56 protein-coding genes and 3 tRNA genes (1 of these 59 only partly in view) are annotated in these 57,009 nt (G+C 51.8%); 14 read left to right on the top strand and 45 right to left on the bottom strand.

The window, feature by feature from the left end; all coding sequences use genetic code 11:
- From ribBA to nrdR, 3 genes are all read right to left on the bottom strand, one after another.
- On the bottom strand, positions 1-64 hold the start of the coding sequence (gene ribBA, locus ACT3RU_RS16310) for a bifunctional 3,4-dihydroxy-2-butanone-4-phosphate synthase/GTP cyclohydrolase II (RefSeq protein ID WP_172116159.1). Its footprint begins 1,103 nt before the window's first position; only the first 64 of its 1,167 coding nucleotides appear in the window; its start codon is at positions 62-64; its stop codon lies off the left edge, out of view.
- Between the two features lie 197 nt (positions 65-261).
- Entirely contained in the window at positions 262-1,422 is a 1,161-nt protein-coding gene (ribD, locus tag ACT3RU_RS16305) for a bifunctional diaminohydroxyphosphoribosylaminopyrimidine deaminase/5-amino-6-(5-phosphoribosylamino)uracil reductase RibD (RefSeq protein WP_483392911.1), read from the bottom strand.
- Complete coding sequence (nrdR, locus tag ACT3RU_RS16300; protein ID WP_087105677.1) at positions 1,422-1,910, bottom strand: transcriptional regulator NrdR; 489 nt, start codon at positions 1,908-1,910, stop codon at positions 1,422-1,424. The genes ribD and nrdR overlap by 1 nt, the downstream gene beginning before the upstream one ends.
- A gap of 483 nt (positions 1,911-2,393) precedes the next feature.
- Here nrdR and dsbG point away from each other — a divergent pair, with 483 nt between their 5' ends.
- The 3 genes from dsbG (at position 2,394) to ACT3RU_RS16285 (ending at position 6,695) form a co-directional block, all read left to right on the top strand.
- On the top strand, positions 2,394-3,137 hold the full coding sequence (dsbG, locus tag ACT3RU_RS16295) for a thiol:disulfide interchange protein DsbG (RefSeq protein ID WP_483392915.1): 744 nt from the start codon (positions 2,394-2,396) through the stop codon (positions 3,135-3,137).
- A 177-nt stretch (positions 3,138-3,314) separates the two neighbouring features.
- Complete coding sequence (locus tag ACT3RU_RS16290) at positions 3,315-4,910, top strand: methyl-accepting chemotaxis protein (RefSeq protein WP_483392910.1); 1,596 nt, start codon at positions 3,315-3,317, stop codon at positions 4,908-4,910.
- A 207-nt stretch (positions 4,911-5,117) separates the two neighbouring features.
- Positions 5,118-6,695 (top strand): methyl-accepting chemotaxis protein, encoded by a 1,578-nt coding sequence (locus tag ACT3RU_RS16285; protein ID WP_483392909.1) that lies wholly within the window; start codon positions 5,118-5,120, stop codon positions 6,693-6,695.
- 361 nt (positions 6,696-7,056) lie between these two features.
- On the opposite strand, the gene ACT3RU_RS16280 is transcribed toward ACT3RU_RS16285, so the two are convergent.
- Positions 7,057-8,088, bottom strand: coding sequence for an OmpA family protein (locus tag ACT3RU_RS16280; protein WP_483392908.1), 1,032 nt, complete (start codon positions 8,086-8,088; stop codon positions 7,057-7,059).
- A gap of 107 nt (positions 8,089-8,195) precedes the next feature.
- On the opposite strand from ACT3RU_RS16280, the gene ACT3RU_RS16275 reads away from it, so the two are divergent.
- From ACT3RU_RS16275 to ACT3RU_RS16265, 3 genes are read left to right on the top strand one after another with little or no spacing between them, the layout of a single operon-like run.
- Entirely contained in the window at positions 8,196-8,933 is a 738-nt protein-coding gene (locus ACT3RU_RS16275) for a hypothetical protein (protein WP_483392907.1), read from the top strand.
- A 4-nt stretch (positions 8,934-8,937) separates the two neighbouring features.
- A complete protein-coding gene (locus ACT3RU_RS16270; protein WP_483392906.1) occupies positions 8,938-9,519 on the top strand; it encodes a FlgO family outer membrane protein in 582 nt (193 codons plus the stop codon).
- Positions 9,520-9,543: 24 nt separating this feature from the next.
- Entirely contained in the window at positions 9,544-10,620 is a 1,077-nt protein-coding gene (locus ACT3RU_RS16265) for a glycosyltransferase family 9 protein (protein WP_483392905.1), read from the top strand.
- Positions 10,621-10,760: 140 nt separating this feature from the next.
- Here the strand turns inward: ACT3RU_RS16265 and glyA are convergent, their stop codons facing one another.
- The 5 genes from glyA to ACT3RU_RS16240 all read right to left on the bottom strand — a co-directional run bounded on the left by glyA (position 10,761) and on the right by ACT3RU_RS16240 (position 20,820).
- Positions 10,761-12,026: a serine hydroxymethyltransferase gene (glyA, locus tag ACT3RU_RS16260; protein WP_483392914.1), complete on the bottom strand. Its 1,266-nt coding sequence runs from the start codon at positions 12,024-12,026 to the stop codon at positions 10,761-10,763.
- Positions 12,027-12,228: 202 nt separating this feature from the next.
- Positions 12,229-13,920: an aspartate-alanine antiporter gene (gene aspT, locus ACT3RU_RS16255; protein ID WP_483392904.1), complete on the bottom strand. Its 1,692-nt coding sequence runs from the start codon at positions 13,918-13,920 to the stop codon at positions 12,229-12,231.
- Positions 13,921-13,997: 77 nt separating this feature from the next.
- Entirely contained in the window at positions 13,998-16,694 is a 2,697-nt protein-coding gene (locus ACT3RU_RS16250) for an ornithine decarboxylase (protein ID WP_483392903.1), read from the bottom strand.
- 725 nt (positions 16,695-17,419) lie between these two features.
- Positions 17,420-19,999, bottom strand: coding sequence for an ABC transporter permease (locus tag ACT3RU_RS16245; RefSeq protein WP_483392902.1), 2,580 nt, complete (start codon positions 19,997-19,999; stop codon positions 17,420-17,422).
- Positions 19,996-20,820: an ABC transporter ATP-binding protein gene (locus ACT3RU_RS16240; protein ID WP_483392901.1), complete on the bottom strand. Its 825-nt coding sequence runs from the start codon at positions 20,818-20,820 to the stop codon at positions 19,996-19,998. The genes ACT3RU_RS16245 and ACT3RU_RS16240 overlap by 4 nt, the downstream gene beginning before the upstream one ends.
- On the opposite strand from ACT3RU_RS16240, the gene ACT3RU_RS16235 reads away from it, so the two are divergent.
- Positions 20,819-21,490: an arylesterase gene (locus tag ACT3RU_RS16235; RefSeq protein ID WP_087107744.1), complete on the top strand. Its 672-nt coding sequence runs from the start codon at positions 20,819-20,821 to the stop codon at positions 21,488-21,490. The genes ACT3RU_RS16240 and ACT3RU_RS16235 overlap by 2 nt on opposite strands.
- Before the next feature lie 234 nt (positions 21,491-21,724).
- Here ACT3RU_RS16235 and ACT3RU_RS16230 read toward each other — a convergent pair whose 3' ends face one another.
- Both ACT3RU_RS16230 and ACT3RU_RS16225 read right to left on the bottom strand, forming a co-directional pair.
- Positions 21,725-22,612: a DMT family transporter gene (locus ACT3RU_RS16230; RefSeq protein ID WP_483392900.1), complete on the bottom strand. Its 888-nt coding sequence runs from the start codon at positions 22,610-22,612 to the stop codon at positions 21,725-21,727.
- Positions 22,609-22,878 (bottom strand): Rdx family protein, encoded by a 270-nt coding sequence (locus ACT3RU_RS16225; RefSeq protein ID WP_287077975.1) that lies wholly within the window; start codon positions 22,876-22,878, stop codon positions 22,609-22,611. The genes ACT3RU_RS16230 and ACT3RU_RS16225 overlap by 4 nt, the downstream gene beginning before the upstream one ends.
- An 82-nt stretch (positions 22,879-22,960) precedes the next feature.
- On the opposite strand from ACT3RU_RS16225, the gene ACT3RU_RS16220 reads away from it, so the two are divergent.
- The 3 genes from ACT3RU_RS16220 to ettA all read left to right on the top strand — a co-directional run bounded on the left by ACT3RU_RS16220 (position 22,961) and on the right by ettA (position 26,639).
- Complete coding sequence (locus tag ACT3RU_RS16220; RefSeq protein ID WP_483392899.1) at positions 22,961-24,274, top strand: MFS transporter; 1,314 nt, start codon at positions 22,961-22,963, stop codon at positions 24,272-24,274.
- A gap of 304 nt (positions 24,275-24,578) precedes the next feature.
- Positions 24,579-24,785: a PA3496 family putative envelope integrity protein gene (locus tag ACT3RU_RS16215; RefSeq protein WP_087107752.1), complete on the top strand. Its 207-nt coding sequence runs from the start codon at positions 24,579-24,581 to the stop codon at positions 24,783-24,785.
- Between the two features lie 192 nt (positions 24,786-24,977).
- A complete protein-coding gene (gene ettA / locus ACT3RU_RS16210; RefSeq protein ID WP_483392898.1) occupies positions 24,978-26,639 on the top strand; it encodes an energy-dependent translational throttle protein EttA in 1,662 nt (553 codons plus the stop codon).
- Positions 26,640-26,777: 138 nt separating this feature from the next.
- Here the strand turns inward: ettA and ACT3RU_RS16205 are convergent, their stop codons facing one another.
- The 8 genes from ACT3RU_RS16205 to phaR all read right to left on the bottom strand — a co-directional run bounded on the left by ACT3RU_RS16205 (position 26,778) and on the right by phaR (position 31,434).
- Positions 26,778-26,936, bottom strand: a complete 159-nt coding sequence (locus ACT3RU_RS16205) for a DUF1328 domain-containing protein (RefSeq protein ID WP_018918588.1) — start codon at positions 26,934-26,936, stop codon at positions 26,778-26,780.
- 196 nt (positions 26,937-27,132) lie between these two features.
- Positions 27,133-27,300: a hypothetical protein gene (locus tag ACT3RU_RS16200; RefSeq protein ID WP_483392897.1), complete on the bottom strand. Its 168-nt coding sequence runs from the start codon at positions 27,298-27,300 to the stop codon at positions 27,133-27,135.
- A 12-nt stretch (positions 27,301-27,312) separates the two neighbouring features.
- Positions 27,313-27,774 (bottom strand): demethoxyubiquinone hydroxylase family protein, encoded by a 462-nt coding sequence (locus tag ACT3RU_RS16195; protein ID WP_483392896.1) that lies wholly within the window; start codon positions 27,772-27,774, stop codon positions 27,313-27,315.
- A gap of 76 nt (positions 27,775-27,850) precedes the next feature.
- On the bottom strand, positions 27,851-28,192 hold the full coding sequence (locus ACT3RU_RS16190; RefSeq protein ID WP_087107757.1) for a histidine triad nucleotide-binding protein: 342 nt from the start codon (positions 28,190-28,192) through the stop codon (positions 27,851-27,853).
- A gap of 51 nt (positions 28,193-28,243) precedes the next feature.
- Positions 28,244-29,116, bottom strand: coding sequence for a phosphoribulokinase (locus ACT3RU_RS16185; protein WP_087107760.1), 873 nt, complete (start codon positions 29,114-29,116; stop codon positions 28,244-28,246).
- Complete coding sequence (locus ACT3RU_RS16180) at positions 29,116-29,556, bottom strand: acyl-CoA thioesterase (protein ID WP_193055003.1); 441 nt, start codon at positions 29,554-29,556, stop codon at positions 29,116-29,118. Before ACT3RU_RS16180 ends, ACT3RU_RS16185 begins: the two co-directional genes overlap by 1 nt.
- A 62-nt stretch (positions 29,557-29,618) precedes the next feature.
- Positions 29,619-30,905 (bottom strand): phosphoribosylamine--glycine ligase, encoded by a 1,287-nt coding sequence (gene purD / locus ACT3RU_RS16175; RefSeq protein WP_483392895.1) that lies wholly within the window; start codon positions 30,903-30,905, stop codon positions 29,619-29,621.
- Between the two features lie 67 nt (positions 30,906-30,972).
- The gene (phaR, locus tag ACT3RU_RS16170; protein ID WP_087107767.1) at positions 30,973-31,434 is read right to left on the bottom strand and encodes a polyhydroxyalkanoate synthesis repressor PhaR; all 462 of its coding nucleotides are present in this window, start codon (positions 31,432-31,434) and stop codon (positions 30,973-30,975) included.
- Between the two features lie 133 nt (positions 31,435-31,567).
- Here phaR and ACT3RU_RS16165 point away from each other — a divergent pair, with 133 nt between their 5' ends.
- Positions 31,568-32,281, top strand: coding sequence for a 16S rRNA (uracil(1498)-N(3))-methyltransferase (locus ACT3RU_RS16165; RefSeq protein WP_483392894.1), 714 nt, complete (start codon positions 31,568-31,570; stop codon positions 32,279-32,281).
- Between the two features lie 10 nt (positions 32,282-32,291).
- Here the strand turns inward: ACT3RU_RS16165 and rloA3 are convergent, their stop codons facing one another.
- From rloA3 to ACT3RU_RS16060, 21 genes are all read right to left on the bottom strand, one after another.
- Complete coding sequence (gene rloA3 / locus ACT3RU_RS16160) at positions 32,292-32,843, bottom strand: retropepsin-like aspartic peptidase RloA3 (RefSeq protein WP_087107771.1); 552 nt, start codon at positions 32,841-32,843, stop codon at positions 32,292-32,294.
- 45 nt (positions 32,844-32,888) lie between these two features.
- Positions 32,889-34,148: a lytic murein transglycosylase gene (locus ACT3RU_RS16155; protein WP_483392893.1), complete on the bottom strand. Its 1,260-nt coding sequence runs from the start codon at positions 34,146-34,148 to the stop codon at positions 32,889-32,891.
- A gap of 245 nt (positions 34,149-34,393) precedes the next feature.
- Positions 34,394-34,798, bottom strand: a complete 405-nt coding sequence (gene mnhG, locus ACT3RU_RS16150; RefSeq protein ID WP_087107775.1) for a monovalent cation/H(+) antiporter subunit G — start codon at positions 34,796-34,798, stop codon at positions 34,394-34,396.
- Positions 34,791-35,060 (bottom strand): MrpF/PhaF family protein, encoded by a 270-nt coding sequence (locus tag ACT3RU_RS16145; protein WP_087107777.1) that lies wholly within the window; start codon positions 35,058-35,060, stop codon positions 34,791-34,793. Before ACT3RU_RS16145 ends, mnhG begins: the two co-directional genes overlap by 8 nt.
- The gene (locus ACT3RU_RS16140; RefSeq protein ID WP_087107779.1) at positions 35,060-35,533 is read right to left on the bottom strand and encodes a Na+/H+ antiporter subunit E; all 474 of its coding nucleotides are present in this window, start codon (positions 35,531-35,533) and stop codon (positions 35,060-35,062) included. Before ACT3RU_RS16140 ends, ACT3RU_RS16145 begins: the two co-directional genes overlap by 1 nt.
- Complete coding sequence (locus ACT3RU_RS16135; protein WP_483392892.1) at positions 35,530-37,125, bottom strand: Na+/H+ antiporter subunit D; 1,596 nt, start codon at positions 37,123-37,125, stop codon at positions 35,530-35,532. The genes ACT3RU_RS16140 and ACT3RU_RS16135 overlap by 4 nt, the downstream gene beginning before the upstream one ends.
- The gene (locus ACT3RU_RS16130) at positions 37,122-37,469 is read right to left on the bottom strand and encodes a Na+/H+ antiporter subunit C (protein WP_087107783.1); all 348 of its coding nucleotides are present in this window, start codon (positions 37,467-37,469) and stop codon (positions 37,122-37,124) included. Before ACT3RU_RS16130 ends, ACT3RU_RS16135 begins: the two co-directional genes overlap by 4 nt.
- Before the next feature lie 18 nt (positions 37,470-37,487).
- Positions 37,488-37,919, bottom strand: a complete 432-nt coding sequence (locus tag ACT3RU_RS16125; RefSeq protein WP_087107785.1) for a Na+/H+ antiporter subunit B — start codon at positions 37,917-37,919, stop codon at positions 37,488-37,490.
- Positions 37,912-40,263: a putative monovalent cation/H+ antiporter subunit A gene (locus ACT3RU_RS16120; protein ID WP_483392891.1), complete on the bottom strand. Its 2,352-nt coding sequence runs from the start codon at positions 40,261-40,263 to the stop codon at positions 37,912-37,914. The genes ACT3RU_RS16125 and ACT3RU_RS16120 overlap by 8 nt, the downstream gene beginning before the upstream one ends.
- A 343-nt stretch (positions 40,264-40,606) precedes the next feature.
- The gene (gene hemH, locus ACT3RU_RS16115) at positions 40,607-41,686 is read right to left on the bottom strand and encodes a ferrochelatase (protein WP_483392890.1); all 1,080 of its coding nucleotides are present in this window, start codon (positions 41,684-41,686) and stop codon (positions 40,607-40,609) included.
- A gap of 145 nt (positions 41,687-41,831) precedes the next feature.
- Positions 41,832-42,008 (bottom strand): hypothetical protein, encoded by a 177-nt coding sequence (locus tag ACT3RU_RS16110; protein ID WP_483392889.1) that lies wholly within the window; start codon positions 42,006-42,008, stop codon positions 41,832-41,834.
- A 143-nt stretch (positions 42,009-42,151) separates the two neighbouring features.
- Positions 42,152-42,454 (bottom strand): DUF6482 family protein, encoded by a 303-nt coding sequence (locus ACT3RU_RS16105; protein ID WP_483392888.1) that lies wholly within the window; start codon positions 42,452-42,454, stop codon positions 42,152-42,154.
- A gap of 145 nt (positions 42,455-42,599) precedes the next feature.
- A complete protein-coding gene (locus ACT3RU_RS16100) occupies positions 42,600-42,893 on the bottom strand; it encodes a hypothetical protein (protein WP_087107793.1) in 294 nt (97 codons plus the stop codon).
- Between the two features lie 71 nt (positions 42,894-42,964).
- Positions 42,965-44,350, bottom strand: coding sequence for a replicative DNA helicase (gene dnaB, locus ACT3RU_RS16095; RefSeq protein WP_087107795.1), 1,386 nt, complete (start codon positions 44,348-44,350; stop codon positions 42,965-42,967).
- A gap of 248 nt (positions 44,351-44,598) precedes the next feature.
- A complete protein-coding gene (gene rplI / locus ACT3RU_RS16090; protein ID WP_087107797.1) occupies positions 44,599-45,045 on the bottom strand; it encodes a 50S ribosomal protein L9 in 447 nt (148 codons plus the stop codon).
- Positions 45,046-45,060: 15 nt separating this feature from the next.
- Positions 45,061-45,912 carry a hypothetical protein gene (locus ACT3RU_RS16085; RefSeq protein WP_441678381.1) on the bottom strand — a complete coding sequence of 284 codons (852 nt, stop codon included), beginning with the start codon at positions 45,910-45,912 and terminating at the stop codon, positions 45,061-45,063.
- 12 nt (positions 45,913-45,924) lie between these two features.
- Positions 45,925-46,152 carry a 30S ribosomal protein S18 gene (rpsR, locus tag ACT3RU_RS16080; protein ID WP_009097135.1) on the bottom strand — a complete coding sequence of 76 codons (228 nt, stop codon included), beginning with the start codon at positions 46,150-46,152 and terminating at the stop codon, positions 45,925-45,927.
- 33 nt (positions 46,153-46,185) lie between these two features.
- On the bottom strand, positions 46,186-46,581 hold the full coding sequence (rpsF, locus tag ACT3RU_RS16075; RefSeq protein ID WP_087107800.1) for a 30S ribosomal protein S6: 396 nt from the start codon (positions 46,579-46,581) through the stop codon (positions 46,186-46,188).
- A 221-nt stretch (positions 46,582-46,802) separates the two neighbouring features.
- Complete coding sequence (gene rlmB, locus ACT3RU_RS16070) at positions 46,803-47,600, bottom strand: 23S rRNA (guanosine(2251)-2'-O)-methyltransferase RlmB (RefSeq protein WP_483392887.1); 798 nt, start codon at positions 47,598-47,600, stop codon at positions 46,803-46,805.
- Positions 47,601-47,602: 2 nt separating this feature from the next.
- Positions 47,603-49,993 (bottom strand): ribonuclease R, encoded by a 2,391-nt coding sequence (gene rnr, locus ACT3RU_RS16065; RefSeq protein ID WP_483392886.1) that lies wholly within the window; start codon positions 49,991-49,993, stop codon positions 47,603-47,605.
- Positions 49,990-50,217, bottom strand: a complete 228-nt coding sequence (locus ACT3RU_RS16060; protein WP_172116088.1) for a hypothetical protein — start codon at positions 50,215-50,217, stop codon at positions 49,990-49,992. The genes rnr and ACT3RU_RS16060 overlap by 4 nt, the downstream gene beginning before the upstream one ends.
- A 33-nt stretch (positions 50,218-50,250) precedes the next feature.
- Here ACT3RU_RS16060 and ACT3RU_RS16055 point away from each other — a divergent pair.
- The 3 genes from ACT3RU_RS16055 (at position 50,251) to ACT3RU_RS16045 (ending at position 50,630) form a co-directional block, all read left to right on the top strand.
- Positions 50,251-50,337: transfer RNA gene (locus tag ACT3RU_RS16055), tRNA-Leu, on the top strand.
- A gap of 78 nt (positions 50,338-50,415) precedes the next feature.
- Positions 50,416-50,502, top strand: a tRNA-Leu gene (locus tag ACT3RU_RS16050).
- A gap of 41 nt (positions 50,503-50,543) precedes the next feature.
- A tRNA-Leu gene (locus ACT3RU_RS16045) sits at positions 50,544-50,630 on the top strand.
- Positions 50,631-50,816: 186 nt separating this feature from the next.
- Here the strand turns inward: ACT3RU_RS16045 and ACT3RU_RS16040 are convergent.
- The 5 genes from ACT3RU_RS16040 to ACT3RU_RS16020 form a co-directional block, all read right to left on the bottom strand.
- Positions 50,817-51,710 (bottom strand): energy transducer TonB, encoded by an 894-nt coding sequence (locus ACT3RU_RS16040; RefSeq protein ID WP_192528678.1) that lies wholly within the window; start codon positions 51,708-51,710, stop codon positions 50,817-50,819.
- 14 nt (positions 51,711-51,724) lie between these two features.
- The gene (locus ACT3RU_RS16035; RefSeq protein ID WP_192528677.1) at positions 51,725-52,153 is read right to left on the bottom strand and encodes an ExbD/TolR family protein; all 429 of its coding nucleotides are present in this window, start codon (positions 52,151-52,153) and stop codon (positions 51,725-51,727) included.
- Entirely contained in the window at positions 52,146-52,595 is a 450-nt protein-coding gene (locus ACT3RU_RS16030; RefSeq protein ID WP_192528676.1) for a MotA/TolQ/ExbB proton channel family protein, read from the bottom strand. The genes ACT3RU_RS16035 and ACT3RU_RS16030 overlap by 8 nt, the downstream gene beginning before the upstream one ends.
- A gap of 157 nt (positions 52,596-52,752) precedes the next feature.
- Positions 52,753-53,760, bottom strand: a complete 1,008-nt coding sequence (locus ACT3RU_RS16025; protein ID WP_192528675.1) for a putative transporter — start codon at positions 53,758-53,760, stop codon at positions 52,753-52,755.
- 10 nt (positions 53,761-53,770) lie between these two features.
- Positions 53,771-56,584 (bottom strand): M16 family metallopeptidase, encoded by a 2,814-nt coding sequence (locus ACT3RU_RS16020; protein WP_192528674.1) that lies wholly within the window; start codon positions 56,582-56,584, stop codon positions 53,771-53,773.
- Positions 56,585-57,009: the final 425 nt, after the last annotated feature.

Here is a 57,009-nt window from a genome sequence, read left to right as displayed (position 1 = left end):
CTTGGCGGATATCGTCTATCAGTTCAGCAATAGAGGCCAAGCCCCCCGAGGAAGAGTGCGCCATGGAAGCTCCTAAATATGAGTTCGCAGAGTATGCGATGCTGCGCAACACTTGGGCTGCGCACTACGTAACCATCGTGACACCACGTTGATGACAATAAGCGGGCAACCATCAATGACCGATAGCGACCCTCTGAATTGTGACACGATTAATTGCGACACGATTAATTGCGACAGAGTACCTTGCTATCGCCGCCTGCGCTAGTCGGGCTCTGGAGAGGCAATAATACGCCAATCTCGCCCTATCGCTCGTATATCATGAATGGTTAAACGCCGCTGATCCGCCATTTGTAAGAGCCCAGGTAGCGCAAAGAGCGGCTTTGCCTCACCACCCAATAAAGTAGGCGCCACAAAAAGCTGCAGCTCATCCACCAACCTGGCATCCAGCAGCGCCCCAGCTAACGTGGCGCCAGTCTCCACCAGCAGCTCGTTGACCTGTTCGTTTTCAGCCAGCCAACCAAGCAATTCGCCCAGCGGAAGACGCCCATCGCTCCCCGCCTCAAACACATGCACCTCTGCGCCAGCCACCGTTAACTTGGCGCGTTTTTCTGACGAGTGTGCAGGCGTGGTCATTATCAAGGTACGGCCAGGCTCACTTAAACAGGCCGCCGCTAAAGGCAGGCGCAAACGCGTATCCACAATAACGCGCAGCGGCTGACGTAACGCCACGATATCAGCATTCTCTACTTGCAGTTGATCAGCCCGCAACGTCAACCGTGAATCATCCATAATAATCGAGTCAACGCCACTCAAAATAGCGCTCGAACGCGCACGTAGGCGCTGAACATGACTGCGCGCTTCAGGCCCCGTTATCCACTGCGATTCACCCGACCCCATCGCCGTACGCCCATCCAGGCTCATGGCCATTTTTAGACGCACAAAGGGCCGCTTATGCTGCATACGAGCGATAAAACCAGGATTTAACGCCCGTGCATCTTGCTCTAACAAGCCGATTTGCACGTCGATACCGGCCGCCTTTAGTAGCTCAACTCCTTGCCCACTGACTTGCGGATTAGGGTCGACCATGGCGACCACAACACGTGCCACCTGGGCATTTTTAAGCGCCAACGCACATGGTCCTGTCCGCCCTGTATGGGAACAGGGCTCCAGCGTGACGTAAGCCGTTGCCCCTTTGGCTTGTTCACCCGCAGCGTTAAGCGCATGAACTTCCGCATGCGGCTCGCCCGCCCGCACATGAAAACCCTCCCCCACAATATGCCCGGGCTGGCCAGACGGCTGCTGTACAATGACGCAGCCTACGCGCGGGTTAGGGTCAGTGGTATAAAGCCCTTGCCTGGCTAATTGCAAGGCACGAGCCATATAGCGGTGGTCAGCGTCACTAAACGCGGCAACGGTGCTCATTACGTATCTTCCTTGTCACGCTCCGATGGCAAAGAGGGCGCTTGGGAGAGGCGATCAATTTCAGCGCGAAACTCGTCTATGTCCTGGAACTTACGATAGACCGAGGCAAACCGTATATACGCCACCTGGTCCAGGTTGCTTAATGCCTGCATCACAGATTCACCAATATCACGCGCATTGATTTCACGATCGCCTCGGGCGCGCAGGGTTTGGCGAATACGCTCAACCGCCGCTTCAATGGCTTCAGCGCTGACCGGTCGCTTCTCTAAGGCGCGCAACATTCCGTCACGTAGCTTTACTTCATTAAAGCTTTCGCGCGAGCCATCCGATTTTACTACCCTTGGCATCAAAAGCTCTGCCGTTTCATAGGTAGTAAAGCGCTCCTGGCAACTGGCACACTGTCGGCGCCGACGCACCTGATCACCATCCGCTACCAAGCGCGAATCGCTCACTCGAGTATCATTAGCACCACAAAAAGGGCAATGCATAGCGGTCAACCTGTTGTCAGTCCGTGCTGTAAGCCGCACGAGTAAGCATGTTATAACCTGTTATCACTCACTGTTTTCAGACTTTTTTCAAGACTGTTCTCAAACGCGTTTTCATTCATCAATCGCCCAAACATTATGCCTGCAGCGTGTAAGCGCGGACCATGATGCAATAACAGCAGTGTCTAGCCCGCCATTGTAACGATTTGACACACACGCTGCATTGGTTCAATACCTGCCGTTTGCCTTTTCTTCTATCAACACGTTCACGGGGGGTTAAGGTATGCCACCAGAGCAAGCTCTGATAAGTTAGTCACCTTATTCTGGTTCTTACGCAAGGATGTTGTAATGCCGCTTACGTTTGGCACATCAAACTACTCTATTAAATACTCTATTAAAAAACGCCCTGCTTTTACATTGTTTGCGTTTAAACTTCCTGCCTTCCAAGGCTCTGCGCTCACGCTGCCTGCCGCGCTCAGCGGCTTGATGCTGTTAGCAGGCTTCAATATCAGCCAAGCTAACGAGTTACCTGCACCGGTGCAGGCATTGGCCGACCAGGGCTGGGAAATTCATGGTCAGTTTGAAGCGCCAGGAGGGCTAAGCGGTTTCGGTGCGAGCGCCCAGGGCCAGGAAATAGCCATTTATTTAACACCAGATGGTGAGCACGCGATTGTCGGCACGCTAACGGATCGCCAGGGCGAGAACCTGACGGAAGCCCAGCTGGACCAGCATGTCCGCGCAGCATTGGAAGCCGAAACATGGCAACTACTCGAAGATAGTCACTGGATACAGGATGGCAGCACCGAAGCCCCCAGGGTGATATATACCTTCACTGATGCCAACTGCCCCTACTGTCAGGCATTTTGGAAGAAAACCCGCCCGTGGGTAGAGGCAGGCGAGGTACAGTTACGCCATATCATGGTGGGTATTTTAGCGCCTGACAGCCCTGCCAAAGCCGCAACGCTGCTGGCGGCTGATGACCCAAGTGCAGCCCTCAAGCGTCATGAAGAGGGGGAAGCAATAACAGCCAGCGCACAACCCCGTGATATTGAAGAGCAGGTGTACACGAATAACCAGCTGTTTGACGCATTAGGGCTTTACGCAACACCCACCAGCGCTTTTCAGCGTGAAGTAGCCAACGGCGTTGTGCGCATTGATCGCATTCAAGGAATGCCGGAGGAAGCACAGTTGATCGAACTGATGGGCAGCCCTGCGCCAGAAACACAATAACACATTAATTTTTCTTAATAAAAATAGCTAACATGCTGTTTTAAAAATGCCTGCACCGCAGGCATTTCGTTTGTGCCCCCCTCTAGAAAAATTAAATGGCCTTTCTCTTAAATACATCGCCAATTCGGCCGATATACAAGCTTCAATCATTATTTGAAAGGCTATGATAAGAACACCATGACACGATTAACCACGAATCAAAAACTCTGGAGCATCCTGGGAATTATTTGCCTTGCCATGCTAACGCTGGTTGGCTGGCTAACCTGGGAGACTCGTCAAACCATTGAGCAGGAACGTCGTAACACTATTCAAAACGTCGTTGAAAGTCTTCACTCGCAGCTAGGGGCACTTCAAGACAAGGTAGTCAGCGGCGAACTCACTCTCGCCGAAGCGCAGCAACGCGGAATTGACAGTCTAGCAAACGCCAGCTTCGCTGAAGGGGAGTATCTGTTTGCCTTTGACGACCAACTAAAGATCGTATCACATCCAAATCGACCGCTTGGCGAGGACATGAGTGGTTACCAAGACACGCAAGGCATGCATTTGTACGCCGCGTTTCTTGAAGCTGCACGCTCAGGGGGTGGGCACGTTGATTACTTTTCGCGCCGAATCTCCGGTGACGAACAGTTCCCTAAAATCAGTTATTTTGCCTATATTCCCGAATGGAACTGGGCCTTTGGCGCAGGTGTGTATGTAGATGATATTAGAACTGCTTTTGTTAGCAGTATCATTCGCTCGCTGATTGCGCTGTTAATTATTGGCATTCCTGTTGCGGTGCTGATGAGCTGGGTCATTCGTGATGTTTCTCGCCGCTTGGGCGGCGACCCGCGCTACGCGGCAACGGTGGTGCGTTATATTGCGGATGGCGACCTTACCCGTAGTACCCAGCTTTCCAGCCGTGACCAAGCGAGCCTGCTTTATGATATTAATCGTATGCGGGAATCATTGGCCGAAACGATTGGCAATATCGATCACGGTGCCGACCAGGTCAACAGTGGTGTTGAGCAAATTGTGGGCGTTAACGAAGAGCTTTCAACGCGTACCGAACAGCAGGCAGCCTCCCTTGCCGAAACAGCCTCCAGCATGGAAGAGCTCACGGCCACTGTGAAACAGAATGCTGACCATGCCGAGCATGCCCGCAAACTGGCTACAAACACGGCGAATAATGCGCAGCGCGGCAGTGATGCAATGGCCACGGTAGTCAGTACCATGGCCACGATTAACGAAAGCTCGGCAGAAATGAGCAGTATCGTGAACACCATTGATGCTATCGCGTTTCAAACCAATATTTTGGCACTGAATGCCTCGGTGGAAGCGGCACGTGCAGGTGAACAGGGCCGTGGATTTGCGGTGGTCGCCAATGAGGTACGTCAGCTTGCCAGCCGTTCGGCATCGGCCGCTCAGGAAATCAAAAAGCTGATTGAAAACTCCGGCGCTCAAGTCACCGAAGGCAGCCAGCAAGTCCGCAATACCGGTGACATTATCAATAGTGTGGTCACCGATATCCAACAGCTCAGCACGCTGGTACAGGAAATATCCGCAGCCACCAGTGAACAGAGCAGCGGCATTGAACAGGTCAACCTGGCCGTGACCCAGATGGACCAGATGACCCAACAAAATGCCGGGCTGGTGCAAGAGAGCAATCACGCGACCCAGATGCTTGCGCAGCTTAGCACCCAACTGCGCGAGCGTGTGTCTCACTTCCGAGTGGATCGCCAGTCGACCTTAACCCCTCTCCCATCACGCTCCACACACGACGATAGCGATTTTTAAACCAGGCTAGCAGCAGAAAAGCGCCCTCTTGGCTTTGGCCACGGGGGCGTTTTTGATTGTATGCCGCCGCCTTTTCAGCGCGCTTATAGCGAATTTTCAACGCCCTTCTAACGAGTTTTATGTAGTTCGCCTTAAGTAACAGAGCGTTAGGCCGATATAGGTATAGGATGTATTCGTTACTTACTTAGCTGTGATAGGAAAATATTAATGCAAATAACAACAACACAAAAACTCTGGGGAACGCTGGGCATTATTTGGATCACCATGCTGCTGCTGGTGGGCTGGCTTGCCTGGGAGAACCGCCAAACGATCGAAAGCGAACGCCGTGACAGCATTCAGTACATCGTCGAAAGCGTGCATAACCAGATTGAAGTGTTACAAGAAAGGGTCGCCACTGGCGAACTGAGTCTTGAAGAAGCGCAACAACGCGCTATCGATAATATGTCCAGCGTGCGCTTTGGCGCTGGCGAATATATCTTCTCTTTCAATGACGATTTAATTGTCATCTCCCACCCTAGCCGAACACCTGGCGATGATATGAGCCACTATGAAGATGCCGGCGGCATGCTGCTATATCCCGAATTGCTTCGCACAGCGCAAGCGGGAGGCGGCCACGTTGAGTACTACGCCCGCCGTGCCAATGGTGACGAGCATCTACCTAAAATCAGCTATGTGGCCTACCTGCCAGAATGGCAGTGGTCACTGGCAACTGGCGTTTATGTGGATGATATTAACGAAGCATTCATCGCCAACTTGCTGCATTCCATCATCATGCTGTTAATCATCGGCTTGCCGGCCACTCTGCTGATGGGCTGGGTAATTCGCGATGTTTCTCGCCGCCTGGGCGGAGACCCACGTTATGCGGCAACGGTGGTGCGTTATATTGCGGATGGCGACCTTACCCGTAGTACTCAGCTCTCCAGCCGTGACCAAGCAAGCCTGCTTTATGATATTAACCGTATGCGGCAGACGCTAGCCGGAACGATTGGCGATATTCATCACGGTGCCGACCAGGTCAACAGTGGCGTTGAGCAAATTGTGGGCGTTAACGAAGAGCTTTCAACGCGCACCGAACAGCAGGCAGCCTCCCTTGCCGAAACAGCCTCCAGCATGGAAGAACTCACGGCCACCGTGAAACAGAATGCTGACCATGCCGAGCATGCCCGCCAATTGGCCACGAACACGGCGAATAATGCGCAGCGCGGAAGCGACGCGATGACCACAGTGGTCAGCACCATGGCCACGATTAACGAAAGCTCGGCAGAAATGAGCAGTATCGTGAACACCATTGATGCTATCGCGTTTCAGACCAATATTTTGGCACTGAATGCCTCGGTGGAAGCGGCACGCGCAGGTGAACAGGGGCGTGGTTTTGCGGTGGTTGCCAATGAAGTACGTCAGCTTGCCAGCCGTTCGGCATCGGCTGCTCAGGAAATCAAAAAGCTGATTGAAAACTCCGGCGCTCAAGTCGCCGAAGGCAGCCAGCAAGTTCGCAATACCGGTGACATTATCAATAGCGTGGTCACCGATATCCAACAGCTCAGTACGCTGGTACAGGAAATATCCGCAGCCACCAGTGAACAGAGCAGCGGCATTGAACAGGTCAACCTGGCCGTAACCCAGATGGATCAGATGACCCAGCAAAATGCCGGGCTGGTGCAACAGAGCACCCATACCACCCAAACGTTAGCGCAGCTTAGTACCCAACTGCGTCAGAAAGTTGCTCACTTCCGTGTAGATCAAAACGGCGAAGAAGCGCAAGCAGCCCTCCCGCAATACCACTAACAAGCACACAAGCCCCATTCGCTGGCTAAAGCTCCCACAATGCTCATCAAGCCTCAAGGCCAGACAAACATTGTGGGAGCCCAGCTCATCAAGCTTCCAAGGGGTGGGCGAGCATTAGCCTGCCCCACAATTTATTTAAGCAGTATTTGAAGCAGCGCCAGCTAAACGCACTGTTACGATGCATTTCAGCAAGATTATAAAAACGTGAGCCTTGTCAAAACGTTTAAGCCGACTTTAAACGCTTGGAAAAACCTACACTACAACTATACTTAAATTGTACTCGCTAGCAATTCCCCCCTCCCCTGAGGCTAGCGAGCTATTCGAGCCAAGCTCTTTTGCCCGCCCACCCCGGCGGGCCTTTTTACTCAATATGAATGACGACTTCGACGCGTCGATTGCGTGACCGTCCTTCTGGCGTGCTGTTATCCTCAAGTGGCTGAGTGTCGGCGAGCCCAACCGCTCTTAGGCGCTCAGGCGCGACACCTTCCGCTTCTAGCGCTTCAACAATGGCAATGGCCCGTGCACTGGAGAGTGCCCAGTTTGAAGAAAACTCCTCGGTGCTAATACTCTGGCTGTCTGAGTGGCCCTCTACCCATACCTCCCCTTCGTATCGCTGAATGGTTTCCAGCAGGCTGCCGACCAGTGAGCTTCCTCCACTGGTGAGCTGTGCCTCAGCGGAAGGGAACAGCAGTTGATCCTGAACGCGTAAACTAATCCCCTCCGCCACCCGGGAAACCTCAACACCTTCCAGGTCGGGCAAGTAGGGGGAGACATCAACACGCTCGACCAGTGAGGCCTGAAGTACCTGGGCACTATTGATCGCATCCATGGATACTTCCTGAACGTTAACCGGAGGGTGGTCTGTCAGTAGCACCATATAGTCAGCCAAGGGCGTCGCTAATGCCTCATCATCCGTGCGCATTAACAGCGTGGGCAGCTCTACAGGAGGCATCCACGCTAACGGTTCAGCAACCTCTTCAGGCGGTAAAACCTCCACTGGGGCAAGTGCCAGCAGTGGCGGCGGCGCTTCGGGTGTAGCCTCAGGTTCAGCAATACGATTGGGCAACCCGGCAACGCCAAGTGCCGCGCTCAGCGCGTAAGGGTCCAGCCCTCGCCGCCACGCCTCAATAGTGCGCTGCTGCCGTGCATCTTCTATTGGCTCTGGAAGCGGTATGTCAAGTGCAAGGTCTGACGTTTGAGCCGCCTCTTCTGAGGATGCTTGAAACAGTTCAGGTGCCTTGGCACCCGCTGCCGCCACAATAATGACAAATAGCGCCACCAGCAGCGTCATAATATCGATGTAGCTAATCATCCATCCGCTACCACTTTCATCGGCAGGATAGGCGGACATTAGCGTATCATGGCGCGAGCCGCCGCGATGGTCTTCAAGCATGCGTGTTATCGCTCATTCAAGTTTTCAATCCCGTGGCCGATGGTTACCAAGCATGGTAAAACTAGACAAGTCTATCAAAGACCCTATGACACGATAAGGAACCTCTGGTGCAGAGCTGCTTAAGCCATTTACTAACGCCCCCATTATTCCGTATTGCCTGTGCAGGGTTTGCAAGCTTACTGCTAAGCGGCTGCTTCTATGCCAACACCTCGCAGGCCCCCATCGCCACCACCTATCCCTATACTGAGCAGCAACGTATGCAGGCCGCTCACCACTGGGAAGTACTGGCGCGCTATGAAACCAACCGCATTCTACAGCGTGAGCGCGTGCGTTTTCGGGATTTATATATCACCGAGCCTGACCACCAAAGCCTGAATACGTATAGCGGCGGCGAATTTGAACGCGGTTTTCGCACGCTACTGACCAGCGAGCTCGTTTCGCGTGGCGCCAACCTCACTACGCTGCCAACGGCCAACACCGCCGACGTCCATATCGGCGTGGAAGTAGTTGAACACCGAGACCGGGGCTTTATTCGCCCGCCAGTCGGTACCTTTACAGCCCTAACAGCAGGCATTGCGGTCGCGACTATTCCGTATAACCACTGGGCAGAACCCGCGCTTGGATTAATACCCGCCGGGATTGCTGCCGACGCCGTTAGCGGTAGCTGGACCTCTACAGGCAATGAAGAGGTTATTATCACCATTCAGATAACCGACGATGAGCGTATTCTTTACTCCTCATCGAATATCTATTACATCAATGCAGGCGACCGCCGCCAATATGCGCCGCATCGCGTTCCGCAAGCACCGGCTGTCCCCTCTATTCCGGTAACAGGTACCTGGTAACGCCATGCATTTCATATCGTCGACATCACCGCATCCGCACACGTTTCTAGCGACTAGCCGCCTGTTATTGATGGGCCTTTTGCTGCTTTTCATAGCAGGCTGTGCCACGAACAGTGCTAACACGCGTCCGCCAGAGCCCGACCTTTCTGAGCTGGCGCATAAAGCCGCTCAACAGATGGTGGCTGGCAACCCGGATATCACGCGCTACAACCCCATGATTGCCGCGACCTTTGTCAACATCGACAACCTCACGCAATCCTCCACGTTTGGGCGTATCAGCTCGGAAATCATGGCCTCGGCCCTTGCGCAGCAGGGCATGCAGGTGCGTGAAGTCAAAATGCGCCACAGCATGTTTATTGAGGAGAAAGTGGGCGAGTTGATCCTTTCTCGCGAGGTACAGAGCTTAAGCTCACAATATAATGCACGCTCTATTTTGATGGGCACCTATGCCCAAGGGCAGGATTACCTCTACGTAAGCACACGTGTCGTACGTTCAAGCGATGCCATGGTATTGGGCAGTGCAGATTTCCAAGTAAAGCTGGATAATAACATGCGTAGCTTGCTGGAAGGCCAAGGGGGCTGGTAAGCGAGCCCATAGTGAACACTCACTATGAGCCACCTACTCAACTGCCCTGTATGTCTCACCGGCAGTGTCGTTTTAATCGTTATTATCGGGCTCGGCAGTATGAAGATATGGAAAGATAAATCAGGTTATTTCAAGAAAAAATCACTACAGTGGACCAACCAAACACGCCATGAGGATATCAAGCGTGTTTTAGTGATACGCCAATGTGCTTTTGGCGACTATATGGCGGCTCGCCCCTTTCTGGTTGAATTAAAAAAGACCTTCCCGCACGCGCACGTGACGCTGGCATCCACCAGAAAATATCGCTATGCAGTGCCTGAAGACCTGGTCGATGACATTTTCATCCATGACACATCAACCGGCATTAAAGAACAGTACACATCGCTTAAAACGCTTGGTAAGTTCGATATTGTGTTTGATCTTGCGGATACCTCACGCTCAAGGGCACTCACGCTATTGAGCAGTGCGCATTTAAAAATGGGGTTTCCATATCGCCCCTGGTACAACCGATGGCTGTATGACGTTACCCTGCCCCGCTCAAACTACCATTACGAAGCCGAGGTCTTACTCGACTTCTTAAACGTATTCGGCAACCAGCCCTCGTACCCGCTCGATTTTGCGCTGCCCGTTCACTCCCCAAGCGAGAGTACTCGCGCTATCTACTATTTCCCCTTCGCGTCTGGAACCAATAAATCTGTTCCACAGGACGTGTGGAAGGCGCTTATTTTACGTGCCGCCTCACAGTTTCCTGATTATCAGCATATTTTGCTGGAAGGGGCCAACGAGAGTGAAAAAGGGGGTTTCCTGCTTGCCGAGGCCGCGCAGCACGCCAACATTACGATCCAGCACAAACTTCCCTTGGATGAGCTTACGCACACCATGGCCCGGGCAGACTTGCTTGTTTGTGGCGATACGGGCGTAAGAAACCTGGCACTGGCCACGCACACGCCCACCTTAGGCATCTTTTATTCGACGCTGCCTTACCGCTATTGGCCCAGATACGAGCCACAGCATAGATGTTTATTTAACCAGGATGGACGCATCCCCGACGTTGATCAAATTCTTGAAGCGATGGAGTCGTTTATCCCCCACCCTGAGTAGCATGCATAATTTTACTTTTACGCGTCGCTAAAACCAAAAGGCCTGCACGATGTTAACGTGCAGGCCTTTTTTCAAACATAGCGTGAATTGTTGAGCCTTACGGGCTAACCTGGCACTTCACGCACCCCTTTATCACAACGTTACTTATAAACCGGGAAACGGCCGCATACCTCTGCCACTTTTTCAGCCACTTGGGCTTCAATGGCGCTGGTGTCTTCGCCTTTGGCAAGCACATCCAGGATGTCACAAATCCAGCCTGCCAGCTGACGACACTCTTCTTCACCGAAACCACGCGTAGTAACCGCAGGTGTGCCGATGCGCAGGCCAGAGGTCACGAACGGGCTTTGCGGGTCGTTAGGCACGGCGTTTTTGTTAACGGTGATATGGGCACGGCCTAGTGCCGCATCAGCGTCTTTACCGGTCACGCCCTGCTTGATTAATGAGAGCAAGAACAGGTGATCTTCGGTGCCGCCGGAAACGATATCAAAACCGCGCTCCATAAACACACCGGCCATTACCTTGGCATTTTTAACGACCTGCTGCTGGTAGGCTTTAAACTCAGGCGACATGGCTTCTTTGAAGCAGACCGCTTTGGCCGCAATCGCGTGCATTAACGGGCCGCCCTGACCGCCGGGGAATACGGCAGACTGCAGCTTTTTCTCAATATCGGCATCGTTTTCAGCCGACAGAATCACGCCACTACGCGGACCGCGCAGCGTTTTGTGTGTCGTTGAGGTAACAACGTGGGCATGAGGCAAGGGGCTTGGGTAAACACCTGCCGCGACCAGGCCCGCTACGTGGGCCATATCGACCAGCAGGTAAGCGCCTACTTCGTCGGCGATTTCGCGGAATTTAGCCCAATCGACAATTTGTGAGTAAGCAGAGAAGCCAGCAATGATCATTTTCGGCTTGTGCTCGCGGGCAAGTTCCGCCACTTGATAATAATCGATCAGGCCTTGCTCGTTTAAGCCGTACTGAACCGCATTGTACTGCTTGCCGGAGAAGCTAGGCTTGGCGCCGTGGGTCAAGTGACCACCTGCGTCCAGGCTCATGCCTAAAATGGTGTCGCCCGGCTTAACCAGCGCTAAAAATACCGCGCTGTTGGCTTGGGAGCCGGAGTGCGGCTGAACGTTAACGTAGGTGGCACCGAACAGCTCTTTTGCGTAGTCAATCGCGAGGTTTTCAGCGATATCGACAAACTCGCAGCCGCCATAGTAGCGCTTGCCCGGATAACCTTCAGCGTATTTGTTGGTCAGCTGGCTGCCTTGCGCTTCCATTACGCGGGGGCTTGCGTAGTTTTCGGAAGCAATTAACTCAATGTGAGCTTCTTGACGGGCCACTTCTTTCTGCATGGCATCAAACAGCGCATCGTCAAATCCGGCAATTGTCATATCGCGGCTGAACATTGGCGGGAAACCTCGTCGATAAGGATCGTTCATGAAAGAAATCAGGCCGCTATCATAACGCAGCCTGACGCGACTTTCATCGCATCCGCGTCAGGTACTGCATGAATGCCGCTCATGGCGACTGGATGGCTTTTCTGGATTAAGTAAATGAAAAATGCCCGCGCGGTGGTTTTGAACCGCGCAGGCATTATCAAACAGGTCCTTATGATAATAATATAACGATAACCATGCCCCACAGTGTTAAGAACGTATTACTGACAGCGTAGGGCACCGTATACCCAAGCATGGGCACGTTGCTTTTGGCTTGCTCAGATACCATAGCGACAGATGCCGTGCTCGTTCTTGCCCCACCGCAGCAGCCAAGATTAATAGCAGGATCGAAACGAAAAATATATTTACCAATCAATGGGCCGAGTACCATCGGGACAGCGGTTGCAAATAGCCCCCAAAAGAATATCTCGAACCCAACTTGTTGAAGCCCAGCAATAAACGTGGGGCCCGCCGTAATACCCACCACAGCAATAAATATATTCAAACCTACCGAGTTCATAAACCAAAGCGTTGCACTTGGTACTGTACCCAGCTTCGGTATAAAACTACGTAACCAGCCAATAAGAATACCCGCAATCAACGCGCCGCCCGAAACGGAAAGCGTGATCGGAATTCCATCGATTGGAACAGTTATAGCACCAATTAATCCGCCCAAAACGATACCTGCACCCACTAACACCATATCAGTAATACTGGTAGGGCGATCAGCAAAGCCATATTCACCAATTATGTCGTCAATATGTTTCTTCGTACCGTTAATAGTTACGATATCACCACGATGTATTTTAGTTTGCGCATATAAAGGGATATCTACGCCCATTGAGCCTCGCCGAACACGTGTAACGTAAACACCTCGAGCCATAGGCTGCTGAGCGAGCTCAATGAGTTTTTTCCCATTTGCTTTTTTATTGGTAATAAAAACATCAACCGATTCAACAGGTATATTCAAAAGCTCTGGATCAGCAACTTCCTTAGCCCGATTGCTCCACTCAACTAACGCTTCATGATTACCTGAGACAGCAACAATATCGCCTACTTGTAAAACGGTATCGCCATCAAAGGGAATAATCTTTTCTCCACGGCGCAAGTTTTCCAGGAACAGGCGCCCATCAACACTGGCTTCTGCTTCTGATACCGTTTTACCGGCAATCAAGCCGGGCGTGCTAAGTTCATAAGCTCGAATGATGTATTTATGCCATGCGGAATGCATACCATCTTCGGAAGCGCCGACTGACATCTCTTTTTCGTAGCGCTTACACTCTTCCTGTAGGTTAATGCGTAAAAGCTTTGGACCCAGAAAAGCGATGATCCACCCGGTACCCACTGTTCCAAATAAATACGTAACGGCATAGGCGACGGGGATGAGATCTAATTGCTGCTGAATTTCCTCAGGTGAAAGGTCAAGTTGACTTATCGCATTAGTCGCAAGACCTATTGAGGCAGAGATAGTTTGTGTTCCTGCAAGCAAGCCTGCTGCCAAGCCTGGGCCATACCCCGAAATAGAAGCTGCTATATATACAGAAGCTAAGCACAGCATCGATATTACAATGGCAAAAATTGCCTGGGGAAGTCCATCACTTGCAATACCGCGTACAAACTGAGGGCCAACACCAAACCCAACAGCAAAGAGAAACATAATAAAAAAGATGGATTTAATTTGTGGGGATATATCAATCCCTAGCTGCCCGATAAGCACCCCCGCCAGCAGTGTTCCCGTAACAGCGCCCAAGCTGAAATTACCAAGCTTAATCCCACCTACCCAGTAACCGATTGCCAAGGCTAAAAATATTGCTAGCTCCGGACTTCCTCTTAGAATAGCTACTACCCATTCCCAAGTCGCCATATCAAACAAGCTCCGCACGTTCGCCCCTTTCATCTATTATGCAAGGGGCGTAGTCAAAGAAATACGTAGAAGAAATGTTAAGGGGTATCAGAAGAAGAAAGCTTTAAAAGCTGAAGACCTCTGCTGGCTTCATAGCCGTGTACCTCTTTAACATCCAGCTTGCGCATGAAAGATATTGTTTCTTTGCTAATAACTTGCCCTGGAACCAATATAGGGAAACCAGGCGGATAAGGGATTACCAATTTCGCTGACACCATGGGCGGGCCATCTTGTAAACGACGGTCACATTCGTCGCTGAATAAACCGACATATTCGCAATTCTCGGGGCTCCAGCTTTTGAAAAATGCATCACGAATATTTCCCTCAACCGCCACACCTGCAACGTCGTTTCGGTATGTTTCGTGAAAGTAGCTAAAATTAGGCAGGTCAGGCACATCACTCATCAAACTGTAGACTCGTTCGTTAAAGCTTTTTTTACCGTCTTCCCCTAAATGACTTAGCTTCTTCCCAAGTTCCGTTACAATTTCAAGTAAGACGTGTACCAGTTGCGCTACATCGCTTCTCGTATTATTGATATTGGTTTGCAAAAGCACCGAGTTACGTGATGTTTTGTTAACCTGAATTTCATATTTATCGGCCAGCAAACTCTTGAATTGTGTTCCATCGAACCCAGCTGTGCCGCAAATTAGAGTGATACGTGTAGGGTCCAAAAAGAATTCATCGTCGCGAATGGCGAGTACTGCATCGCTCCAATTGATGCCTTGGGCTAAAAAGTCCTCAAAACCGCTCGAGCGAAATTCGCTCGGGATCATTTCATCGGCACCCAGTACGCGGAAGTATTTCGATATTAATGGATGTTTATTAATTTGATTGCGAATATCTAGCGCCATTTGAATCGAATTACTGACTAACCCGTACCCCTCCAACTCCATTTGCCTGCGCGCAACGTCCATTGAAGCAATTAGCTGCTGATTGGGGCTTGTCGTTGAATGAGTAAACACAGCTTCATGCAGTTGGGGTTCAATACCGTAGAAATCAACATCTTTAACAAGAATCATGGATCCTTGTCGGATCGCTGACATCGACTTATGCGTAGAGTTCGTTTGATAAACGCGCAGCTTCACTTTACGAGGATCAGGTATTAAACGCGTATTGAGCAATGCCTCATCATTAAGTTGTTCTCCTAGTTCCTTCTGCTGTTGCTCGTAGGCGGTGATTGAAGCAGGATCGTCCAGCCATGCTTCAATATTGCTGGCTGCTCCCATCGCCGTGCGCGGGCGCAAGAAAGGCGACCAGTGAGCAAAACCAAACCAGGCTTCATCCCATAGGAATACAAGATCGGGCTTAATGGCGAGACACTCTTCCATCACACGTCGTGTATTATAAACGTGACCGTCAAATGTACAGTTAGTCAAATCAACGACACGAACACGGTCTAACTTCCCTTCTGCTTTTAATGACAACAGCGCTTGTTTGATGGTCCGTAATGGAACAGCGCCATACATCGAATACTCTTTCATGGGAAAGGCTTCGACATAATAGGGCAGTAATCCGCCCAGCACAGCGCCATAGTGATGTGACTTATGGCAATTGCGGTCAACAATAATGATGTCACCTGGTTGGGCAACGGCCATTAGTACTATTTTGTTTGAAGTGCTGGTGCCATTCGTGATGAAGTAACAGTGATCCGCCCCAAACGCCCTTGCTGCCTTTTCTTGCGCGCGCTTAATATTACCGGTTGGCTCTAGCAAACTATCTAAACCGCCTGTTGTTGCCGACGATTCAGCTAAAAATAAGTTGCGTCCATAAAACTGCCCCATGTCGCGAATCCAATCGGAGTGAAAAACCGATTTACCTCGTGCAATGGGTAACGCATGAAAGGTGCTAACAGGACGTTGGGCATAACGTTTTAAATTGTCGAAAAAGGGCGTTTCGTAGCGAACGCGTACCCCTTCAAGAATGGCCAGATGTAACTCAATAGGCTCTTCGACCGCATAAAGAACGCGACGTATACAGATTGAACGAGGGTCACTTGCAATATTTTGGGGACGTTGATCCGACATCAGATAAATATCAAGCTCTGGCCGATGTGCTGACAACGTTGTTGCTAACTGTAGCGCCAAATGATCGTCATCCTCATGTATATTGAGGTCTGACATCATTCTTTCTAGCTGCGGTACAGGCTGGTGGCTCGCGAAATCAAACCCGTCGAAAATAGCGACTGCACAGATATTACTATTTACCGCGATAGCACAAAATGCGTCTTGAAAATTATTGACAACGAGTGGCTCGTAAATAAACTCATCTTCTTTTTGGCGCTGGCTGCGCATCAGCCTGATATTACGATTGATGAGATCGCCGTTGTCAGGCGCTACCACTAATACTTCAAAATAGGGGCGATCCGCTGTCGTTGTGGACGATGTATTCCGGTCAATATCTTTCTCAGTGTGAGGTAAAACCTCCCATTCGTGGGGGTCTTCTTTGTAATATCGAGCTAAAATTGAAAAAGAGATCCGCCCGACCAAAGCATTAAATGCTTCCTTTTGGTCGGTCTCAATATAAGCCGCCAGCGCTTCTATTAATTGTGCACCTGGGTATGCATGTAGCATTTCGATAGCGCTCAATTGATCAAACACACGTTTCACTTGATCGACACTCGCTTTGTCTGATGACCACTTTCGTGCTACCGCGAGTAACTCGCGCCAGTGATCTGATCGCAGCCCACTCAGTGTAAAAATTTGATCAATATTTGAGTATGTAACATCAGTATGCATTTTCTAGTCCCCTTACTGGCTTTGTTTGAGGTATTGATACGCTTCGTGCCTTGGGTGCACTAGAAAAGCCGTGACCCGTCAGAATAAGAAATCTTTAAACAAGACAAACACTGTCACCTAAAAACTTTACTCTAACTTATCAACCGCTTACTGAACTTTATGATCCTTCAAGCAAGACCCGTCTTTTTTTTGATACGTAAATTACTATGTTCTTGTTTTTTTAATACGCTTCAGCTACTAGCTCATAGCATTAACAAACATTAGAAAAAATTCACATTTAGCTAAAAGTAAACGATCTTTTCAATTTGCGCAATTCCTCTTCAGCACTGTAAAAAGCAGTCACTGCAGTGGTTTAATAACGCCGGACGTACACTCAAGTGGTAACATTACTATCCTAATAAAAATATAGAATGATCAGTCAACGGTGTAGTCTTACGATTGAATTTAAACAGGAACTTTCCAGCCCGATAGTGGATCGAGAGTAAATCTGTTCCCGGCCATGTGCCTCATTGGGTTTCAGTGATAGCACTGAGTATTCGCTAACGGGTCGAAAACAACTCCCAGCGGCTGTCGCTGCCGATAGCGTTGTCGACTATATTCGATATAAACCTGACACATTCGCTTTAAATTAATCCTCATGTTTTCCGCTGTTAATAGCGGAGACACTTCATGGCCGCCATGAAGTGAAAGCTCCTCTGGCTACCCGTGTAAAACTTCAAAATCCCCTAGGCCTCCCCAAGCAACCCCAGGCTCGCTGCGGGCGCCTGACGGCGTAGCCCCCGCGATAGCGCATGGCCGATAAATCCGATCAGTAGCGCGCCTCCAAGGGGTAACGCTAACCATAAGGTGAGGTGAAAGCGCGGCGGTAGCTCTAGCCAGTAGAGATAGAGTGCGGCGGTCGCGACTTCAGCCAGTACAGCGCCCATTAAACCGCTGGTAAAACCCAACAGGGCATACTCTGCCCCTTGGACACGGGAAATCATTCGCTGGCCTGCTCCAAAGACACGCAGTAGGCCACTTTCATGGGCGCGTACCGGCTGGCTTGCGGTCAAGGCAGCATAGAGCACGCTGACACCCGCCAGCAGCACCAGTACCAGTACAAGCTCAATGGCACGCGTTACCTGAGTTAGCACATCACGTACCTGGCCTAAAATGGCATCAACGTTTATCAACGATACACCAGGGAAGTCGCTCACCAGTTGGCGAATTAGGCCTTGCTCCTCATCAGGCAGATGAAACGCGGTGATATAGCTATGTCCAAACGACTCCAACACGCCTGGCGGGAAAATCAAAAAAAAGTTGGGCTTAAAAGTGTCCCAATTGAGGCTGCGCACGCTGGTGATACGTGTGATCAGCTCATCACCGCCCACAGTAAAGGTGAGCGTATCATTGAGTGATAGTCCCAGCCGGTCAGCCAAGCCTTCTTCAATGGAAACAGGGACGGTAGCGGCCGGTATCGTATCAACCGCGCCTAGCCAGCCTTGTGGTTTATCAACAGGTAGTTCATCAACGGGTGCTTCACTTGAGAACCACTCCCCTGCCACTATCTGGTTATCTTCAGGTAGTTCGGCCTGCCAGGTCAGGTTCAATTCGCGGCGCAGTGAGCCGTCGCCTCTGGCATCCTCAGGTACCGCTTCCATGGGAGGCTGCTGATTAATAGCGGTAATACGGCCACGTACCATGGGATACAGCGTGCTTTGGATATCAACACGGGGCGCCACGGCTTGCTCAAAGGGGTCACGCTCATCAGGCTGGATATTAATGGCGAAGTAGTTGGGCATGTCATCGGGCAACTGGGCCTGCCAGGTTGAAAGCAGGTCACCACGCACCAGAACGATCATCGCCATGGCAAAGAACGTGACAGAGAATGCCAGCAGTTGGCCCACGCCTGCCTGGCGGCGACGCGCTAGTTGGCGCCCGCCCAGGCGCAGCGCCTGCATCCACTCGCTTGTACCCGTTAGCTTTTTTATGCCATGAAGAATGCCATTGAGTAGCAGCGCGCTGATGCCCCAAAGCGCACTGAGCATGATGCCTCCCCCCAGTAGCAGGGCGACCGCCAAAGGCGCACTACCGGAGTAGAGCCATAGCAGGCCGCCAAATACGATAGCGGCAACACCGGCTACCCACCAGGCGGCAGGAGGCAAAGGGTCCAACTCTCGACGCAACACTTTCAGCGCACTTACCTGCTTAATGCGTAATAGCGTTGGCCCAGCAAACCCTACGAGTACTGCCATCGCTGTTAATACGCCCAGCCATAGCGGCATAATGCCCGGTGGCGGTAAGGTTATAGGTAAAAAGCTGGCGAGTAAGTGCAACAACAGCGCCTGCCCCGCCACGCCGAGCAGTGCGCCAAGCAAGGATGCCGCCAACGCCAGCCCGATAAGCTGTAGGCTAAACAGCATGACAAGCTGTTGCTGGCTGGCGCCAAAGCAGCGGAGCAACGCTGCCGTGTCCAGGTGGCGTTCAACATAGCGCTTTGCTGACATGGCGACCGCGACTCCGGCCAGCAGTACGGCGGCAAGCCCTGCCAGCCCCAGGTAGCTGTCTGCGCGTTGCAATGCGTTACCTAATTGCGGCCGGTCCACTCGAACATCACGCACCTCGACCCCTTGCTGGCGCAACTCGGTAAGTAATCCCTGCACAGTGTCGAGAGCTTGAGGAGGCCCAGCCGCCAATAATTCGAACTCGACACGCGAGCCCTCCTGAACAAGACCGGTTGCTTCCAGGTCCGCCGTATTGAGCATCAAGCGGGGATTAAAATTACTAAAGCCCGCGGATTGATCCGCTTCCCGTTCGATAATCCCGCTGATGGTTAACTCGGCTCGCCCTACCTTTACACGGTCGCCAAGCTCTATCTCAATGAGCTGCGCCAAGCGTGGGTCCGCCCATGCTTCTCCCGCTGGTGGCCCGGAGTCTATCTGCTCGGTTCCCTCCCCTAAATCGACACGCGATACGCCATAGTGCGGGTACACGTCGTCCACGGCTTTAAGGCTAGCTGGTTGAAAACGGTCCCCTAAGCTAATCATGGATACCAGCCCGACCTGGTCGCTTAGCGTAAAGCCTGCCTCTTCCAGCGTCGTGCGTAGCTCTTCTGAAAAAGGGGTGCGCTGCTCCAATACGATATCCCCTCCCAGCATTTGCCCAGCCTGACGCTCAAGGCCGCGCTCTAACCGGTCGAGAAAAAAAGCGATCATAGTGGAGGCGGCAACCGCCAGCACAAGGGCAACAAAGAGCGCACGAACATCCGCCGAGCGTAAGTCACGCCTTAAGCTTCTGGCGGCCAGCCGCCATGGTATATCGCTCATTGCCCATCCCCTGCCACACCGGGTTCAGCAGGTACAAAGGGTAATAGCTTGCCTTGAGTTAACTGCAGGCATCGGTCACAGCGGCGTGCCAAAGCGTGGTCGTGGGTGACCAGGATAAGCGTTGTTCCAACCTCGTGATTTAAGGTAAACAGCAGGTCGATCACCTGAGCGCCGGTATCATGGTCGAGGTTGCCGGTCGGCTCATCCGCAAACACCAGCTCAGGGTCGGTGACAAACGCCCGGGCAATCGCTACCCGCTGCTGCTCACCGCCTGAAAGCTGCTTGGGTAGATGGTCTACACGTTCACCCAACCCCACTTTAGCAAGCCATGTTTGAGCAATATGGTTTTCCCCGGCACGCGGTGAAAGCTCCAAAGGCAGTAACACATTCTCTAGCGCGCTTAAGGTGGGTAGCAGCTGAAAGTTCTGAAACACAAAGCCCACGCGCCCAGCCCTTAACGCCGCGCGGCCATCCTCATCCAAACGACTAAGCGCCTTACCAAACAGCGTGAGTTCGCCATCGCTGGGGGTATCCAATCCGGCAAGCAGACCCAACAGTGTTGATTTTCCAGCCCCGCTTTTGCCTAAAATGGCAACGCTCTCTCCGGCCGCTACGCTTAACGACAGTTGGTCCAGAATAGTTAGCGTGCGTTCGCCACTGGTCACTTTCTTCGATAGCATTTCTGCATGCAGCACAGGCCGACCCAACGCAGCATGGGGAACCTTGTTCTGCGCAATACCGTCAGTGATAGAGTGACTGTCTGCTTGTGGCGACGCATCAGCGCTGGACGAGTATGCAGCTTTATCTGAGGAGTGAGGCATGAAGCGAGGCATCCCTGTGACATGGCAAAAACGTAACCGTATGGTAACCGGCTATCTGGTGGTTCTGATAGTCACCTTAAGCGTTCCTGCGCTCAACGCAAGTGAGCCTCCCACCATACTCGTTATGGGTGATAGCCTGAGTGCTGCTTATGGTATTGAGCACGAGCAAGGCTGGGTTCCTCTGCTAGAAGAGCGTCTGGGCGGCCAAGCAGACGTGGTCAATGCCAGTATTAGCGGCGAAACCACCTCAGGTGGATTACAGCGGTTTAGCGCCATTTTGGAGAAGCAGCAGCCTGATATCGTGCTACTGGAGTTGGGGGGCAACGATGGTTTGCGTGGGCTGGCACCCAATCAGATGCGTTCTAACCTGGCCAGTATGATTGAGCAAAGCCAAGAGGTTGATGCTCAGGTACTGCTGTTAGGTATCGATATCCCACCCAACTATGGCCAGGCCTACCGGGATGCCTTTACCGGCGTTTACCACTCCCTGGCCGAAGAGTATGACGTACCGCTGTTGCCGTTTTTATTAGAGGGCGTGGCGCTTAACGAACAGCTTATGCAGGAGGATGGCATCCACCCCACGGCCGAGGCACAGCCAATGATTCTGGATAACGTGTGGCCTGAGCTTGAACCGCTTTTGGGCGGCGGTTATCAGGCATCGGCCAACTGATCACAAATGGTCTTCGCCGTCTCAAGTTGCGACAAGAACTCCATTAGGGCTTTCAGCGCTTTCCTAGCGACCCATGGCGGTGCTCCAAGCGCTGGTGGCCGATCAGAATCGATGCCCAGGTGATCAAGGAAAAGCTACGCTGGACCCAGAGGCTCCGACACACAGAGCGGCTCGATGGCGCATCATGATTTTCCTGCACCCAACCCATTCGCAGCGGGCGATAAAAAATGGGGCTTATTGCTCGACGGCGACAGGCTTCACCTGCAGCTGCTGAAGTGCCAACCCAAATAAAATCAGTCCCAATCCAATAAACGTAGAGAAAAGCAGAGGCTCATCAACCACTAAATAAAGCAGCATCAAAGAAACCGGAGGCGAAAGAAAAATCAGGGTCGAAACTTTCGCTGCGCGCGAAACCTTATGAACGGCCATTTGCCACAGGACAAACGCGATTCCCATTTCGAACAGCCCAACATAGACCCCCGCACCAACACCTTTCCAGCCATGCCATTGAAGCCCAGGCCCCATAAGCAATAAAACGGTTAACACCGGTAGTCCAACGGTGAAGTTCTGCCACTGCCCGACGATAGGCTTGCGACGGTCACGTGCATTAAGTAACCAGTAAAGCGCCCATAACAAGGTCGATGAAAGCGCGAACAGCACGCCAATAGGGTCCGCAAACGACACATTGAGTACCGCGCCCCGCGTAGCAATTACCCATACGCCCGCATAGGCCACCACACCTGCCAAAATATCCACCCGGGTTAACCGCTGCCCAAGTATGGGAACCGCTAGAAATGCCATCGCTAGCGCCCACGTATAATTAAGCGCCATCGCTTCCTGGCCAGGCAGGCGATCATAAGCAGCAAACAGCACCAGGTAGTAAGCTACGGGATTCATGATCCCCGCCCATAAGGCGGTTTTCCATCCGCTGGTTAACGCCTGCCTCATAGCGCCTTGTTTAAGCACCAGAGCGCCCATTAAAAGCCAGGAAACCAACGCAGCAAGCCACATTAATTCAACCGGCCCCATCAAACCCAGGCCGACTTTAAAAGCAGTCGCCACCGTTGACCACAGCGCCACAGCACCTAGCCCATAAAGAATAGCCTGACGATCCTGGTTCATCGGTCGATATGCCCCAGGTCACGGTGCGGTTCGATCTGGTCGCGAACGCGCTGTTTCAGCACTTTGCTGTCCGGGAAGCCGCTATCACGCTTGCGCTCCCAAATTAATGTGTCATCACACCAAATTTCAAAGGTACCGCCATGCGCAGGTGCAAGGGCCACCTCATCTAAATCCTCCCCGAAAGTGGAGAGTAGCTCCTGAGCGTACCAAGCACTGCGTAAAAGCCATTGGCATTGCGTGCAATAGCGAATCTGGATCCGTGACACTTTCGGTCTCCTTACCCATATAATGGTGGCATTCTGTCGCTGCATTTTGTCATTCCAGGAGTATAACCGCCAAGGAGCTGTAATGGCTGGACCCAACATTTCTCAAGCGCGTGTTTTTGAGTGGCTGACGGGCGATGAGGACAGTCGACTCTGTGCTGATATTCCGGAGCAGGCCTGCGCCGAACAACCACGTAATTTTTTTCTGCACCTATGGGCCTCCCTGGGGAATAAGCTTGCAGACGAGCTATCCAGCGCACGCTTGGTGCTTCCCTGGCTAATGGGGATTATCGGCGCGCCCATCTGGATGGTGGGGCTATTGGTGCCTATTCGTGAGTCTGGTGCCCTGTTACCTCAGATATTCGTGGCGGGCTTTATTCGTCTAAAACCTAAACGTAAAGGCGTCTGGGTGTTAGGCGCGGCCCTTCAGGCAATTGCTGCGCTTGCGCTGGCCGCATTAGCGCTAACGGGCAGTGGCAGTATGGGCGGCGCTGCGGTGTTAGGCGTACTGATACTGCTTTCATTAGCACGTGGGCTTTCGTCGATTGCTAGCAAAGATGTCATGGGTAAAACCATTGCCAAACGCCGCCGTGGCTCCTTGATGGGGTGGAGCGGTAGCATAGCGGGCGGCGCAACCCTGGCGGCGGGTGGCGTGCTTATGTTGCTGGGTAATCAACCAGGCAACCTAGCTCTGGCTGTACTTTTAAGTGTTGCCGCCTTCAGTTGGCTACTAAACGCGCTCTGTGTTGCACGTATTAAAGAAGTGCCAGGAGCAGTGGAAGGCGGAGAGAGCGCTTGGGACAGCATTAAGCTTGGCTTATCGCTCTTAAAAAAGGATCGTACGTTTCTACATTTCAATGTTGCCAGAGCATTGCTGCTCTCCAGCGCACTGGCGCTACCCTACATTGCGCTACTCGGCCAGCAGCAAAGCGGTACTAATTTAGGCGGGCTAGGCCTGCTTGTTGTGGTATCGGGTCTTGCAGCAATGGTGGGAAGCCCTATCTGGGGTAAATTAGCCGACCAATCCAGTCGCCGTGTAATGCGTAATGCGGCTATTGGCACCGTTACTTGCTGTTTACTGGGCGCTGGCTTGGCCTGGCTACCCGGCACCTGGGCTCAGAGTGTTTGGCCATATGCCTTGGTGTATGCGTTGCTGGTGATCGTCCACCACGGTGTCCGCTTGGGACGCAAAACCTATATTGTAGATATGGCGAGTCAGGATGACCGGGCTCTGTATGTTGCTCTTTCCAATACCTTAACCGGCCTGCTCATGCTCGTTGTCGGCGGCGTTATTGGCGGGCTGGCCCAATGGCTAGGTAGTGCGGCGTTGCTGTTGCTTTTGGCGCTTACGGCGGCTGGGGCGGTGCTTAGTGCGCTGAAACTGCCAGAAGTGGAATAACAAACATGATTGCAACGCAACGCTCTCCACAACGCCCGTTTTTGATGAAACAGGCCACCTGGTGTATTTCATCGGCGTACAAAAAGATGTTACTGAGCGCGTGGAGGCACAACTGGCTTTGGCTGAATGACAAAGCAGTGATAACACCGCTCATCAAGCACAGGACTCATTAATTAACAGCTAGCTCTTGACCTTAAGCCCATGTAGCGTTATATAGCGGCTAGGCGCTGCTACAGCGTTTGGCGCTTCTTTCAAAAGAAGCCATCGTGACGCCGGCCTGCCGGCTTGGGTTGGAGGGCATACCATGAGCCGTGACCCCTTAAATCGTGAGAACTACTCAGCAGAAAACCTTGAAGCTGACGAATTCGATAATCTTGATGCCGTAAACGATGATCAATACGGCAAGCATAAACCAAGCAAAGCCGACTCGTTACGCGCCCGCCGACAGGTAGAAGCATGGCTTGAAGAGCGTCGTTTACAGCGTGCCATTGAAGATGATTGGGATGCGTAAATAGCTCCTTTAAGTGGGCAGCGAGCCAGTTGCCCTCTTCGTCACCATCCAACGCATCACAAAACCCACGCTTTCTTTTTATAGCCATTGGATGTTGCCCGGAGGCATCTTCTGGCCTTTCCAAGCACAGAGCACTATCATCTGAGGCTACTCAGCACTTTGCTGTCTCATTCATCAACCTAACGGATTTCCATGGCGCAATACGTATTCACCATGAACCGGGTTGGCAAAGTTGTGCCACCCAAAAAACAAATTCTCAAGGATATTTCGCTATCGTTTTTCCCGGGCGCTAAAATCGGCGTTTTGGGTTTAAACGGTTCCGGTAAATCCACACTGCTGCGCATTATGGCGGGTGTCGATAAAGAGTTTGAGGGTGAAGCTCGTCCGATGCCGGGTATCAATGTGGGTTATCTCCCCCAAGAGCCGCAGCTTGATGATGAGAAGAATGTCCGCGACACCGTTGAAGAAGCACTAGGCGCTATCAAGGAAGCGCAGGAGAAGCTGGACGCTGTTTATGCGGCCTACGCCGAGCCTGATGCCGACTTCGATGCACTGGCAAGCGAGCAAGCACGCCTTGAAAACATCATTGAAGCCGCCGATGCCCACAACCTTGAGCGTAAGCTTGAAGTCGCTGCCGAAGCGCTTCGCTTGCCACCGTGGGATGCCAAAGTAGGCAACCTTTCAGGTGGTGAACGGCGCCGTGTCGCGCTTTGTCGCCTACTGCTTTCAAGCCCGGACATGCTGCTTCTGGATGAGCCAACCAACCACCTGGACGCCGAATCGGTTGCCTGGCTGGAGCGCTTCCTGCATGACTATAACGGCACCGTTGTGGCGATTACCCACGACCGTTACTTCCTGGACAACGTAGCGGGCTGGATTCTGGAGCTCGACCGTGGCCAAGGCATCCCGTTTGAAGGCAACTACTCTCAGTGGCTAGAGCAAAAAGAGCACCGCCTGACCCAGGAAGCCAAGCAGGAAGCATCGCGGCAAAAAGCCATCAAGCAAGAGCTTGAGTGGGTGCGTAGTAACGCTAAAGGTCGTCAGGCCAAAAGCAAAGCGCGCCTTAACCGCTTTGAAGAAATGCAGTCCGGCGACTTCCAGAAACGCAATGAAACCAACGAGATCTATATTCCGCCTGGCCCGCGCCTGGGTGATAAGGTCATCGAGTTTCATAATGTCTCCAAGCGCTTTGAAGACACGCTGCTGTATGAAGACCTTTCCTTCACTATTCCCCAAGGTGCGATTGTCGGCATCGTCGGCGGAAACGGTGCGGGTAAATCGACCCTGTTTAAACTCATCACCGGTAAAGAGCAACCAGACACGGGTGAAGCGGTCATCGGGGACACGGTTGAGATCGCTTATGTTGAGCAGCTACGTGATGCACTTGATGACAAGCAGACGGTTTGGCAGGCGGTGTCTGGCGAGCAGGACATTCTCAACATCAACGGCTACGAAGTGTCTTCACGTGCCTACGTTGGTCGCTTTAACTTTAAAGGCAATGACCAGCAGAAGCGCCTAGATGAGCTGTCCGGCGGTGAGCGTGGACGCTTGCAGCTTGCCCAAACGCTCAAACAGGGCGCCAACGTACTCCTGCTGGATGAACCTTCTAACGACCTTGATATTGAGACACTGCGTGCGCTTGAAGAAGCCCTTCTTGCCTTCCCAGGCTGCGCCATGGTGATTTCTCATGATCGCTGGTTCCTGGACCGTATTGCCACGCACATTCTGGCGTTTGAAGGTGATTCTGAAGTCGTCTTCTTCGACGGTAACTATACCGACTATGAAGAAGATCATAAAAAGCGGGTAGGTAACGATACGCCCAAGCGCATGAAGTACAAGCGTATTGATGCCTGATTTTTAGCGTTCCATACCCGGTAACAGTACGGCTGACCCGTATGCAAAAAGCCCCAAACGGGGCTTTTTGTTTAGCTGGTTCTATCCAAAGTCTTTATGACAAGTCTTTATGAAAGGTCTCTATGAGCAGCCCTTATGCTAACGGCGTCGCCCTGTAAATAGCGATACCACAAACAGGATGAGAAACAGAACGAATAGAATTTGCGCGATGGTTGATGCAACCCCCGCGATTCCCGAAAACCCAAGCACACCGGCGATAATCGCAATAATCAAGAATAGCATCGCATTGCCTAGCATCGTCTTTCTCCTTTTCCCTGGTGACGCTTTTCTGCTTTAGAAAACGTACGCTACCTTACGTACGATTAGCATTGACCTGATTAAGCGTTGGCGATAACTCGCCATTCGTCAAGAGATTAAGGAGAATTTGCTTTCCTTGCTGACGCTTTTCATCCGCGATGCCGGTATTCAGCAATAGCACGTCAGAAATAGCACATCAGAAATAGTAGGCACCTTTAGTGGCACTTTGAGCGACAAACCGTAACCCCCATTTAATCGGCGCGGGGAAACGCAGGCCACCCGACTCTATCGCTAAATGCGCCTGGTGCGCTTCATCGGCAGCCATTTGGCGAAGCAGCGCGAGCGAGCGCTGATCATCTGCCATCAGTCTGGCCTGTTACTCTTCAAAGTGTTTGCCCGAAAGCTCACAGGTAGCGGCAATCATGCCCAGGCTTAGACGCTCACTGGTGATCCCAGAGACAGCCCCAACCCCAAATGCAGCGGCATAAAAAAAGAGCGTAAAGTAGCTGGTGCGACTATTCAGTTGCGCCAGCCGCTCTTCACACCAGGCCAAGTGATCAAATGCCTCCGCAGCGGATTTCTCCATTTGCACACGCGCATGGGGGAGCGCTGCGGTAATACTCTGGCCCTGATACAGCGCCTGATTCGATACACCAATCACATGATTAACACGCATCAGGCCTGCGGCATGACGTCGTTGGTGGCCATCAAATGCCCTATCCTCAAGCTTACTGGCGGGATGGTTACGCTGTGATGTAGCGGCGCGAGGCATCAGCGACCGTAACGCTGTATCAAACTGATGAATTAAGCAATCAGACCGACTAAGCTGGCGCTTCATGGCTTACTCCGCTTAACAGCAAACTGTCTTAAAAACTGTTTTAAAGGTAGCTTGAAGATATTTCGAAGGCCGTCTGTTAGCCCGCAGGCCACGTAAACTGACGACCACCTAATAAATGCATATGTATATGGTAGACCGTCTGACCGCCCTTTTCGTTGCAATTCATCACGACACGATAACCGTCTTCGGCAAAGCCCTGCTGCTTGGCAAGCCTGGCAGCAGTGAACTGCAAACGGCCGACCAGTTCAAGATCATCTGCTTCAATGTCGTTTAAGGTGGCGATGTGCTTTTTGGGAATAATTAGCTGATGAGTGGGCGCCATAGGGCTAATGTCGTTAAAGGCGAGAACGTGCTCGTCTTCATAAACGATATCAGCCGGGATTTCACGATTGATGATTTTACAGAATAAACACTCCATACCCACTCCTTGTTATCATTGCAGCTTGTCGCCCGGCATTTGCAAACGCGGTTAACGAAAGCGGCGCTGGGATAATAAATGGCGCACCAGGGGTGCCAAAATCAGCTCCATGGCTAATGACATGCGCGCGCCAGGCACGACCAGCGTATGTGGCCGCGTCATAAAGGCATCCTTGATCATTGCAAGAAGCCAGGGAAAATCAACGGTTGATGGATCACGAAATCGTATCACCACAAACGATTCGGCATCCGTGGGGATATCCTGCACTTCAAAGGGGTTGGACGTATCGACGGTAGGCACCCGTTGAAAGTTGATATGGGTGCGGGAGAATTGCGGCTGAATATAGCGCACGTAATCGTTCATGCGGCCCAGAATCGTATCGATCACCGCTTCCTGGGAGTAGCCACGCAGCTTGGTATCACGGTCAATTTTCTGAATCCATTCAAGATTCATGGTCGGCGCAACGCCTACCAACAGATCCACATGGCGAGCAATGTCGTACTCCTGGGTTACCAACCCACCATGTAAGCCTTCATAGAACAACAGGTCGGTACCACATGGGAGCGACTGCCACTCCGTAAAGGTGCCTACGCGGCACCCTGCTTCGATTTTCTGCTTGTCTTCCGCGTGGATATAGTGCCGAAACGTGCCCGTACCGTGTTCGCCATACTCGACAAATACCCCTTCAAGGCGGTCAAGCAGGTTGGCTTCTACTGCAAAATGCGAAAGCTCATGCTTACGCTCGGGCTCTTCACGAAACATGCGGTGAAGATCATCACGTGTATAGCGGTGAAAAGCGTCACCATCCACCATGGCCGCATGTACATCTTCGCGTAGAAACATGCGCTCAAAGCTTCGTCTGACGGTCGTTGTGCCCGCACCCGAAGAGCCCGTCACGGCGATAATGGGATATTCCCGCGACATTAAGCACTCCTCGCTTGGGCCAAGGCCTGCTTGATGGGCTCAGGTATCGCCACCGGCCGCCCAGTATTGACGTCGATGAGTAACTGGTTAACGCGGGCGGTCGCCACGATATGTTCGCCGTCGCGCTGCAAAATACGCTGGTAAACGGTTAATGCCTTGCCCTGCGGCTCAGGCACAGCCGTTTCAATGATCAACGCATCAGGCCAACGCGCTTCACGTTGATACTGCACGGCCAAGTCGGCCACCACGCTTGGATAGCCGTGCATGTCCCATTCCGATAGCGCCAGGGCGGAAAAAGCGTGAACGCGGGCTTCATGTAGCAGCGAAACCACTGTGTCATGCCCCAAATGCCGACCGTAGTTCATATCGGTTACCCGCACCGTTAAGGGGTGACGATGAATAACCGCGTTGGCGGGAAAATCCAGCGTTACACGTTCCATACCTGTTTCCTTTCGGTGGTGATAAGTGGCCCGCCCCTTGCGCTACGGTATCAACGCGCTTATTACGCTTTTTCTCGCGCAATAGCACGGTAAGCGATATCACGGCGATATTCAGCGCCCTCCCAGCGAATCTCATTGACGCCTTTGTAAGCCTGCTGCTGTGCGCTAAATACACTCTCGCCCAGTGCCGTCACACACAGTACACGACCGCCGGAGGTCGTTACCTCGTTGTTCGCGTTCAGCGCGGTGCCCGCATGAAACACCTTGCTGTGCTGCTCGGCTTTTGCCAAACCATCAATGACATCGCCTTTACGGTAGCTGGCTGGATAACCGCCCGCCGCCATGACCACCCCCACCGCGGCACGTGAATCCCAATGGCACGTTTTGCCAGCCAACTGCCCTTGGGCACCGGCAAGGCAAAGCTCAGCAAGATCAGACGTCAGGCGCATCATGATGGGCTGAGTTTCGGGATCACCAAAGCGGCAGTTATATTCAATCACTTTGGGTTGCCCGGTCTGATCGATCATCAACCCGGCATACAAAAATCCGGTATAGGCATTGCCTTCAGCGGCCATCCCTTTAACCGTGGGCACGATGACCTGCTCCATGATGCGGGCATCAACGTCTGGCGTCACGACCGGTGCAGGTGAGTAAGCGCCCATGCCGCCGGTATTGGGGCCTGTGTCGCCATCGTAGGCGCGCTTGTGGTCTTGGCTTGTGGCCATGGGAACGATGTTTTCGCCATCGACCATGACGATAAAGCTCGCTTCTTCGCCTTCAAGAAACTCTTCAATGACAACGCGAGCACCGGCATCGCCAAAGGCATTGGCTTCGAGCATATCGCGAATGGCGGCTTCAGCCTCCTCTTCGCTCATGGCAACGATCACGCCCTTACCTGCCGCCAAGCCATCTGCCTTGATGACGATAGGCGCACCGACCTTGTGTAAATATGCCAACGCAGGCGTTACCGCGGTAAACGTCTGATAAGCCGCCGTTGGAATAGCGTGGCGCGCCAGGAAGTCCTTGGTAAATGATTTGGAGCCTTCAAGCTGGGCCGCGGCTTGGGTGGGGCCAAAGATGGTCAGGCCAGCCGCTTGAAAGCGGTCAACGACGCCTTCGACCAGAGGCGCTTCTGGACCGACGACGGTCAAGCCAATACGCTCTTTGAGCGCAAATGCTTCTAACCCGGCCAAGTCGGTGGCCGCAATATCGATATTGGTCAGCTTGTCTTCGGTAGCCGTACCGGCATTGCCGGGCGCTACGAATACCTGCTCAACATTATCAGATTGCGCTAATTTCCACGCCAACGCATGTTCGCGGCCGCCGCCACCTATCATCAAAACCTTCATGTTCTTCCTTCTCGAACGGGAGAGCGATTATGCGCCGCATTATGCCACAAGGTGACCACTCGTGGCGTTAGGAGGATTTATCCTCATCCTTGTCGCTGGTGGAGGGCGGCTGGTTCAAGGTGTTTTGCCAAAAGCGCATATTTTCTTCGGCCAGCTCACGCATAAACTCCATCGGCGTATGGCGCATGGCCTGCTGCCATTGGCTTTGTAAACGCTTTTGCTGCTCCAGCATAAGCTGCGTGCCTTGCTCCAGATAACGCGCCAGCGGTAAAGGTGACGACATATCGTAAACCCGGATGAGCTGCGCCAGCAGGTCGTTAGAGAATACTTCGGCTTCGTTATCCGATTGTTCTTGCTCAATAATGATGGAGAGCAGAATGGTACGCGTCAGGTCTTCCCCGCTTTTGGCATCCTCAACCCGAAACGGCGCTTCTTCAATAATAAGATGGCGCAGATCTTCAAGCGTGACATAACGGCTTTGCTGAGTGTCGTACAACCGGCGATTGGCATACTTACGAATTACGCGCACAGCGCATCTCCTTAAACGCGATAGGGGTTGTTCCCCAATGCTATTATTGTGCCTGCACCACGCGCCCATGCAAGCCATGTGAGTAGAATATTGCGCAACAGCGTGCCCACCCTTCGACCAATAGATGCCGATTATGAATTTGATCTTGCTTCACCCCAGCGACCTCGACCACCAGGGTCATGCTCGTATAACAGACGCACGCAGATTAGCGCATTTACGCGATATCCATCGCGCCGCCCTCGGTGACCGGTTAACGGTGGGTGTTCAGGGTGGCTTAATGGGAAAAGCACAGCTGGTCGAATTAACCACTGAGCTTGCCGTATTTGCCCTTGACCCGTTAGCAGACGTGCCTCCCCCCGCTCTTCCCGTGCATTTAGTACTCGCGCTACCTCGGCCACGCATGCTGGCGCGAACGCTTGAGCATGTGACAGCGTTAGGGGTGAAGGAAATTACGCTACTGCATACCAAGCGCGTAGAGAAAAGCTATTGGCAATCACCAGAGCTTCTTCCCGAGAAAATTCATCAGCACCTGGTGCTGGGTCTGGAGCAAGCCCGTGATACCCAACTACCGAGCGTGACACTGACCAAAGGCTTCCGGCCCTTTCTTGAAGAGCAACTGCCTGCTTTACTTCGCGGTCGCCGTGGCCTTGTGGCTCATCCGGGCATGCCGATGGCCTGCCCACGTGGCATCAGCGACAATACGCTGCTGTTGGTCGGCCCAGAAGGTGGGTTTATTCCATGGGAAGTTGAGAAACTGCTGGAAGCTGGCTGTGAAGGGATGCATCTTGGGCCGCGCATTTTACGCGTTGAAACAGCCGTCACAGCGTTGCTGTCACGGCTGTTCTAAAACTCAATACCTAGGATTGCTGGTCTTCTGGGTCGTGAGGCACCACCTCAGCATCTTCACTGCAGGATGGCTCCTGCTGGAATGTTTCGCGCACGTCCAGCAAGCCTAAATGGCTGATGGTTCGCCGGCCAAGCAACAGCGGATAATGCATTTCTTCGCGATCACGCAGGCTAAATTGCTCTTCGTAAACCGTATCGCCCATGCACACATTCATTAATACAACGGGGCGCTCATCACGTCCGCCCGCACCGCGCACTGCCAACTCACGATAGAGCGGCCGTTCAAGACGGTCGCTAAACACTTCGTCGTTCTGCTGGTCTTTTAGCTTTAAGCGAAAGCGCACCCACTCCTCGCCCTCTTTCTCAAACACTTCGATATCACGCGCATCCAGAGATGACGTCAGGGCACCACTATCAAGCTTGGCCTTCACCATAATGCCCCAGGGCTCTATGGTGGCATTTTCAACCCAACCAAACACTTTATCATCAGCGCTTGCCACTGCGCTGGCGGCTAATGCACTTACCAGTACACTACTTAACAGCGTTTTTCCCACAAATCCCATAGCATCATCCTTGGTGAAATAAGTGATTAATCATTAACTACGCACCTAGCGCAGCCTTTCAAGCAGCGCCTGAGTAGCGAAGCCATCCGGCGTTAGTCCTTGGCTGCGTTGAAAGTCACGCACGCCTTGGCGTGTATTGGGTCCCATCACACCGTCAGCCCCGCCTACCGAATAGCCTGCTTCATTCAAGCGCCGCTGGAGTTCTTTGACATCGTCGCGGGTTAAAGGTGTCTGCCCTCGTGGCCATGCCTGGCGTATTCCCTCACGTCCGGCAATTTTATCAGCCAGCGTCGCCACGGCCAGGGCGTAGCTGGTGGCGTTGTTATAGCGCAAAATCGCTCGAAAATTAGCGCCTATCAAAAAGGCAGGCCCTTCAGCCCCGGCCGGAATGACGATGGCCGCGCTCTCGAAATTGGGCAGCTCACCCTGCAGGGCGCGTACACCTTGACTCGCCCACTCGGCGCTACTGCGGCGCTCGGTCTGTGAATAATCAAACGATGCAGGAAGCGCTAACTCAACCCCCCAAGGTTCGCCTGTTTGCCAGCCTGCCCGCGCCAGATAGTTGGCGGTGGAGGCCATCACATCGGGGATACTGCCCCAGATATCACGGCGGCCATTGTTATCACCATCCACGGCATAAGCTTCAAAGCTACTGGGGATAAACTGGGTATGCCCCATAGCACCCGCCCAGGAGCCTTTCATTTGCTCGGCGGCGATATCGCCCTGGTCAATAATACGTAACGCCGCAAGCAGTTCACCGCGTGCGAAATCCCGGCGACGCCCATCGTATGCCAGGGTGGCGAGCGCCTCAAGGGTTGAGAAATCACCAAAATTGCTTCCGTAATTGCTCTCGATGCCCCAAATCGCCACGATGATTTCTGAGGGTACGCCGTAGCGTTGCTGCATTTCTAATGCCGTCTGGCGATGGGCGTCAAGCTTCTCACGGCCTGCATTGACGCGCGTATCGGAGGCGGCGGAATCGAGATACTCCCAAATAGGCCGCACGAACTCCGGCTGGTAGCGGTCCAGTTCAATCACCCGTTCACGGTAGCGCACATTATCCAGCGCGGTGGCTAGCGTTGACTCACTGATCCCTTGGGCAGCTGCATAACGGCGGAACTCGTTTCGCCACTGCTCAAAGTTGGCATAGCGTAGTTCTTCGGCACCACGGGCATCCACTTCTGTCATCAACTGCGGGTTAGCGTAGAGGCTTCCGCTAAACATTACCGTTAGCACCCCGGCGGTAACTACAAGTGATGCATGACAAAAAGCGCGACGTAATGGCAAATTAAGCTTGAGCAACATGGTGTCTATTCCTAGGCTGTCCTTGGCATGCCTGATGATGGCCTGGAAAACAGGCAGATACCAGGATTTGTACGAAAACAACGTGTGCTTAGCAGTTTTGGTGCAAACCCAGGCCTATCAACCTTTTACCAGGTAAAGTCACGGCGCTGACATTTCCTGCTGATACATTGTGATATAAAAAAACCACCGTGCAGGTGGTTTCTTAACGATTAATTATTTGTTAACCGGTAAATTAGTGAAATAAATCAATCAGGGTCCGTCGCTCGTGGCTGACGCTTAGCGTTTTCATCCGTTTCCATACCGCTTTTTAATTCATGGGTTAACGGGTCGTAGTTGGGGCGAAGCTCATCCTTGACCGTACCACTCCAAAGTCGAGAGCCCACAAAGTAACCCGCCCGTCCTATCACATGCGCCGCAACGGGGGCTGTCATCAGGATAAACACAATGATCGCAAAGGAACGAGCGACCACACCTACCTCAGAAAAGTGCATCGCCGATGCCAACATGATCAAAATAACGCCTAATGCCGCCGCTTTGGTAGTGGCATGCATACGCGTTAGTAGATCCGGCAAACGTAACAAGCCAACAGCCGCCAAGAGCATAAATAAAGAGCCTGTCAGCAATAGTGCACCTTTAATCGCTTCAATCATCGCGTGGCCCTCCCCGTTCCAAAAAGCGTGCAAAGCCAATCGCGGCCAGAAAGCCCATTAGCGCAATAACGATAGCAGCATCCAGAAAGCTGGCTACCCCGGATTGAATGGCGTAAACGCCTACCAACCCGACCACCGTGGTAGAGAACAGTTCAAGCGCCACCACTCGGTCAGGCAGGCTTGGCCCGCGCACCACACGCACAAACGTCAAGATTAGCGCCAGCCCCATAATGATCTGGCTGATTAAGAGAACCGTATCCATTAGCGAAATAACTCCAGGGCTCGATGCTCCATTTCTTTTAAGTTGCGCCTTAGCTCTTCTTCGTCATCCAGGAACATGGCATGGATATAAAGCACCTTGCGATCATCAGAGACGTCCAGGCTCAGCGTTCCCGGTGTTAAAGAGATCAGATTAGCCACCAGGGTAATTTCCATTTCAGTACGTGCGGAAAGCGGCATGGCAATGACGCCTGGCTGCATGTGCCAAGGCGGCGTCACTATATCAAACGCAACACGCAGGTTGGCTTGAACAAGCTCCTTTAGAAAAAAACCCAGAAAGCCAATAATGCGCGGAATTCTGGCCGGATAGCCTTTTAATGCGCTTACTTGCGGCTCAATCAGCACCAGCGCGATATAGCCGAAAATCATGCCTACCAGCAGGTTCAAGCCTGTGAAGTCGCCGCTCAGCAGTACCCATGCTAATCCTAACAGCAGGTTCCAAATAGCACCGGTCATGGCGCGTCCCCCCCGCTTATTATTTCTACCTGCAACTCACTTGGTATAAGTAGCGCATCCTCAGCACTCGCGGATACGCCCAACACCGCATCAATATAGCCTCTGGGGGCCAGCAATTGATCACCAATGGTGGTCATCACATGCATGATGGGTTCCGCTAAAATCCCGATGAGCACTGAAAACAGAGCCAGCACCACCACGGGCAAATACATCATCCACAGGCTGGGTTTAATAAGCCGCCCATCATCCCCAGAGGGTGTATTCGATTCAGGCACCTGGTTATCTTCTGGCAAGGATTTCCAGAAGACTTCGTTCCATATCTTCACCATGGAGTAGAGCGTTAATAACCCTACTCCCAAGGCAATGGCAGTAACCACATACGCCTCGGCTTCAATACCAGCCCGCACAATCACGAACTTGGCGAAGAACCCGGATAACGGAGGAACCCCAGCGAGGGAAAATGCTGAGATAAAAAACGCAACCGCAAGCCAAGGGCGTTCTTTATAAAGCCCACCCATCTTTTTTAGCTGGTACGTGCCCTGTAAGCGGTGAGTGATACCGCTAATCAAAAACAGGTTCGTCTTGACAATAATATTGTGCATGATGGCAAACACGCCGCCAGCAATCGCTAATGGTGTATACAGCGCCAAACCCAGAATCATATAGCCGATCTGGCTGACAATATGAAACGACAAAATACGCCGAAACTCATATTGAGCGGCCGCACCCAGCACCCCGGTCACCATGGTAAGCACCGCTCCCCACAACATTATTTCCTGTAGGTAGCCCATCGTCTGGTCAAAGATCAAGGTAAACACACGGAACAGTGAGTACACGCCTACCTTGGTGAGAAGGCCTGCGAACAGCGCTGAAACGGCAACCGGCGGCGTATGGTAAGACGCAGGCAGCCAGAAAAAGAGCGGGAAGGCTGCCGCCTTGATCCCAAAGGCCACCATAAACATCACCGCGAGCACCTCGACCATCCCGTTATGCTCAACAGCATTCATGCGCAGTGCGATATCGGCCATGTTAAGCGTACCGACCGTGCCGTACAGCAGCCCCACCGCTGTCAGAAAGATCACCGACGCCAGCAGGTTAAGCGTTACGTACTTTATTGCCCCTTCCATCTGGGCCCGCTCGCCGCCCAAAATCAGTAGCGCAAAAGAGGCCACCAGCATGACCTCAAACCAAACATAAAGGTTGAAGATATCACCGGTTAAAAAGGCTCCTGCCACCCCAGCTAGCAACAAGTGCATTAACGGATAATAGCCAAATTTCTCATGGCCACGGCCAGTCGTCGCTAGCGAATAAATCCCCATGGCGAGGCCGATGATACCGGTCATCAGCACCATCACCGCACTTAACATATCGGCGATGAGCGTAATCCCAAACGGTGCAGGCCAGCTGCCCATTTGCATGGTGACATAGCCTTCGGAAAGGGTTGTCGTAAACAACCAGAGACTAACTATCAGAAATGCTATATTTCCAGCAACGGCGATAAAGCGCTGCATTGGCCTTGAACGCCAAAACAGTAGTGAAATAGCCCCTGAAAGTAAGGGTAAAAGGACGGGAAGAGCAACTTCAGGCCTCACGTATCAGTATCCTTCATCTTATCCATGTCATCAGCCTTCACCACTTCATAGGCACGACGAATCAATACAACAGCAAAGGCCAGTACACCAAATGCGATAACGATAGCCGTCAGTACAACGGCTTGGGGCAACGGGTCAGCGACATCGCCCATAGGCTGAACCATACCTTCTGGAATCAGCGGTGGCGCGCCCCGCGTCATCCCGGCAGTAGTAAAGATCAATAAGTTAGCAGCGTTGGAAAGCAGCAGTAGCCCAATAACCAGCTTTACAATGGAGCGTCGCAGCATCATAAAAATAGCGGTGGCGTACATAATCCCAATCGCTAGCGCCATTACCGGTTCCATGCGTATCCTCCTGTTACGTTAAGGCTCATCCTTATCCACCTCCATCAACGCCATCACCATGCCAATCACCGCCCCCAACACCGCCAAGTAAACGCCAATATCAAAAATCAGCGGGGTTGAGGCTTTAAAATCAATAACCGGAATGGTCCACCACTGCGCGGTTAAAAACGGCTGACCCATAAACCAGGCAGGTACAACAGAAATCATGCCTAACAACAGCCCCACGCCAATCAAGTCGCGAGGGTCGACCATCCGTAATACCTCTTTTGTGGCACTGACGCCAAACGCCAGCAGATACAAGGTAAACGCCCCCGCCGCCACTAACCCTGCAATAAACCCACCGCCGGGCTCGTCGTGTCCACGAAGCAGCAAAAATATCGAAAACATAAGCTGTAGCGGCATTAGAAAGCGGGCCGCCGTGTTTAAAATAATCGTTCCCGATTTAACCATCGTACGGCTCCCTGCTATCAGTATTCCCGCTGTCATTGGTGGGCTTAGCGCTTTCTGGCTCGTGGCGCAGCTTCAGCATAGCGATAACGCCAATGGCGGCTAGCGCCAGTACAAACATCTCGCCCAACGTATCCAGCGCCCGGTAATCCACCAAAATTACGTTGACGATGTTGCGGCCAAAAGCGAGCGGTGCGCTGTTTTCAACCATATAGGTAGAAATGGACTCGAACTGGTTAATACTCCAGGCAGTCATGATCAGAAGGAAAATCAAGATGCCCATCATCGCAGCTACCGAACCATCGCGAATACGCTCCAGGCTGGTCGAAAGATGCGAGAAGCGAGGCAGCCTGAACAGTACCAGCACCAGTAAAATAACCGTGAGCGTTTCAACCAGAAGCTGGGTGATCCCAAGGTCAGGGGCGCTGAAAAGAATAAAGACCAGCGCGATTGAGAACCCCATAATACCCACTGACACGACGGCGCCCAGCCGGGAGCGAGTGATCGTTGCATACAGGGCACCCATCACCATTGTGCCGACGACGATAGCCTCATGAAACCGTACATCAAGTTCAAAGGCTAACAGCGGAGAGTGGCGTACCAGAATGGAGTTGCCCAACAGCGTAATCAGCACGACCAGCATGACCAAAATATAGTTGCGCATATAGCCATTTTGCAGCACGCGGGTTTGCCATTCCGCAAACCGTACCAGGCCATTTAACAAGCCTTCATAGCCCGCTTCTGGGCCGTAGCGCATAAGAGGGGCCAGCAGCGTAAGCTTGCCTCGTACGCAGTCCCAGTACTTGAACAGCAAAAAGCCCAATCCTAGGCTAACAACGGACATTATCAGCGCCGCATTAACGCCGTACCAAAGTGACAGCGCCACTTCTCTCGGCTGCCCCGCCACCGCACTTGCCGCTGACGTTAAAAGAGCATCAACGCCAAACATGGCGGGCGCCAGGCCAAAAACCAGCGAGCCTACGCTTAGCAGTGCGGGTCCCATTAACATGCCGAAAGGTGCTTCATGCGGCGTTTTTGGGGTTTCGTGACGCTTGCCGTAGAAAGGCCGTAGCGCAACAATCGCCGCCACGGCGATAGTCATAATCGCGCTGACAAATGCGAACACGACTAGCAAGCCTTGAAAATCCCCTGCGCCCAGCACCGCTTCAAACTTAAGCTCTTTGCCAATAAAGCCAAGCAACGGCGGCACCCCAGCAAGTGATAGCGCCGCTATCAATGCAATGGTGGCCGTCACCGGCATCAAAGACCTTAACCCGCCCATTGCGGTGACATCCTTGGTGCCCGTCTCATGATCGAGAATACCGGCCACCATGAACAACGCCCCCTTGTAGAGGGAGTGTGCGAGCAAAAAAGTTACGAATGCTGTCATGGCGTACTCGGTACCAATGCCCAACAGCATCGTCAACGTGCCGAGCGCCATGATGGTTGAGTAAGCCAGCAGCTTTTTTATGTTCGTATGATGAATAGCCATGAAGGCGCCCAGCAGCAGCGTGATAGCGCCCACCACAGAGAGAATGCTTATCCAAAGTGCCGTCCCGCCCAGTTCAGGTTGAAGCCTTGCCATAAGGTAAATACCGGCCTTAACCATGGTGGCGGAGTGCAAATAAGCCGAGACGGGTGTAGGTGCTGCCATGGCGTTGGGCAGCCAGAAATGAAAGGGAAACTGAGCTGACTTGGTGAAAGCCCCCAGCAGCAAACAGATGAGCATGGGCGTATAAAGGGCATGCTCTCGCAGGTCGGTTTCCATTGCGCGAATATCGGTTAACGACCACTGGTCGCTGGCGATGCCCAGCAAGATAAGCCCGGCCATTAACGCAAGCCCACCCGCAAAGGTGACAAAAAGTCCTTGGCGAGCCGACTTACGGGCCTGCATATCGGTATGGTTAAACCCGATCAGCAGGTACGAAGTAACGCTGGTTAACTCCCAAAAAATAAACAGCGTGATCAGCCCATCGGCCAACACTAGCCCCAGCATGGACACCATAAAAGCCATCAGCGCGATATGAAACCGCGCGATATCCGGGTGGCCTTTTAAGTAGCTCCCCGCATACACCAACACGCATGCGCCAATAACGCTGATTAATAAGCCGAACAGTAAGGACAAACCATCCAGCATAAAGGTGAGGCTGATACCTAACGAAGGTACCCATTGCCACTCCATTAGCAGCGGGCCGTCATTGATGACCGTGGGTGCTTGAGAAAATAGCCACGCAGCGATGAGCGCAGGAAAAAGGGCCAATACCAAACTCGTACGGTCTGCAAACCAGCGCTGCATAAGTGGTGCCAACGCGGCTAATACAAACCCCATCAAAACGGCGAATTGCATCTAGCGATATCTCCTGTGTATCTGCCCCATGATGAAGCGGGTTCGTTGAGCGTCAATTCCTCTCGCGGTGAGTAGTGGTCACCATCCCTGTGCACTGCTCTTTAACTGCTCTCTCTTAACTGCTCTGTTTTAAGAACCCTGTCTTAAGCGCTCGGACCAGATTTTAACGAGCACGCTGAAAGCCTTAGAGCTAACAGCGCTTCTTTTAAACACGCGAGGTGATCATAAAGTCGTAGACTCTATAACAGGCCACTGCGTGTTACCAGGCAATCATTCAAAATCAAATAGATAGTGTGCTTATCGTTACCTCATCGCCATTTATAACGCCTTGATTATCGGTTCATTACGCCTGTTGAAGCCAACCTAAAAGCTCGTTATTTACGATGTCCAGCAGCGCCTTTATGTGATCATTACGATCGTTTAAGCAGGGAATGTAACTAAACGTTTCGCCGCCTGCTTCTATAAAGCTATCGCGGATCTCCTCCTTGATTTCTTCTAACGTTTCTACACAGTCGGAGGAGAAAGCAGGCGATAAAATCGCAATATGTTTATGGCCCTGCTTGGCAAGCGCGGCTACGTGCTCGACCGTTGCAGGCCCCACCCACTTTTCAGGACCAAACTGTGATTGAAAGGCGGTATCCACTTCCTCTTGGCTAAAGCCTAGCGTTTCGCGCAGGAGCCGTGTGGTTTTCTGGCACTGGCAATAGTAGGGGTCGCCTTCCATCAAATAGCGCTCTGGCACGCCGTGGTAACTGGCGACTAATTTGGTGGGCCGCGTTTCAAGTTCGGCGTAAACATCTGTTACTGAATTCGCCAGTGCCTGTAGATAAGCAGGGTGATCAAAATAGGCGGGCACCGTGCGAATAGAGGGTTGCCACTTCATCTTCATTAAGGCACGAAACGCCTCGTCATTAGCGGTCGCAGTGGTCGGTGAGGCGTACTGCGGGTAGAGCGGAAAGAAAACAATCTTCTCACAGCCCTTTTCTTTCATCCGCGTTAATACGCTGCGCGTTGAAGGATTGCCGTAGCGCATACAGAAATCAACTTCAACGTTGTCGCCGTATAAGGCCTTAAGCTGCTCCGTAAGTTTTTCGGTTTGCGCCCGCGTGATCGTGAGTAGCGGGCTTTCGTTTTGCTCGGTGTTCCAAATGCTTTTATACGCTTTACCCGACGAAAAAGGCCGTTTGGATAAAATAATCAGTTGAAGAATCGGCTGCCACTTCCAATCGGGATAATCCACGACCCGCTTGTCGGAGAGAAACTCTCTTAAATAACGTCGCATCGACCAATAATCGGTGGCATCGGGTGTACCCAGGTTAGCCAGCACCACACCTACTTTTGCCCGAGGCACGGCCGGATGATCACTGGACGCATGGGCCAAGCGGCCTTCGCCCAGCTGGTCCATCACAATGCTATCGGTCATTACGCTTACTCCAAAGACAGCTTCTAATTATCAAAAATCTTAACACTTTTCGATAAGGCGCGGCATAAAGTTATACTATCAACACCATTTGTATAACCACCGGTAAAGCGGCACTCCGCCGCCCGCGCCATATTTCAAATACGCTTTAAGCGCATAGCGGCAAAATACTCAAAAAAATAGAGGCAAGGTGGTCAGAAGCAAAGCGCCTGGGAAGCACGCCGAATAGAAGCAAGTTAAGCGATTCAAGCAATGCGCTGACCAGGATGCAGCCGGGCCACGATATAAAGCGCTGGGCGACCGGCGGCTGGTAGGGCTTTTGCATACCGAGCCTGCGAGAAGTGATGAATGCAGGCTGCTGTTTCTTTGCCTGTCACCGTATTAGGGTTTAGGCGAGGGTGGGAAAAACGTTACGCTAACTGTTGTGTGCATTCAGTCAATGCACAGAGTGATTCATCAACCGCTTTTTTAAAAAACCAGTGGCATTCGTGAGGCTAGCGGCTCGCTGTAATGCGCGTCACGACCAATGACTTCGTCCTGAGGCACGTGTTGAACCAGATACGCGCGATGAATACCCGCACGTTTTAGCTCCAAATACACATCATCTAACGAGCGAAACAGCATGGGCTTACTACGTTGGGTGAGCATATGCCGCGCGCCTTCTACATCTTCAAGTTCAAGCTGATAAAAACCACTACCCGAATGCGTAATAACGCGAATTTCGAAATTATCGTGGCTATCGACGAACTGTTTGAGCGCTTTCAGTTCCATGATTCCCTCCTGTTATTGGATACAATAATAGGACCCAGTATGACTGCGTCCTATTACATTCCTGTTACCTTACATTGGCACTTATTGACCAAGAGGGCAACTTTTCAGGAGGCTTTCAGGCCATCAGTGTATTAACACAGCCAAGCTACTGATATTCAGAAGGATCAATCGCCTTACCAAGCGAGTTACGATCAATCCAGTTACCGCCCTTAGTCTCTTTGTAGCGAAATACCACGTTATCGCCGATAGCGACCGGAAGCTCAGCATCTTCTGTTTGGTAGCTGTACTTCTCACCATCAACGACCAGCTGATAGCGATAAAGGTCTGGCATACCCAGCCACTCTTTAAAAGGCCCTTCGCGCTCTAATTCCTGAAGTTCTCCGCGCCCTTGAAGCTTGGGAAGACGCTGACGATTACCACGCCGAAAACCACCTGCCATGAATTACTCCCGTTCGTTCTTTTTCCGTATGCTCAATATATCAAGGGCGTGATGCTGGTCACACCCTCACTCTAGTCACCAAAGGCTGCGCCATAGCTGTCGGGAGCCAGGTCTTCAAAACGGGTATATTTGCCGATAAACGCCATATGCACCGTTCCGATAGGCCCGTTACGCTGCTTACCGATAATGAGTTCAGCCAAGCCCTGATTATCTGGATTGTCCTGGTTATACACCTCATCACGATAGACGAAGGCAATAACGTCCGCATCCTGCTCGATGGCGCCTGATTCCCGCAAGTCTGACATGACCGGGCGCTTGTTGGGGCGCTGCTCCAGCGAGCGGTTAAGCTGAGAAAGCGCCACTACCGGACATTTAAATTCTTTCGCCAAGCCTTTTAGCGAGCGCGAAATTTCCGATATTTCCCCCGTGCGGTTTTCAGAAAAACCAGGGATCTGCATCAACTGAAGGTAGTCGATCATGATCAGCGCCATATTGCCGTGCTCACGCACGACACGGCGCAAACGCGAGCGCATTTCATTAGGTGAAAGCGCAGCGGTGTCATCAATGAAGAGCTGCTTGTCTTTAAGCAGATTGACCGCCGACGTTAGGCGCGGCCAATCCTCATCCTCCAACTGCCCCGAACGCACGCGGGTTTGATCGATGCGCCCAAGCGATGACAGCACCCTGAGCATCAGCGATTCAGCGGGCATCTCCATGGAGAACACCATCACGGGCTTATCGCTGGCGATAACCGCGTGTTCTACCAGGTTCATCGCAAACGTGGTTTTACCCATAGAAGGGCGTCCGGCGATGATGACCAAGTCCGATGGCTGCAGACCTGAGGTCATTTCATCCAGATCACGAAAGCCGGTCGATAGCCCCGTCATTTCGCCTTTCAGGTTGAAGAGTTCATCAATGCGATCAACCGCTTTGGTCAGAAGCTCGCTCATGCCAATCGGACCACCCGTTTTAGGGCGCTCCTCGGCAATCTGAAAAACCAACCGCTCAGCTTCGTTAAGCAGCTCATCGGCGGGCCGCCCTTGGGGGGCAAAGGCGCCTTCTGCAATCTGATTCGCCGCTCGAATCAGCTTTCTAAGCGTTGCCCGCTCACGCACAATATCCGAATAGGCGCGAATATTGCTCGCCGAAGGTGTATTGCGGGCAAGCTCCGCCAGGAAAGCCAAGCCCCCCACGGTATCCAGGTGATCTCGCTCTTCAAGCGCTTCTGACAAGGTGATGACATCAAGGGGTTGTCCAGATTCCGCCAGATGAATCATGACGTTAAACACCAAACGGTGCTCATAACGATAAAAGTCATCGGCTACCAGGCGCTCGGAAACCGTATCCCACGCCTGATTATCCAGCATTAGCCCGCCTAACACCGACTGCTCCGCCTCCAGCGAATGCGGCGGCAGCTTCAGCGCTGCCGTTTCCTGATCAGCAGAAGGCTGGTCCATAGCGAGCTCCTTTCAATAGTGCAGCATAGCCGACAAAGACCACTATCTTAATCGGACAAACCGTTAGCAACCACCGGTAGGTCATCGCATAAAGGGTTATTTCTAAACGCTCGGGGCTTTCAATAAACCACTAGCCGCTTGGAAATAGACCTTCTTTAAATAGCACAGGGCTTAAATAACACAGGGCTTAAATAGCAAAGGGCGCGGGAAATCCCGCGCCCTTTTGGCGTAAATAGCAGCTGCAAAGTTTACTCTGCGACGACTACCACGCGAACAACGGCGTCCACTTCTGCATGCAAGTGGAGGTCGATGTCGTATTCGCCAGTTTGACGAATCGGGCCTTGCGGCATACGCACTTCGCTCTTGGCAACATCGATGCCAGCAGAGGAAATAGCGTCGGCCAGATCACGCGGACCGATAGAACCAAACAGCTTGCCTTCGTCGCCAGCTTTAGACACAAGCGAAAGCTCAATGTCGTTCAGCTGCTCAGCGCGCGCTTCGGCTTCTGCTTTACGCTCAGCCGCTTGAGCTTCAAGCTCAGCACGCTGCGCCTGGAACGCTTCAACGTTCTCTTTGGTGGCTGGTACGGCTAAGCCGTAAGGCACCAAGTAGTTACGACCATAACCAGGCTTAACAGTGACCTTGTCACCCAGGCCGCCCAGCTTACCAATGTTGTCGAGCAGAATGACTTCCATCTCGTAAACCTCTTGTCAATTGCCGCGGGCAAGGCGTGCGCGAATGTTCGCGAATGTATCAATAAGCCCCAACAGCAGCACAATGAGAATCGTGGGCCAGGTCGTGATCAGCAGCACATAAAATGCCACCAGCCACAGCCCGTTCATCCCCTTTAATCCAATATAACCATGCACTAACGCAATGCCGGCAACGAGTAGTGGTATCCAGCCAAGTACTGCTAACGCATGCCCCCCAAGCATCATGCCGACCACACAAAGCACCGCTAACACGGCAAGCTCTTTAGGTGCGAGTCGTAACGCATGAAACTCTTCACGAAACCCGCCCGGGTTATATAACCCCGCTTGCCAGCTTCGCGCCAAGGCTAAACATGCAATCGACGCAATCAGAACCACAAGCCCCGTGACGCCCCCTACCACAATGGCAGCCAGCATTTGGGTATCGTACCCCTGATTAGCCAACTCTGTGAGCATACGATCAACGTCCGGAGAGCCTTGTCGTAGTTGCTCAAGCATTGGCCCCATGTCGCCAGGCAAGCTAAAGATGCCGAACTGTACCATTGCTGCAGCCACTAATGTGCCCGCCAGCAACGCTTCACTCCAACGCATCCGTTCACGCAGGACAACCGCCATCAGTGTTACCAGCAATACGCTGGCCAGCGGAATAACATCGCCTTGCGACCACCAAAAACCGGCGGGTAGCGCCGCTGCGATAATAACCGGTAGCGCAGGTGCAAAACCTTTACGTAGGGTTACCAAAGCAGCAATAGCAGCACCTAACCAAAACAGCCACGGCACTAACGTGGCCAGCGCTGCCCCGCCTACGGCGTAAGGCAGCCCTCGCATTAGCCATCTTGCCAGTGCCAGCATCACGTTAAACGCTTACTGGTGGCTATCGGAGTAGGGCAGCAGCGCCAGGTAGCGCGAACGCTTGATAGCAGTCGCCAGCTGACGCTGGTAGCGTGCTTTAGTGCCGGTGATACGGCTCGGAACGATCTTGCCAGTTTCGGTGATGTAGGCTTTCAGGGTGTCCAGATCTTTATAGTCGATCTGCTTGACGCCTTCAGCAGTGAAGCGGCAAAACTTACGGCGACGGAAAAAACGTGCCATGGATTAGCTCCTTAAAACGTGCAGTGGATAGAATCAGGCAGTTTCGACGTCTGAATCAGACTCGGACTCATCAGCGCGCGACTTGTCTTCGCGACGCGGACGCTTCTCTTCTGCCGGCTTCATCATCGGAGAAGCTTCAGTAACCGCTTCCTTGCAGCGTACAACCAGGCTGCGGATGATGGCATCGTTGAAGCGGAAGATGTTCTCGATTTCTTCGAGCGTCTCGCCAGTACATTCAACGTTCATCAGCACGTAGTGGGCTTTGTGAATCTTGTTGATCGGGTAAGCCAGGTGACGACGGCCCCAATCTTCAAGGCGATGTACAGTACCAGCGTTTTCGGTAACGATGCTGGTGTAGCGCTCGACCATAGCCGGCACTTGCTCGCTCTGATCCGGGTGGACCATAAACACGATTTCATAATGACGCATGAGATCTCCTTGCGGTTTGACAGCTTCCGGTGTGTGCCCCGCGCAAGCGAGAACGACGACAGGGAAGCAAGGAGTTACTGAAATGCACTCAACTTACCGCCAAACGGCAATTAAGGCATTAAGCAGAACTGGTGTTCAACTAACGTATTGGTATTTAACCAACGTAAACATCTGCGCCCGCCTGTAGACAAACGGGCGCAGGTATTCTAGTGGGCACAGGGTTAACTTGCAAGCTGGCGTTGTCGTACTGCCTCAAACAAACAAATCCCGGTAGCCACAGAGACATTAAGGCTTGAAACCTGCCCAGCCATGGGTAGCTTGACCAGATTATCGCAGGCTTCCCGCGTTAAACGTCGCATGCCCTTCCCTTCTGCTCCCATTACTAGCGCAGTAGGGCCGGTCAAATCAATCTCAAATACGCTGGCTTGGGCCTCACCTGCTGTACCGGTAATCCATACGCCTGCATCTTTAAGCTTGGCAAGCGTACGCGCCATGTTGGTGACCTGATAAACCGGCACTACCTCGGCAGCACCGCAAGCCACTTTACGCACGGTTGCATTTAGCGGTGCGGCCTTGTCTTTTGCCACAATAACGCCATGTGCCCCCGCGGCATCGGCGCTGCGCAAGCAGGCACCAAAGTTATGCACGTCTGTCACGCCATCCAGCACTAGCAAAAGCGGCGGCGTTGGCGCCTGCCAGGCACGCAGCTTTAACCACAAGGACTCTTCGCCTTCAGGCGTAAGTGGCGGACAGAACGCTACCACCCCCTGATGCGCGGCCCCTTGGGTCAACTGGTCCAGCAGGTCACGCGGCTGCTCTTTAATTCGCGCACCACGCGCTTGCGCCTGAGCAACCACTTCGGCCAAACGGCTACCGGCTCCTTGCTGAACCCATAGCTCGCGCGGTGTTTCACCGCGCTCCAACAAACTTTGCAAGGCGTGGATACCATAGACCTGGTCCAGCCCATCCGGCGTACGTACCGTAGCACGTGCACCACGTCGAGACGACGCCGATTTCATACTTAACTTCTCCTGGGCGCTGACTGACGCGTACGTCGCGGGCCACGACGCGTAGATGGCTTATCTTTCTTGGGCGCAGCGTCGCTCTTGGGAGCGGCCGCTTCATTAGTGTCGCCACTGCGGCGTTTACGCGGCTGGCGGCGCGGGCGAGGCTTATCGTCGGTCAAACTGAAATCAATTTTCCGGTCATCCATATCGACGCGCGCCACTTGCACCGTCAAGCCATCACCCAAGCGATAGGTGGTTCCGGTACGTTCGCCTTTCAGGCGATGCTTCTCAGCCTCGTAGTGATAATAATCCGACGGCAGCGACGTCACATGCACCAGGCCTTCGACATAGAACGCATCCAGACGCACAAACAAGCCAAACTGGGTAACCGATGCAATCGTGCCTTCAAAGGTTTCGCCCAGCTTGTCAGACATAAACTCGCACTTCAGCCAGCTTTCTACATCACGGGTCGCTTCATCGGCGCGACGCTCGGTCATTGAGCAGTGTTCGCCAAGTTCAAGCATCTGCTCAAACGTATAAGGGCACCATTTGCTCGGCGGATCGACCGGCGCTCCGTCAACGCGCACGACGGTATTGGTTTGACGCGGCCCCCGGATGACCGAACGAATGGCGCGGTGCACGAGCAGATCAGGGTAGCGACGAATCGGCGACGTAAAGTGCGCATACGCCTGATATGCCAAGCCGAAGTGACCTTCATTCTGCGGTGAGTACACCGCCTGGTTCATGGAGCGCAGCATGACCGTCTGGATAATATCGGCATCAGGGCGATCAATAATTGCCTCACGTAGCGCCTGATAATCCTGCGGGGTAGGCATATCGCCTCCACCCACTGAAAGGCCCAACTCGTTCAGGAACAAGCGCAGCTTATCCAATCGCTCAGGCGTTGGCCGCTCATGAATACGGTACAGCGCGGGCAGGTCGTGCTTATCAAGAAAACGTGCGGTCGCAACGTTCGCGGCCAGCATGCACTCTTCAATTAACTTGTGCGCATCGTTACGCTTACGCGGCACAATTTTTTCAATCTTGCGCTCGTCGTTGAAGATGATCGCCGTTTCAGTGGTATCAAAATCAATCGCGCCACGCTCTTCACGAGCCCGGCGTAGCAAGTGATAAAGCTCATGCAGGTTTTGCAGCGGCTTCACCAGGTCGCGGTGTTCCTCACGTAGCGCATTGCCCTCTTCGCTCTCGTTATCGAGCATCGCCGCCACTTTGTTATAGGTGAGGCGAGCATGAGAGTTCATCACGGCTTCATAGAAGGAGTAGCGACTGATCGCACCGGTCTTGGAAATATTCATCTCGCAGACCATGACCAAGCGATCCACGTTCGGATTGAGCGAGCAAAGACCGTTGGATAAAAGCTCCGGCAGCATGGGCACCACCTGCCCCGGGAAATACACCGAGTTGCCCCGCGTGCGGGCTTCATTGTCCAGCGCCGTCCCCGGACGCACATAGTGAGAGACATCCGCAATCGCGACTAATAGCTTCCAACTGCCTGATTTGGTTTGCCACGCGCACACGGCATCATCAAAGTCCTTGGCAGACTCATCATCAATCGTCACCAGCGGTGTATCTCGCAGGTCAACGCGATGCTTTTTATCTTCCTCCAGCACTTCCGCTGAAATGCCGCTGGTTTGATCCAGCACCTCAGGCGGAAATTCAGCAGGAATATCGTAGCTACGAATCGCGATATCGATTTCCATGCCGGGGTCCATACGCTCCCCCAACACTTCAATCACTTCACCCACAGGCTGCACGCGGGTAGCCGGCTGCTGAACAATTCTGGCCGAAATCACCTGGCCATCCTTCGCCCCAGCGCTGGCACTGTGAGGAATAATAACTTCCTGAGTAATACGTGGGTTCTCAGGAATCAGTATGCCAAATTCCGGCGTATTGCTGCGATATACACCCACCATTGTTTGCGTATTACGGGCGATTACATCGGCAATGGTCGCTTCGTCGCGGCCACGGCGGTCTGTGCCGCTGATACGGACCAATACATGGTCACCGCTGAACACGCGACGCATCTGGCGAGGAGGTAACAACAGATCCGGTTTTTTACCATCATCACGAATCAAGAAGCCAAAACCGTCCCGGTGCCCCAGTACGCTGCCCTTGATCAAATCAAGTTTATCAATTAATGCATAAGCGCCGCGACGGTCACGCAACACTTGACCATCACGCTCCATGGCCGCCATCCGGCGACGAACGGCTTCAAGGTGATCTTCGTCCTCGATGCCCAGCATGCGGCTCATATTTTCATGGGTAATCGGTTTGCCGTACGTTTCCAACGCCGCTAACAGATACTCACGACTAGGCGCCGGATTATCATATTTTTGCGCCTCGCGCTCGGCGTGCGGATCATCACTCAACGTCCAATACTTCATGCGATCGACATCCTTAATTGCATTTGCGGGAGGCGGACAAAAACAGCAGCGGATAGTCGCTGCAGGTAGGGATAGTCAGCGACTGCGTTAATAGGCAGTAAGCTGAAAAACGTCATATTTTGTTTGGTCATGGGGCCAGTATAGCGCTGCATGTTCCATGACCCAACCACCTTAAGCAGCAATTGTGCGATTTGCGCCATAAAATTATCTTTCAGGTCTTGCATTTAACCAGCACCCCGGTATCATACGCGCCACTTGCCCAGATGGCGGAATTGGTAGACGCGCTAGCTTCAGGTGCTAGTGTCCGTATGGACGTGGAGGTTCAAGTCCTCTTCTGGGCACCATGCTTTCTCATGTTATCCTCTTTTCATGAATAGCGGGTGCAGCGGCAAGTTGATGTGGTTGATGCTTGATATGTATTCGCCCAGGTGGCGGAATTGGTAGACGCGCTAGCTTCAGGTGCTAGTGTCCGTATGGACGTGGAGGTTCAAGTCCTCTCCTGGGCACCATATGAATACAATCAGCAAAACACCCGCAGTACAAATGATGCGCCCAGGTGGCGGAATTGGTAGACGCGCTAGCTTCAGGTGCTAGTGTCCGTATGGACGTGGAGGTTCAAGTCCTCTCCTGGGCACCATTAAGCTGGTCCCGTCCGCATCATTGAACATCGCCTTTTGTGTTATACCTTCCCTGCTTTTCTCTTTTTTATTTCGCTATTCAAAGAGCGAGCGCCAGTACTGACCTAAACACCTGCCCTGTTAGTCTGTATAGCGCTGCAAACTCGTTATGCAATGGCATTGAACAACTCAGGTGCAGCCAGGCTTTACTTGATCTGGTAACGCACGTCGATGGTGTACACCCTACTCTGCCAGCTAATACCAGCGGGAGCACGAGGGAAAGGCATAGCGCTTTCCACTAAACGGCCACCCGCCTGGTTTAATTCTCGCACGCGGGATAATCCTACCAACTGATGGCTTAACACGTTGCCATTGCGATCCAGCGTGAACTCAACCGTAATCACCTCCTCTATGCGGCGAGCCCCCATCACTCTGGGCGTCTGCTTGTTTTCAAGCAAGTGCTGACGAACCAATAAATCATACCGGTTATCGACATCCGCACTGTTAGCCTGAGCAATCCCCGTTTCTTCCATGACCACCCCCTCGGCTGAAGAACCATCTTCGCCGGCGTGGCCAGCCACTGCCTCCACCATTTCGTTTTCAGCCTGAGTATTATCGACGGCCTTCTGATTGACCAAAGGCTGTTCGACTTGCTCAAGCTGCGCGGTCGGCTCTGCTTGTTTAACCGGATCAGGCCGCTCAGCCACGACAGGATCGGGTACGGGTTCTGGTACGGGTTCTGGTACGGGCTTATCAGTCTTGGCCACTGGGCTTCTGCGTTCAACAGGAGGGGCCGCCTTATCTTCTGCTGGCTCTGGAAGCTCTGACAAAGGCTCATCGACAACCTCTTGGAGAGCTTCCTTAGGGGCCGAGTCCGACGTTGTGACTGAAGGTACTTTCGCTTGAGCCGTGTCGGGCTGGGTAGCATCACTCTTTTGCTCCCCCCCCGCCATGGCGGCCTGCAGCCCTACGCTCATGGAAACGCTTTCGGTAGCTTTGGTCGCCACGACAGAATCTGCATCCTGCTTTAACCAGAAAACGCCCACTATTAAGTGCAAAAAGACAGATAAGCCTACATAAAAACCAATGCGTTGCGACATCAACCTTGGCATTTCTATCCTTCTCCAGAACGCTGCAAGGCCAGGTTTGCCACTTCAAGATCCAGCTTTTGGAGAATAGAAAAAAGGGTCACCACCCTTTCCATTGGCGCTTCCCGGTCACTCTGAACCACAATTTCCAGTTGCTCGCCATGCGCCGTTTTCAACATCGTCAGCTGTTCGTACAAACTATTATTACTTTCAATCTCCTGGTCATCCAAAAGCCACGCCGGGCCTTCGGATTTAACAGCAAGGATTGCTAGATGCTTATCACTAGAGGACAGGCTTGTTGATTCATCTGCTGCCGGCAGGTTAACTTCCATAACCTGCAAAGGCACATTAATCATTAACATCATGAAAGCAATAAGAACGAAAATAACGTCTATCATAGGAGTCATGATATCTTGCAGCGCCATGCGCTGCTCTTCATCATCCAGCTCAATCATGACACCCTGACCCCAACTGCAAGTTATGCGAGATATAGTTCATAACCTCGGTGGCCTCAGCGAGATGACGTCGAATATAAGACCCGATAAGCGCATGAAAAAGAATACACACGACGGCAATCACCATACCAGCAGCCGTCGTCGACAACGCTTGCCAAAGCCCATCGGCCACAGTAGCAGGCTCCACAGGCCCCTGACTCAACCCAATGTCATAAAAAGAGCGCATAAGGCCAACAATCGTGCCTAATAAACCAAGCATGGGCGCTAAAGCCGCGATCGTCACCAGCCCCGACATTCGACGCCTTAACAAATTAGCATACCGCATCAGCGCAATTTTAACGGCTTCATCACGAAGCTGCTTATCGCCTCCCTGGTGCAGCCTTAATTCATCAATAGCATCCTGATAACCCCGCTCGTTTATTTCAAGAATACGGAGAGCCATATTCAAATCACGCCGCTTTAATGCTAGCGTCATCTCTTTATAATGGTGCCTATCAAGACCGCGCTTACGAAAAACGTAGAAGCACCGCTCCATGACCAATGCCAAGGCAGCAACCGAACAAAGTATCAAGGGTATAAATGTTAGGACAACCCACTTATCAGCTTGCATAGCTACTTAAAACCTCTTGACGATTTAGTTCGATCATTTTATCTTCAAAAGCACTTAAACGTTTATAAACAGAAATAAGCTCCACAATACTTGCCCAGCTAAAAACCAGATAATGCAATGCGCCTTCAACTTTATTAAATGCTCTAAGAATCTGCTGTAAAACACCTAATGTAATAGCACCAGATACAATCGTTGGCACCATTATAATATAAGGCATGAGTGTAGATAGCTGTAAATATGAGTGTTTAACCAAGTCAAAATAGAGGTAATGACGATACATAGTCACGTAATTATATCGTACCGAATGAAACAAGCTACTAATGGATTCAGGCCGAGCCCTTTTTGCGTCGTCTTCTCCAAAAACAAGCTCTTTTCTTAAGGCAGCTTCCGTTCTCTGATTATTAAACTCTAGCCCCGGAAGCTTTATACCAACCAAAGCCATTAACACGGTTCCAAATATTGCAGAAATAATCGCAACATAGATTAATATATGATCAACCTCACCCAGCAGGGGCACCTCTTTCACTTGCTTACTTAACTCCCAAAGCAGAGGCTGAAAAGCAATAAGTGTTAAAACAGACCTCAACAAAAACGTACCTAGCCCCTGTACGAGCTGAGCAAAACGCATTGTATCCTCCTGCACACGCTGAGCCGCGCCTTCTATATGACGCACTTTATCCCAGCTCTCCATATAATAGTGGTGCATAGCTGAACGCCAACGAAAAACATAGTGACGAACAAAGAAATCCAATAGAATGGCAACCACAACAAAGATAGCTGCAATTTTTCCAAACGTTAGCATATGTAATAAAAGATCCGTGGACTCCACTGCACCTGGCTCAGCCAAGGCCTGTTGGATCGTATCGTAAAACCCTCCAAACCACTCATTGATTTTAACATCCAGATGAACCTGGTAATAAGTGGCCGACAAAATGGTAGTAGCGCCCAACCAGGACCAGACCCACCACTGCCTATTCAAAAAGAAACATCTAAACATAGTTAACAACCTAGTTAGTAGCAGGAAAACCTACAAAAACTGACTGATGCGCCATAGGCATTAATTCCGCTATAACATCGGACAATGACGCCTCAGTGATCAATGCCCCAAGATCATCAAAAGAACTCAAATAACGGGGAGATTCGTATGCTTCATAACTAAGCGCCAAACGGCGAAGCCAAGTATTGGAGTCAGCCATCCTAACACCCTCAGCGTAATTAACATCTTCTCTTATTTGGTTAAAATTTTCGCTTTTCATCCAGTCATCCAAGCTTTCCATTACATCCTGATAAGCTGCAACCATAGATGGTACTTTCTCAGAGCTAGTGTAAAATTCAGCCTCGGATCTCGCTCTATTATCTCTATCGAGCGCTATCTCAAAACTCAATGTATAAATACCGCCCAGCTCATGCCTTAACTTTCTTTTTAAAGCCCTTTTAATAATTGGATTCAAGGTGGATACAACAAAAGCACGCTCTGGCGTCCACTGATAACTGGACTCAGATTTAATTTTCACTATGGCTCTTTGATCATCAAAAACGTCAGAGGCTAAATATCTATCTCCATCAGGAATGCTGCCATAAGAGGATAGCAATGTGCTTTCTCGATGAATGGAAGAGATATACGGAAGGACATTTTCTAAAATCTCACTTTCACTCAGCTCTCCCACAAGAAATATCGTGACGGGCTGTTTCTGTAGTTCATTGATAGCAGATACGATATCGTTAGCGGCTAACTGTTCAGCTTCATTTTCTGAAGGATGCAACTCCTCAGAGGCACTAAAAAACGCCTCTTCCAGCATACTGTCAGCGCTTCTTTCGTTAATTTGCTCAATGAGCTGATTCTGCACATCAGCCATCGCCCCGCTATCAAAACGCCAGTGATTTTGGCGAATTAAGTAGCTTTTAAACAAGCTATCTAATTGATCTCGATCAATGATGGTAGCAATGTCTAGCTCGTTCTGTTTATGCGCCCACGACCAATTAATTTTATTTTCCTGTTCCCATGCCTCAAGCCAGGTATTTACTACAGCATCTACATCGGTTTGTTCCCAAACCTGCACGGCTAACTGGGAAAGCCAAGGCGACACTTTATTGTTAAAATATCCTGCCGAAGAAAGCGCCTTCACATAGACACTGCCGCTTGGTGTTGACCTATTGAGCCAAACAACCTTGTCACCATTTTCTAATTGCCATTCAGTTATACCATCTTGAGGATACGAAACCCTATGACTAACCGGGTAAACACCACTCACCTCCCCATCAGACAAGTTCACTTCTTCATAAGCATCCAAAGACTCTGTTATTTCAAGCTCATCAGAAGAGGATGGTACAGGCTGATGCTCAGCACGCTCTATTACAGCTAAATCTCCTTGGGAGACTTCTTCTGCAAGCGCCATCACCTCTTCTACACTTGGTAGGTCAGCCTGCCTATCACCAGGCACTTGATAAAATAAAAACTGATCAGGTGAAGACAGCAGGTATCTTGCACGCGCGTTTAACTCTTCAATCGTCATCTCCTCAATCCAGCTTAGAAGACGAGCGGATTTTTCAGTATAATTTTCCTCAACCGTATTTTTGATAACCGCTTCGGCGAGCTTATCTTCCCATTTGGCAAAATCCCGCTGAGCCACCAGCTCTCTATTTCTCTGAACTGCCTGGCGAGCACTATCTTTCAGGGCTTCAAATTCACCCTCATTCAATCCATCACGGTTAAGCCTTTCAACTTCCGTTAATACCGCTTCAAGCCCATTTGCATAATCTGTTGTTTTAGCTGAAATAGCGGTGATCAATCGCTCATTATTTGACGACCTTAATGTCGAAACCATCTTAAAGTCACTGGATATGGCCAAGGGCGTGTTTCTTATTTCATTAAACAGCAGTTTTCTTATGAAGTAGTTCTGTAGGCGAGCGTACTGCCCCTCTAGCGTGGCATGAGGAGCGACGGGCGACCGAAACCCATAGGTAACGGCTGAACTGGTGCCTTGATCATCCTGCACCTTACCAATAACCAGACCAGGCTCAAGAGGTAACTCAATGTAATCACGTATTGGGGGCTCTACAAAAGCTTCTTGGCCGAAGGATTCATGTATGCTGGTGATCGTTTCATCAGTATCGACATACCCTGACACTATCAATGTCATGTTGCCCGGCACATAAAACTTTTTATAGAAAGCTGTAATTTGTTCAGCCGTGACAGCCTGTATATCCTCCAGCCTTCCTATGGTGGGACGGTCTACATATCGAGACCCGTTGCGAACAATTGCTTTTTTAGCATCGTTAACACGCGAGGCAACGCTTTGCCCCCGGCGCATTTCTTCAAAAATCACTTCACGCTCAACATCCCAGTCAGTGCCAAGCATTTTAGCGCCGAACGCCAGGTCATTAAGCAGAATAATTGATTCACGTATATCCAATGCATCGTCTGGACGCGTTCGAATCATAAATTGCGTTTCAGTTTGACGGGTAACAGCATTCACTTGCTTGCCTGTTTCCCAGCCAATACTATCCAGAAATGCAAAAACATCCGGCTCATGAGCTCTATTTGAACGAAACACCATATGCTCAACAATATGCGCCATACCACGCTGCTCATCGTCGACAGAACCCGCATTAACGATTAAGCGTAAATTAAAAGGCTCATCAGGGTTATCACTACCGTGAATGATATAGCGAAACCCATTTTCAAGACGCCCCTGTTCAATCGACTCATCCCACTGCAGCTCTTGTGCTTTAGCAATATTACCCAGCACAAACAGACTAAAAACAATCAACACAGCTGAGCAAAGCTTGCTCCCACTCTTATAACGCTCTCTGCAAAACATTACACCCGCCTTAAAGATAGAAAGACCCGACGCTCAGTCATGGTTAATTATTCTTTTGATCACTCATTCCCTCCGACCAGACGAAACATGAGTAGTCAGAGTGATGCGCCCTACCGCAAATTTTCGGGCAGTTGACGCCCACATTACGAAGCTAATCATTCATCGCACAATAAAGTAAATGATCATGATTTTCATTAGCATTATCATATTAACATGTTATGATTTATTGGCAAACAGCGATTAACTGTATATATATCAAGGAGTCTGATACGAATGAGAAAAGCTGCTTTGGGGTGCACTTTTCTATCAGCGGTTAGCTCGAGTGCCGTACTGAGTGACGAAAAGATTGACCTTGGAGAAATCGAAATTACTGAACAGGCCTCAATCTATTCAAACATTGAGCGTGTCAGCCCTGCCTATGAAAG

Source organism: Halomonas sp. TP35 (assembly GCF_052375975.1).
Lineage (GTDB): Bacteria > Pseudomonadota > Gammaproteobacteria > Pseudomonadales > Halomonadaceae > Vreelandella > Vreelandella citrativorans.
This window is presented reverse-complemented; position numbering and strand designations above follow the sequence as displayed.

Excerpts from the sequence above, each read along its gene's own strand:
- ACT3RU_RS16145 (WP_087107777.1), bottom strand. The coding sequence starts at position 35,060 with ATGGATACGGTTCTCTTAATCAGCCAGATCATTATGGGGCTGGCGCTA.
- dsbG (WP_483392915.1), top strand. The coding sequence starts at position 2,394 with ATGCTGTTAGCAGGCTTCAATATCAGCCAAGCTAACGAGTTACCTGCA.
- hemH (WP_483392890.1), bottom strand. The coding sequence starts at position 41,686 with ATGACCGATAGCATTGTGATGGACCAGCTGGGCGAAGGCCGCTTGGCC.
- ettA (WP_483392898.1), top strand. The coding sequence starts at position 24,978 with ATGGCGCAATACGTATTCACCATGAACCGGGTTGGCAAAGTTGTGCCA.
- rlmB (WP_483392887.1), bottom strand. The coding sequence starts at position 47,600 with ATGAAATCGGCGTCGTCTCGACGTGGTGCACGTGCTACGGTACGTACG.
- ACT3RU_RS16110 (WP_483392889.1), bottom strand. The coding sequence starts at position 42,008 with ATGCAAAAGCCCTACCAGCCGCCGGTCGCCCAGCGCTTTATATCGTGG.
- ACT3RU_RS16245 (WP_483392902.1), bottom strand. The coding sequence starts at position 19,999 with ATGAGCGATATACCATGGCGGCTGGCCGCCAGAAGCTTAAGGCGTGAC.
- ACT3RU_RS16250 (WP_483392903.1), bottom strand. The coding sequence starts at position 16,694 with ATGCATACTGATGTTACATACTCAAATATTGATCAAATTTTTACACTG.
- ACT3RU_RS16195 (WP_483392896.1), bottom strand. The coding sequence starts at position 27,774 with ATGAAGCGCCAGCTTAGTCGGTCTGATTGCTTAATTCATCAGTTTGAT.
- ACT3RU_RS16100 (WP_087107793.1), bottom strand. The coding sequence starts at position 42,893 with ATGGCAGGTGGTTTTCGGCGTGGTAATCGTCAGCGTCTTCCCAAGCTT.
- ribD (WP_483392911.1), bottom strand. The coding sequence starts at position 1,422 with ATGAGCACCGTTGCCGCGTTTAGTGACGCTGACCACCGCTATATGGCT.
- ACT3RU_RS16120 (WP_483392891.1), bottom strand. The coding sequence starts at position 40,263 with ATGCAATTCGCCGTTTTGATGGGGTTTGTATTAGCCGCGTTGGCACCA.
- ACT3RU_RS16235 (WP_087107744.1), top strand. The coding sequence starts at position 20,819 with ATGAAGCGAGGCATCCCTGTGACATGGCAAAAACGTAACCGTATGGTA.
- ACT3RU_RS16190 (WP_087107757.1), bottom strand. The coding sequence starts at position 28,192 with ATGGAGTGTTTATTCTGTAAAATCATCAATCGTGAAATCCCGGCTGAT.
- ACT3RU_RS16035 (WP_192528677.1), bottom strand. The coding sequence starts at position 52,153 with ATGATTGAGCTGGATGATGAAGAGCAGCGCATGGCGCTGCAAGATATC.
- ACT3RU_RS16105 (WP_483392888.1), bottom strand. The coding sequence starts at position 42,454 with ATGGAACTGAAAGCGCTCAAACAGTTCGTCGATAGCCACGATAATTTC.
- ACT3RU_RS16230 (WP_483392900.1), bottom strand. The coding sequence starts at position 22,612 with ATGAACCAGGATCGTCAGGCTATTCTTTATGGGCTAGGTGCTGTGGCG.
- ACT3RU_RS16270 (WP_483392906.1), top strand. The coding sequence starts at position 8,938 with ATGCATTTCATATCGTCGACATCACCGCATCCGCACACGTTTCTAGCG.
- ACT3RU_RS16025 (WP_192528675.1), bottom strand. The coding sequence starts at position 53,760 with ATGTTTAGATGTTTCTTTTTGAATAGGCAGTGGTGGGTCTGGTCCTGG.
- rplI (WP_087107797.1), bottom strand. The coding sequence starts at position 45,045 with ATGGAAGTCATTCTGCTCGACAACATTGGTAAGCTGGGCGGCCTGGGT.
- dnaB (WP_087107795.1), bottom strand. The coding sequence starts at position 44,350 with ATGGACCAGCCTTCTGCTGATCAGGAAACGGCAGCGCTGAAGCTGCCG.
- nrdR (WP_087105677.1), bottom strand. The coding sequence starts at position 1,910 with ATGCATTGCCCTTTTTGTGGTGCTAATGATACTCGAGTGAGCGATTCG.
- ACT3RU_RS16205 (WP_018918588.1), bottom strand. The coding sequence starts at position 26,936 with ATGCTAGGCAATGCGATGCTATTCTTGATTATTGCGATTATCGCCGGT.
- rnr (WP_483392886.1), bottom strand. The coding sequence starts at position 49,993 with ATGAAGTATTGGACGTTGAGTGATGATCCGCACGCCGAGCGCGAGGCG.
- ACT3RU_RS16280 (WP_483392908.1), bottom strand. The coding sequence starts at position 8,088 with ATGCTTGAAGACCATCGCGGCGGCTCGCGCCATGATACGCTAATGTCC.
- purD (WP_483392895.1), bottom strand. The coding sequence starts at position 30,905 with ATGAAGGTTTTGATGATAGGTGGCGGCGGCCGCGAACATGCGTTGGCG.
- ACT3RU_RS16185 (WP_087107760.1), bottom strand. The coding sequence starts at position 29,116 with ATGTCGCGGGAATATCCCATTATCGCCGTGACGGGCTCTTCGGGTGCG.
- ACT3RU_RS16200 (WP_483392897.1), bottom strand. The coding sequence starts at position 27,300 with ATGGCAGATGATCAGCGCTCGCTCGCGCTGCTTCGCCAAATGGCTGCC.
- ACT3RU_RS16020 (WP_192528674.1), bottom strand. The coding sequence starts at position 56,584 with ATGTTTTGCAGAGAGCGTTATAAGAGTGGGAGCAAGCTTTGCTCAGCT.
- mnhG (WP_087107775.1), bottom strand. The coding sequence starts at position 34,798 with ATGATTGAAGCGATTAAAGGTGCACTATTGCTGACAGGCTCTTTATTT.
- ACT3RU_RS16060 (WP_172116088.1), bottom strand. The coding sequence starts at position 50,217 with ATGCAAGACCTGAAAGATAATTTTATGGCGCAAATCGCACAATTGCTG.
- ACT3RU_RS16125 (WP_087107785.1), bottom strand. The coding sequence starts at position 37,919 with ATGGTTAAATCGGGAACGATTATTTTAAACACGGCGGCCCGCTTTCTA.
- ACT3RU_RS16215 (WP_087107752.1), top strand. The coding sequence starts at position 24,579 with ATGAGCCGTGACCCCTTAAATCGTGAGAACTACTCAGCAGAAAACCTT.
- rpsR (WP_009097135.1), bottom strand. The coding sequence starts at position 46,152 with ATGGCACGTTTTTTCCGTCGCCGTAAGTTTTGCCGCTTCACTGCTGAA.
- ACT3RU_RS16030 (WP_192528676.1), bottom strand. The coding sequence starts at position 52,595 with ATGGCTCTCCGTATTCTTGAAATAAACGAGCGGGGTTATCAGGATGCT.
- rloA3 (WP_087107771.1), bottom strand. The coding sequence starts at position 32,843 with ATGGGATTTGTGGGAAAAACGCTGTTAAGTAGTGTACTGGTAAGTGCA.
- ACT3RU_RS16290 (WP_483392910.1), top strand. The coding sequence starts at position 3,315 with ATGACACGATTAACCACGAATCAAAAACTCTGGAGCATCCTGGGAATT.
- ACT3RU_RS16220 (WP_483392899.1), top strand. The coding sequence starts at position 22,961 with ATGGCTGGACCCAACATTTCTCAAGCGCGTGTTTTTGAGTGGCTGACG.
- ACT3RU_RS16180 (WP_193055003.1), bottom strand. The coding sequence starts at position 29,556 with ATGGAACGTGTAACGCTGGATTTTCCCGCCAACGCGGTTATTCATCGT.
- ACT3RU_RS16040 (WP_192528678.1), bottom strand. The coding sequence starts at position 51,710 with ATGTCGCAACGCATTGGTTTTTATGTAGGCTTATCTGTCTTTTTGCAC.
- ACT3RU_RS16130 (WP_087107783.1), bottom strand. The coding sequence starts at position 37,469 with ATGGAACCGGTAATGGCGCTAGCGATTGGGATTATGTACGCCACCGCT.
- ACT3RU_RS16240 (WP_483392901.1), bottom strand. The coding sequence starts at position 20,820 with ATGCCTCACTCCTCAGATAAAGCTGCATACTCGTCCAGCGCTGATGCG.
- ACT3RU_RS16165 (WP_483392894.1), top strand. The coding sequence starts at position 31,568 with ATGAATTTGATCTTGCTTCACCCCAGCGACCTCGACCACCAGGGTCAT.
- rpsF (WP_087107800.1), bottom strand. The coding sequence starts at position 46,581 with ATGCGTCATTATGAAATCGTGTTTATGGTCCACCCGGATCAGAGCGAG.
- glyA (WP_483392914.1), bottom strand. The coding sequence starts at position 12,026 with ATGTTCAGCCGCGATATGACAATTGCCGGATTTGACGATGCGCTGTTT.
- ACT3RU_RS16155 (WP_483392893.1), bottom strand. The coding sequence starts at position 34,148 with ATGTTGCTCAAGCTTAATTTGCCATTACGTCGCGCTTTTTGTCATGCA.
- ACT3RU_RS16285 (WP_483392909.1), top strand. The coding sequence starts at position 5,118 with ATGCAAATAACAACAACACAAAAACTCTGGGGAACGCTGGGCATTATT.
- ACT3RU_RS16265 (WP_483392905.1), top strand. The coding sequence starts at position 9,544 with ATGAGCCACCTACTCAACTGCCCTGTATGTCTCACCGGCAGTGTCGTT.
- ACT3RU_RS16140 (WP_087107779.1), bottom strand. The coding sequence starts at position 35,533 with ATGACCGGTGCTATTTGGAACCTGCTGTTAGGATTAGCATGGGTACTG.
- aspT (WP_483392904.1), bottom strand. The coding sequence starts at position 13,920 with ATGGCGACTTGGGAATGGGTAGTAGCTATTCTAAGAGGAAGTCCGGAG.
- ACT3RU_RS16085 (WP_441678381.1), bottom strand. The coding sequence starts at position 45,912 with ATGCTGGCACTGGCAAGATGGCTAATGCGAGGGCTGCCTTACGCCGTA.